Origin of the sequence: Bacillus sp. 205(2023) (genome assembly GCF_037027485.1) — a bacterium.
Lineage (GTDB): Bacteria > Bacillota > Bacilli > Bacillales > Bacillaceae > Bacillus > Bacillus halotolerans.
On the sequence record NZ_JAXCHF010000002.1, the window covers coordinates 1 to 57671 of the forward strand.

At 43.9% G+C, this 57671-nt stretch carries 56 protein-coding genes and 2 pseudogenes (1 of these 58 running past the window's edge); 23 read left to right on the forward strand and 35 right to left on the reverse strand.

Features of this window, described 5'->3' with window-relative positions:
* The first annotated feature begins 285 nt into the window (after positions 1 to 285).
* The 5 genes from WA325_RS07485 (at position 286) to WA325_RS07505 (ending at position 5073) form a co-directional block, all read left to right on the forward strand.
* Positions 286 to 2370, forward strand: a complete 2085-nt coding sequence (locus tag WA325_RS07485; RefSeq protein WP_326324532.1) for a BglG family transcription antiterminator — start codon at positions 286 to 288, stop codon at positions 2368 to 2370.
* 11 nt (positions 2371 to 2381) lie between these two features.
* Positions 2382 to 2648 carry a PTS sugar transporter subunit IIB gene (locus WA325_RS07490; RefSeq protein ID WP_024123087.1) on the forward strand — a complete coding sequence of 89 codons (267 nt, stop codon included), beginning with the start codon at positions 2382 to 2384 and terminating at the stop codon, positions 2646 to 2648.
* Between the two features lie 33 nt (positions 2649 to 2681).
* A complete protein-coding gene (locus WA325_RS07495) occupies positions 2682 to 3944 on the forward strand; it encodes a PTS ascorbate transporter subunit IIC (protein ID WP_336183405.1) in 1263 nt (420 codons plus the stop codon).
* A 15-nt stretch (positions 3945 to 3959) separates the two neighbouring features.
* Positions 3960 to 4658, forward strand: coding sequence for a D-allulose 6-phosphate 3-epimerase (gene alsE, locus WA325_RS07500; RefSeq protein ID WP_185848538.1), 699 nt, complete (start codon positions 3960 to 3962; stop codon positions 4656 to 4658).
* 73 nt (positions 4659 to 4731) lie between these two features.
* Positions 4732 to 5073 carry a DUF4181 domain-containing protein gene (locus WA325_RS07505; RefSeq protein ID WP_105954061.1) on the forward strand — a complete coding sequence of 114 codons (342 nt, stop codon included), beginning with the start codon at positions 4732 to 4734 and terminating at the stop codon, positions 5071 to 5073.
* Positions 5074 to 5077: 4 nt separating this feature from the next.
* On the opposite strand, the gene ggt is transcribed toward WA325_RS07505, so the two are convergent.
* A complete protein-coding gene (gene ggt / locus WA325_RS07510; protein ID WP_326324528.1) occupies positions 5078 to 6655 on the reverse strand; it encodes a gamma-glutamyltransferase in 1578 nt (525 codons plus the stop codon).
* A gap of 213 nt (positions 6656 to 6868) precedes the next feature.
* Here ggt and chrS point away from each other — a divergent pair, with 213 nt between their 5' ends.
* Genes chrS through WA325_RS07525 form a run of 3 tightly spaced genes read left to right on the forward strand, consistent with a single transcriptional unit; the run spans position 6869 to position 8485 of the window.
* A complete protein-coding gene (chrS, locus tag WA325_RS07515; protein WP_024123092.1) occupies positions 6869 to 7345 on the forward strand; it encodes a chromate efflux transcriptional regulator ChrS in 477 nt (158 codons plus the stop codon).
* A gap of 13 nt (positions 7346 to 7358) precedes the next feature.
* Complete coding sequence (gene chrB / locus WA325_RS07520) at positions 7359 to 7952, forward strand: chromate efflux transporter subunit ChrB (protein ID WP_024123093.1); 594 nt, start codon at positions 7359 to 7361, stop codon at positions 7950 to 7952.
* On the forward strand, positions 7949 to 8485 hold the full coding sequence (locus WA325_RS07525; RefSeq protein WP_095712855.1) for a chromate transporter: 537 nt from the start codon (positions 7949 to 7951) through the stop codon (positions 8483 to 8485). Before chrB ends, WA325_RS07525 begins: the two co-directional genes overlap by 4 nt.
* A gap of 26 nt (positions 8486 to 8511) precedes the next feature.
* Here WA325_RS07525 and WA325_RS07530 read toward each other — a convergent pair whose 3' ends face one another.
* Together WA325_RS07530 and WA325_RS07535 are read right to left on the reverse strand one after the other, a co-directional pair.
* Positions 8512 to 8736 (reverse strand): hypothetical protein, encoded by a 225-nt coding sequence (locus WA325_RS07530; protein WP_198098099.1) that lies wholly within the window; start codon positions 8734 to 8736, stop codon positions 8512 to 8514.
* On the reverse strand, positions 8733 to 9278 hold the full coding sequence (locus WA325_RS07535; protein WP_326324525.1) for a flavodoxin family protein: 546 nt from the start codon (positions 9276 to 9278) through the stop codon (positions 8733 to 8735). The genes WA325_RS07530 and WA325_RS07535 overlap by 4 nt, the downstream gene beginning before the upstream one ends.
* A gap of 122 nt (positions 9279 to 9400) precedes the next feature.
* Between WA325_RS07535 and WA325_RS07540 the strand changes: the two genes are divergently transcribed.
* Positions 9401 to 10282, forward strand: a complete 882-nt coding sequence (locus WA325_RS07540) for a LysR family transcriptional regulator (RefSeq protein ID WP_326324523.1) — start codon at positions 9401 to 9403, stop codon at positions 10280 to 10282.
* 88 nt (positions 10283 to 10370) lie between these two features.
* Here WA325_RS07540 and WA325_RS07545 read toward each other — a convergent pair whose 3' ends face one another.
* The 5 genes from WA325_RS07545 to WA325_RS07565 all read right to left on the reverse strand — a co-directional run bounded on the left by WA325_RS07545 (position 10371) and on the right by WA325_RS07565 (position 14445).
* Complete coding sequence (locus WA325_RS07545) at positions 10371 to 11087, reverse strand: endonuclease V (protein WP_326324521.1); 717 nt, start codon at positions 11085 to 11087, stop codon at positions 10371 to 10373.
* 384 nt (positions 11088 to 11471) lie between these two features.
* The gene (locus WA325_RS07550; RefSeq protein WP_105954067.1) at positions 11472 to 11948 is read right to left on the reverse strand and encodes a toxin-antitoxin system YwqK family antitoxin; all 477 of its coding nucleotides are present in this window, start codon (positions 11946 to 11948) and stop codon (positions 11472 to 11474) included.
* Positions 11938 to 13734 carry a T7SS effector LXG polymorphic toxin gene (locus tag WA325_RS07555; protein ID WP_336183406.1) on the reverse strand — a complete coding sequence of 599 codons (1797 nt, stop codon included), beginning with the start codon at positions 13732 to 13734 and terminating at the stop codon, positions 11938 to 11940. The genes WA325_RS07550 and WA325_RS07555 overlap by 11 nt, the downstream gene beginning before the upstream one ends.
* An 18-nt stretch (positions 13735 to 13752) precedes the next feature.
* On the reverse strand, positions 13753 to 14013 hold the full coding sequence (locus WA325_RS07560) for a YwqI/YxiC family protein (protein ID WP_105954069.1): 261 nt from the start codon (positions 14011 to 14013) through the stop codon (positions 13753 to 13755).
* Between the two features lie 9 nt (positions 14014 to 14022).
* Positions 14023 to 14445 carry a YwqH-like family protein gene (locus tag WA325_RS07565; protein WP_227598607.1) on the reverse strand — a complete coding sequence of 141 codons (423 nt, stop codon included), beginning with the start codon at positions 14443 to 14445 and terminating at the stop codon, positions 14023 to 14025.
* Positions 14446 to 14774: 329 nt separating this feature from the next.
* On the opposite strand from WA325_RS07565, the gene WA325_RS07570 reads away from it, so the two are divergent.
* Positions 14775 to 15032: a hypothetical protein gene (locus WA325_RS07570; RefSeq protein ID WP_336183407.1), complete on the forward strand. Its 258-nt coding sequence runs from the start codon at positions 14775 to 14777 to the stop codon at positions 15030 to 15032.
* Here WA325_RS07570 and WA325_RS07575 read toward each other — a convergent pair.
* The 6 genes and pseudogenes from WA325_RS07575 to WA325_RS07600 all read right to left on the reverse strand — a co-directional run.
* Positions 15029 to 15267 (reverse strand): annotated as a pseudogene (locus WA325_RS07575) (DUF1963 domain-containing protein); the annotation flags it as partial. The gene WA325_RS07570 and the pseudogene WA325_RS07575 sit on opposite strands and share 4 nt — an antisense overlap.
* 93 nt (positions 15268 to 15360) lie before the next feature.
* Positions 15361 to 16683 carry a UDP-glucose dehydrogenase family protein gene (locus WA325_RS07580; protein WP_336183408.1) on the reverse strand — a complete coding sequence of 441 codons (1323 nt, stop codon included), beginning with the start codon at positions 16681 to 16683 and terminating at the stop codon, positions 15361 to 15363.
* Positions 16684 to 16865: 182 nt separating this feature from the next.
* On the reverse strand, positions 16866 to 17630 hold the full coding sequence (locus tag WA325_RS07585) for a tyrosine-protein phosphatase (protein ID WP_336183409.1): 765 nt from the start codon (positions 17628 to 17630) through the stop codon (positions 16866 to 16868).
* Between the two features lie 52 nt (positions 17631 to 17682).
* Positions 17683 to 18396, reverse strand: coding sequence for a CpsD/CapB family tyrosine-protein kinase (locus WA325_RS07590; protein ID WP_044159636.1), 714 nt, complete (start codon positions 18394 to 18396; stop codon positions 17683 to 17685).
* The gene (locus WA325_RS07595; RefSeq protein WP_336183411.1) at positions 18386 to 19132 is read right to left on the reverse strand and encodes a YveK family protein; all 747 of its coding nucleotides are present in this window, start codon (positions 19130 to 19132) and stop codon (positions 18386 to 18388) included. Before WA325_RS07595 ends, WA325_RS07590 begins: the two co-directional genes overlap by 11 nt.
* 223 nt (positions 19133 to 19355) lie before the next feature.
* Positions 19356 to 19499, reverse strand: a complete 144-nt coding sequence (locus WA325_RS07600) for a hypothetical protein (RefSeq protein WP_010332161.1) — start codon at positions 19497 to 19499, stop codon at positions 19356 to 19358.
* Between the two features lie 203 nt (positions 19500 to 19702).
* On the opposite strand from WA325_RS07600, the gene WA325_RS07605 reads away from it, so the two are divergent.
* Both WA325_RS07605 and WA325_RS07610 read left to right on the forward strand, forming a co-directional pair.
* Entirely contained in the window at positions 19703 to 21313 is a 1611-nt protein-coding gene (locus WA325_RS07605; RefSeq protein WP_336183412.1) for an SWIM zinc finger family protein, read from the forward strand.
* Positions 21300 to 24074, forward strand: a complete 2775-nt coding sequence (locus tag WA325_RS07610) for a DEAD/DEAH box helicase (RefSeq protein WP_336183413.1) — start codon at positions 21300 to 21302, stop codon at positions 24072 to 24074. The genes WA325_RS07605 and WA325_RS07610 overlap by 14 nt, the downstream gene beginning before the upstream one ends.
* A gap of 122 nt (positions 24075 to 24196) precedes the next feature.
* Here WA325_RS07610 and WA325_RS07615 read toward each other — a convergent pair whose 3' ends face one another.
* From WA325_RS07615 to WA325_RS07630, 4 genes are all read right to left on the reverse strand, one after another.
* Positions 24197 to 25054, reverse strand: coding sequence for a Cof-type HAD-IIB family hydrolase (locus tag WA325_RS07615; RefSeq protein WP_202853779.1), 858 nt, complete (start codon positions 25052 to 25054; stop codon positions 24197 to 24199).
* A 5-nt stretch (positions 25055 to 25059) separates the two neighbouring features.
* Positions 25060 to 25836, reverse strand: a complete 777-nt coding sequence (locus WA325_RS07620) for a DeoR/GlpR family DNA-binding transcription regulator (RefSeq protein ID WP_024123110.1) — start codon at positions 25834 to 25836, stop codon at positions 25060 to 25062.
* 227 nt (positions 25837 to 26063) lie between these two features.
* Complete coding sequence (gene ssbB / locus WA325_RS07625) at positions 26064 to 26405, reverse strand: single-stranded DNA-binding protein SsbB (protein ID WP_024123111.1); 342 nt, start codon at positions 26403 to 26405, stop codon at positions 26064 to 26066.
* Positions 26406 to 26482: 77 nt separating this feature from the next.
* Positions 26483 to 26866 carry a hypothetical protein gene (locus tag WA325_RS07630; RefSeq protein ID WP_024123112.1) on the reverse strand — a complete coding sequence of 128 codons (384 nt, stop codon included), beginning with the start codon at positions 26864 to 26866 and terminating at the stop codon, positions 26483 to 26485.
* A gap of 175 nt (positions 26867 to 27041) precedes the next feature.
* Between WA325_RS07630 and WA325_RS07635 the strand changes: the two genes are divergently transcribed.
* Both WA325_RS07635 and blaOXA read left to right on the forward strand, forming a co-directional pair.
* The gene (locus WA325_RS07635) at positions 27042 to 27452 is read left to right on the forward strand and encodes a YwpF-like family protein (protein ID WP_059292379.1); all 411 of its coding nucleotides are present in this window, start codon (positions 27042 to 27044) and stop codon (positions 27450 to 27452) included.
* A 53-nt stretch (positions 27453 to 27505) separates the two neighbouring features.
* Positions 27506 to 28309 (forward strand): class D beta-lactamase, encoded by an 804-nt coding sequence (blaOXA, locus tag WA325_RS07640; protein WP_202853780.1) that lies wholly within the window; start codon positions 27506 to 27508, stop codon positions 28307 to 28309.
* A 100-nt stretch (positions 28310 to 28409) separates the two neighbouring features.
* On the opposite strand, the gene WA325_RS07645 is transcribed toward blaOXA, so the two are convergent.
* The 3 genes from WA325_RS07645 to WA325_RS07655 all read right to left on the reverse strand — a co-directional run bounded on the left by WA325_RS07645 (position 28410) and on the right by WA325_RS07655 (position 36557).
* The gene (locus WA325_RS07645; RefSeq protein WP_181185716.1) at positions 28410 to 29069 is read right to left on the reverse strand and encodes a class A sortase; all 660 of its coding nucleotides are present in this window, start codon (positions 29067 to 29069) and stop codon (positions 28410 to 28412) included.
* Positions 29070 to 29162: 93 nt separating this feature from the next.
* Positions 29163 to 35144 (reverse strand): SpaA isopeptide-forming pilin-related protein, encoded by a 5982-nt coding sequence (locus WA325_RS07650; protein WP_336183415.1) that lies wholly within the window; start codon positions 35142 to 35144, stop codon positions 29163 to 29165.
* Between the two features lie 336 nt (positions 35145 to 35480).
* Positions 35481 to 36557, reverse strand: coding sequence for a response regulator (locus WA325_RS07655; RefSeq protein WP_248338209.1), 1077 nt, complete (start codon positions 36555 to 36557; stop codon positions 35481 to 35483).
* An 802-nt stretch (positions 36558 to 37359) separates the two neighbouring features.
* Here WA325_RS07655 and WA325_RS07660 point away from each other — a divergent pair.
* Both WA325_RS07660 and WA325_RS07665 read left to right on the forward strand, forming a co-directional pair.
* A pseudogene (locus WA325_RS07660) lies at positions 37360 to 38622 on the forward strand (sensor histidine kinase); the annotation flags it as partial.
* A gap of 228 nt (positions 38623 to 38850) precedes the next feature.
* A complete protein-coding gene (locus WA325_RS07665; RefSeq protein WP_336183576.1) occupies positions 38851 to 39831 on the forward strand; it encodes a histidine kinase in 981 nt (326 codons plus the stop codon).
* A 56-nt stretch (positions 39832 to 39887) separates the two neighbouring features.
* Here WA325_RS07665 and mscL read toward each other — a convergent pair whose 3' ends face one another.
* Together mscL and fabZ are read right to left on the reverse strand one after the other, a co-directional pair.
* A complete protein-coding gene (gene mscL / locus WA325_RS07670; protein ID WP_105954080.1) occupies positions 39888 to 40280 on the reverse strand; it encodes a large conductance mechanosensitive channel protein MscL in 393 nt (130 codons plus the stop codon).
* Positions 40281 to 40350: 70 nt separating this feature from the next.
* On the reverse strand, positions 40351 to 40776 hold the full coding sequence (gene fabZ / locus WA325_RS07675; RefSeq protein WP_105954081.1) for a 3-hydroxyacyl-ACP dehydratase FabZ: 426 nt from the start codon (positions 40774 to 40776) through the stop codon (positions 40351 to 40353).
* Positions 40777 to 40969: 193 nt separating this feature from the next.
* On the opposite strand from fabZ, the gene WA325_RS07680 reads away from it, so the two are divergent.
* Entirely contained in the window at positions 40970 to 42034 is a 1065-nt protein-coding gene (locus WA325_RS07680) for a response regulator aspartate phosphatase (protein WP_336183416.1), read from the forward strand.
* A 21-nt stretch (positions 42035 to 42055) separates the two neighbouring features.
* Here the strand turns inward: WA325_RS07680 and WA325_RS07685 are convergent, their stop codons facing one another.
* From WA325_RS07685 to WA325_RS07705, 5 genes are all read right to left on the reverse strand, one after another.
* Positions 42056 to 42865, reverse strand: a complete 810-nt coding sequence (locus WA325_RS07685) for a flagellar hook-basal body protein (protein ID WP_059292376.1) — start codon at positions 42863 to 42865, stop codon at positions 42056 to 42058.
* A gap of 32 nt (positions 42866 to 42897) precedes the next feature.
* Positions 42898 to 43710: a flagellar hook-basal body protein gene (locus tag WA325_RS07690; protein ID WP_336183417.1), complete on the reverse strand. Its 813-nt coding sequence runs from the start codon at positions 43708 to 43710 to the stop codon at positions 42898 to 42900.
* A gap of 159 nt (positions 43711 to 43869) precedes the next feature.
* Positions 43870 to 44871: a cell shape-determining protein Mbl gene (gene mbl / locus WA325_RS07695; RefSeq protein ID WP_010332179.1), complete on the reverse strand. Its 1002-nt coding sequence runs from the start codon at positions 44869 to 44871 to the stop codon at positions 43870 to 43872.
* A gap of 178 nt (positions 44872 to 45049) precedes the next feature.
* Complete coding sequence (spoIIID, locus tag WA325_RS07700) at positions 45050 to 45331, reverse strand: sporulation transcriptional regulator SpoIIID (protein ID WP_010332180.1); 282 nt, start codon at positions 45329 to 45331, stop codon at positions 45050 to 45052.
* Between the two features lie 14 nt (positions 45332 to 45345).
* Positions 45346 to 45456, reverse strand: a complete 111-nt coding sequence (locus WA325_RS07705) for a protein usd (RefSeq protein WP_082687840.1) — start codon at positions 45454 to 45456, stop codon at positions 45346 to 45348.
* Positions 45457 to 45680: 224 nt separating this feature from the next.
* Between WA325_RS07705 and WA325_RS07710 the strand changes: the two genes are divergently transcribed.
* The gene (locus WA325_RS07710; protein WP_044159667.1) at positions 45681 to 46094 is read left to right on the forward strand and encodes a MarR family winged helix-turn-helix transcriptional regulator; all 414 of its coding nucleotides are present in this window, start codon (positions 45681 to 45683) and stop codon (positions 46092 to 46094) included.
* A 20-nt stretch (positions 46095 to 46114) separates the two neighbouring features.
* On the forward strand, positions 46115 to 47311 hold the full coding sequence (locus WA325_RS07715) for an MFS transporter (RefSeq protein ID WP_024123121.1): 1197 nt from the start codon (positions 46115 to 46117) through the stop codon (positions 47309 to 47311).
* Positions 47312 to 47400: 89 nt separating this feature from the next.
* On the opposite strand, the gene WA325_RS07720 is transcribed toward WA325_RS07715, so the two are convergent.
* From WA325_RS07720 to WA325_RS07740, 5 genes are all read right to left on the reverse strand, one after another.
* Positions 47401 to 48810: a right-handed parallel beta-helix repeat-containing protein gene (locus WA325_RS07720; protein ID WP_336183418.1), complete on the reverse strand. Its 1410-nt coding sequence runs from the start codon at positions 48808 to 48810 to the stop codon at positions 47401 to 47403.
* A 95-nt stretch (positions 48811 to 48905) separates the two neighbouring features.
* Complete coding sequence (gene pucI / locus WA325_RS07725; RefSeq protein WP_336183419.1) at positions 48906 to 50378, reverse strand: allantoin permease; 1473 nt, start codon at positions 50376 to 50378, stop codon at positions 48906 to 48908.
* 181 nt (positions 50379 to 50559) lie between these two features.
* Positions 50560 to 51921, reverse strand: a complete 1362-nt coding sequence (locus WA325_RS07730; RefSeq protein ID WP_336183420.1) for an MFS transporter — start codon at positions 51919 to 51921, stop codon at positions 50560 to 50562.
* Complete coding sequence (locus WA325_RS07735; RefSeq protein WP_044159675.1) at positions 51918 to 52484, reverse strand: hydrolase; 567 nt, start codon at positions 52482 to 52484, stop codon at positions 51918 to 51920. Before WA325_RS07735 ends, WA325_RS07730 begins: the two co-directional genes overlap by 4 nt.
* 186 nt (positions 52485 to 52670) lie before the next feature.
* Positions 52671 to 53138 carry a hypothetical protein gene (locus tag WA325_RS07740; RefSeq protein WP_105954087.1) on the reverse strand — a complete coding sequence of 156 codons (468 nt, stop codon included), beginning with the start codon at positions 53136 to 53138 and terminating at the stop codon, positions 52671 to 52673.
* Positions 53139 to 53420: 282 nt separating this feature from the next.
* On the opposite strand from WA325_RS07740, the gene amtB reads away from it, so the two are divergent.
* The 3 genes from amtB to bcrC all read left to right on the forward strand — a co-directional run bounded on the left by amtB (position 53421) and on the right by bcrC (position 55759).
* Positions 53421 to 54635 (forward strand): ammonium transporter AmtB, encoded by a 1215-nt coding sequence (amtB, locus tag WA325_RS07745; protein ID WP_059335124.1) that lies wholly within the window; start codon positions 53421 to 53423, stop codon positions 54633 to 54635.
* An 11-nt stretch (positions 54636 to 54646) separates the two neighbouring features.
* The gene (locus WA325_RS07750) at positions 54647 to 54997 is read left to right on the forward strand and encodes a P-II family nitrogen regulator (RefSeq protein WP_010332189.1); all 351 of its coding nucleotides are present in this window, start codon (positions 54647 to 54649) and stop codon (positions 54995 to 54997) included.
* A gap of 180 nt (positions 54998 to 55177) precedes the next feature.
* The gene (gene bcrC, locus WA325_RS07755; protein WP_105954088.1) at positions 55178 to 55759 is read left to right on the forward strand and encodes an undecaprenyl-diphosphate phosphatase BcrC; all 582 of its coding nucleotides are present in this window, start codon (positions 55178 to 55180) and stop codon (positions 55757 to 55759) included.
* Between the two features lie 35 nt (positions 55760 to 55794).
* Here bcrC and WA325_RS07760 read toward each other — a convergent pair whose 3' ends face one another.
* Together WA325_RS07760 and spoIIQ are read right to left on the reverse strand one after the other, a co-directional pair.
* A complete protein-coding gene (locus WA325_RS07760) occupies positions 55795 to 56217 on the reverse strand; it encodes a VanZ family protein (RefSeq protein ID WP_336183421.1) in 423 nt (140 codons plus the stop codon).
* 112 nt (positions 56218 to 56329) lie between these two features.
* Positions 56330 to 57202 (reverse strand): stage II sporulation protein spoIIQ, encoded by an 873-nt coding sequence (gene spoIIQ, locus WA325_RS07765; RefSeq protein ID WP_024123130.1) that lies wholly within the window; start codon positions 57200 to 57202, stop codon positions 56330 to 56332.
* Positions 57203 to 57336: 134 nt separating this feature from the next.
* On the opposite strand from spoIIQ, the gene WA325_RS07770 reads away from it, so the two are divergent.
* Positions 57337 to 57671: the 5' portion of a GNAT family N-acetyltransferase gene (locus WA325_RS07770; RefSeq protein ID WP_336183423.1), read on the forward strand. It continues 163 nt past the right edge of the window; the window shows 335 of its 498 coding nt (coding positions 1–335); the start codon lies at positions 57337 to 57339; the stop codon falls past the right edge of the window.

Genomic DNA, 57671 nt, shown 5'->3' on the forward strand with positions numbered 1-57671 from the left:
TCAACCGGATAACTCACTCTTGTCCCCATAGAAAAAACACCTCCAAGTCTAATTTCGGCTAACAATCATCCGTTTTCAAACTTGAAGGTGTTTTTTATTTGTCTCATCTTATGGGGTCAGTCCCCATGTGCCTGGCTTTTTTTGTTTGCAGGAATCATATTTGCACAAATCGTTTGCACTGATTTGGTCTTATAAATTCAGATGCCCCCCATTACAATTGAAATAAGCCCGCACGAAGAGAAGGACGGCAGACTGATATCACCTGCACATAAGGAGCTGATGGGCATGCCTTTAGACCAAAGAAGATCAGCCATTCTTCATCAGGTTCTCAACACAACCAGCTATGTTACTTGCGGCGAATTAACGGAGCAATTAAAAATTTCAAGGAGAACACTGTATTATGACATTGAAAAAATTAACGGCTGGCTGAAAGAGACCGGACTGACACCGATCAAAAGAAGGCGTTCAGCAGGATTTTATTTAGAAGACCAAACGAAAAAAATGCTGACATCAGAAATGAAAACGCTGACAAGTTCAAGTTATGAATATTCTCCCTCAGAAAGGCAGGCAAGAGTGATCCTGCGCATTTTAACGAGAAACAGACGGTTACTTTTGCAGAACTTCATTGACGAAAATCATGTCAGCCGCAACACCGCCATTCAGGATATGAAGCATATTCGCGAAAAGCTGAAGACATTCGGCATCGTTCTTTCCTTTACCAAAGAAAAAGGGTATTTCTTCTCAGGATTAGAACTGCAAAAGCGAAAACTGCTGGCAGAATACGCAAATCAGCTCATGCAAAAAAGCAGCAGCACTGCGGCCGTTACCGATCTATGTCCCGATCCGGCTGCTTGTGAACAGCAGATTCAAACTATGCGATCTATGCTGCTGACTTTCGAAAAGCTTCTTCACATGAAATTTGCTGATCATGTTCTCGCGAGCTTAAGTGTGCACTTTACGTTATTTCTGATCAGATTAAAGGCGGGAAAAGAAATCACTCTAGAACAAGAAGAGCAATACGCCATCAGGCAAACGAAGGAATATGAAGCGGCCGTTCGGGCGGCGGCGGAACTGCCGGAAAAAGCCTTTATTTCTGATCAAGAGATGTGCTACTTCACGATCCATCTGTTAGGGGCTAAAATCAGTCAGTTCCCCGCTTCAAGTCTCATTGCAGGTGAGCTGGATGCGATACATGATATCGCGGACCAAATGATTGTCGATTTCCAGCGTTACGCCTGCGTGCTTTTTCAGGACCCGGAAAATCTAAAAAAACATCTGGTGCTTCATTTGAAATCAGCTTATTACAGGATTAAATATGATATCACTCCTCATGAGAGTGATGTAGCTGCCTCCATCAAAACGAAATACAGTGATATTTTCTGCTTAACGAAAAAAGTCGTTCATCACCTTCAAAAAGAATTAAGAAAACCTGTCAGCAGTGAAGAAACAGCTTTTATCGCCATGCATTTCGGAGGCTGGATGAAACGCGAAGGGGTCGCGCCCTCACTTAGAAAAACAGCGGTTATTGTCTGTCCGGGCGGCATCGGCACTTCAAAAATTTTGCAGAGCCAAATTGAAGATCTTCTGCCGAATGTCGATATTCTAAAAACCGTATCAAGCCGTGTCTATGAAACCATGACGCTTGAAACGGATGTCCTGATCTCAACTGTTCCGCTGCCAGACAGAGGGGTGCCTGTGCTCATCGTTAATCCCATACTGAACAGCAAGGAAAAGATCAGCCTGCTGAAAAAAGTAGATGCGCTCTCAAACAGCGCTGCCCATTTCCACCCAAGTGTTCATGACATCATGAGCATCATCGAAAAACATGCAGAAGGCATTCATAAAACAGAGCTGATGCAAGAACTGACCGAGTATTTAGGACAGCCGCACAAACATGAAAAGGAGGCGAACCGCAAACCAATGCTTGCTGAATTAATGACACCTAACCATATAACGATGGCCGACTCTGCCCCCTGTTGGGAGGATGCCGTCCGCATGGCGGCAAAGCCGCTTGTGGATGACGGGTCTGTTACCCCGCAATACGTCGATGCCATGATTGCCACGATTCAGACACTGGGCCCATATATCGTCATTACGCCGAATGTAGCCATCCCGCACGCGAGGCCTGAAGACGGTGTGAATCAAATCGGCATGAGCTTTCTGAGACTGAACCAAGCCGTTTCCTTTTCAGACCGGCCCGAGCATTCAGTCCAGCTGATTATCGTGCTCGCGGCAATCGACAATGACACCCATTTGAAAGCCCTCTCCCAGCTCACGAATATGCTGGGTGATCCGGAAAACATTCAATTGCTGATTAACGCTCAATCGGCAGAAGATGTGCTGCCAATGATTCAAAAATACTCAAACTAGGAGTGATTCAAATGAAAAAAATCTTAATTGTTTGCGGAAACGGACTTGGATCAAGCTTTATTGTTGAAATGAATGTGAAAAAAATCATTGATGAACTGAACATCAGCGCTGATGTTACACATACAGACCTCACTTCAAGCAAAACGGAGCAAGCGGATCTGTATCTAGGATCAGCCGATATTGTGTCAGGTCTTGACGATGGAACACGTAACGTTGTCGGACTCAAAAACCTGCTGGACCAGAAAGAAATCAAAGAAGCCATCCTTACCAACTTGTAACACACAAAAACATAGACGACGGGGGTGCATCTGATGCTTGATTTTTTGATTAACGATTTCCTGGGAACTCCTGCTATTTTAATTGGACTTTTTGCCTTAGCCGGTCTGCTTCTGCAAAAGAAAAACGCTGCGGATACCGTATCGGGCACACTGAAAACGGCAATGGGATTCGTCATTCTCAGCGCCGGGGCGGCGATTGTCTCAGATTCACTAGCCGTGTTCGGCAGCATGTTCGAAAAAGCATTCCACATTAAAGGCGTCGTACCAAATACAGATGCAATCTCAGCCATTGCTCAAAAAACGTTTGGTACGGAAACGGCACTCATTATGATTTTCGGAATGATTGTTAACATATTGCTGGCGCGTCTCACGCCATTTAAATATATTTTCTTAACCGGCCATCATATTCTCTACATGGCTTCATTGATCTCCGCCGTGCTGATTACCGGCGGCATCAGCGGTGTTCCTCTCATTGCTGCGGGCGCCATTATTCTTGGGGGGCTAATGGTGCTGTCACCCGCCATCCTTCAGCCGTATACAAAAAAAATTACAGGAAGCGATGATCTCGCACTCGGCCATTTCGGTTCTGCCGGCTATTTTATTGCTGGATTCATCGGCAAACATGCGGGCAATCCATCTCATTCGACTGAGGATATCAAAGTTCCGAAATCATTAGGATTTCTGCGGGATACGTCAGTCTCCATTTCTTTAACGATGGCACTCCTTTTCTTTATTGTCGCTCCTTTCGCCGGAAAGGAGTATATTGAATCATCGTTGAGCGGCGGAAGCCATTTTCTCGTTTATTCCTTTATGCAGGCCATTACGTTCGCTGCTGGGGTATATGTCATCTTGGCGGGGGTTCGGATGGTAATCGCTGAAATTGTCCCTGCTTTTAAAGGCATCGCTGAGAAGCTAGTGAAAGGCGCTAAACCCGCTCTTGACTGTCCGACGGTTTTTCCTTTTGCGCCAAACGCGGTGATTATCGGATTTTTATCCAGCTTCCTGGCGGGTGTTGTGTCCATTTTTCTTCTTCCAGTCATCGGTCTCAGTGTTATTGTCCCGGGACTTGTACCGCATTTCTTTACAGGAGCGGCGGCGGGAGTTTACGGAAATGCAACCGGCGGAGTGCGGGGGGCTGTACTCGGTGCGTTTGCCAATGGCATTCTCATTTCTTTTCTGCCTGCGCTTCTTCTGCCGGTTCTTGGCTCGCTCGGATTTGAAGGCACGACTTACGGCGATTCAGACTTTGGCATTATCGGGATTCTTCTAGGCTGGATCATACAATTCTTCAATTAAAGTGAGGGATGCGTCATGAAACATTTATTTTCACCTTCTCTGATGTGTATGGATTTAACAAAATTCAACGAGCAGATCACCATTCTAAACAGCCGTGCCGATATGTATCATGTTGACATCATGGACGGCCATTTTGTCAAAAACATTACGCTGTCTCCATTTTTCATCAGCCAGCTCAGAACGATGACAGCTCTCCCGATTGATGCCCACCTGATGGTTGAGAGGCCAGAGGATTTTATCGATATGACAGCAGAGGCTGGTGCTGATTACATTAGCGTTCATGCCGAAACCATTAACCGTTCGGCGTTTCGGCTGATACACAACATCAAAGATCATGGCGCAAAGGTCGGGATTGTATTGAACCCGGCCACTCCGCTAGAGTGGATCAGCCCTTATGTGCATTTGATTGATAAACTGACGATTATGACCGTTGATCCGGGTTTTGCCGGGCAGCCGTTTATCGCAGAAATGACTGGAAAAATCCGTGCGGCTAAAGAGTGGAGAGAAACAAATCATTATACGTATGCCATTGAAGTTGACGGCTCCTGTAATAAAAAAACCTTCCGCATGCTCGCGGAAGCTGGGAATGACATTTTTATCATCGGCAATTCAGGCCTCTTTGATCTCGATGAAAACACAGAAATCGCATGGGATAAAATGAAAACCATTTTTCAGCAGCAGATACATCCTGTAAAAATGAAACACCCGGAGTAATCCCCGGGTGTTTTTCTATGAAACATTTTCTCTCCCACGAACGTATAAAGAGATGAGTTTAGGAGGGATTCGTATGAGTACTCATTTTTGGCTGTTATTTCTGGTCATAGTATCGTTCAGCACAGCACTGCAATTTCTTATCAAGAAAAAGTTCGGTATCCATAAATCCGGCTGGCTGTACAAGCCAGTCAACAGCACACAGAGATTAATAGAAATCTTTTTACTTATTTTGTTTGTTTTTTCTATGATCTTTTTCCCTGTGGGATATATGCTTCTTTTATTTTTTATTTCGATTGATTCTCTACGCTTTCTTATAGAATGGAGGTATAGACCTGAAGATAAACAGTATATGTACCACCTGATTGATGCTGGCCTGTTTCTTGCTCTCTTAATATACATATGTATATTTTTCTAGCTTGTCAAATCCCAACAGCCGCCCCATCCCCCCTTGGATCGGCTCCTCCCTGGAGAAAGCCCTCCTCATCCACTGCGATTGCTGCGGCGTGACCCATCAGCGGGTCATAATCACTGACTGTCTCCACGAGATGGCCGCTTTCTTTTAGCATGTCGACCGTCTCCTCTGCGATTCTGTTCTCAACTCTGAGACCTTCATAATCCTCGCCCCACGTTCTGCCCCATACCCAGCGCGGTTCGCTGATTGCCTGCTGAGGATGCATTCCATAGTCCAGCATTCGGGTGATAATCGCGGTCTGAGTCTGCGGCTGGCCTTCGCCCCCTTGCGTACCGTACAGAATCTTCGGTTTCCCGTTCTTACAGACCATAGCCGGCATCAGCGTATGGAAGCTGCGCTTTCTCGGCTCAAGTGTGTTGACATGATTTTCATCCAATGAGAAAAATGAGCCGCGATTCTGCATGAGAATGCCTGTATCCCCGGCAGTAACAGCCGAGCCAAATTCAAAGTAAAGGCTTTGAATGAACGACACCGCGTTGCCATCCGAATCCATCACCGCCGCATAGGCGGTATCACTGCCTATTGGTGTGCTTTCCGCCGGTTCAGCTATATAACCGATTTCTTCCGCCAGCTGCTTGGCGTAGCTTTTGTCCAAAAGCCTTTCCAGCGGAATATCAGCAAACGCCGGATCAGTCAGAACGGCATTCCGATCCAGAAAACTCTTTTTCAGTGCCTCCACGAGCACATGATAATAGGTAAATGAACCATGTTCAATTTGGCTGAAATCATAGTTTTCCAGAATATTCAGCGTCAGTAAACCCGTAAAACCTTGAGAATTTGGGGGCGCCTGATAGACGGTGCACCCCCGGTAATCACAGGATATAGGCTCCATCCACTCACCCCTGTGTGCTGTAAAGTCATCAAGCGTCATATAGCTGCCATTATGCTGTAAATACGAGACAATCCGCTGAGCGATATCCCCTTCATAAAATGCGCTTCTTCCTCTTTCAGCAATCATTTTCAGGCTGTTCGCAAGCTCTTTTTGCACAAACCGTTCGCCGGGGACCGGTGCTTTGCCGTTTTTGGTGAAAATATCAGCAGTGTAAGGTGTTGACGCCAGCAGTTCAAGATTCGCCGCTGTATGCCGGCACTGATCTGCAGATACAGGAAAACCATTTTCAGCATAATTGAGCGCAGGCTCCAATACGTCAGAAAGCGACATCCGTCCGTATGTCTTCAGCACGGCATCCCAGCTATCGACCATTCCCGGCACGGTAATTGCGCTGTCGATCCCCCGCAGCGGGATCTCATTTTTCTCCTTATACACGTCTCTCGTCACATTTTTTCCTGAACGGCCGCTGCCATTGTACACTCTTACCGCCTTTGTTTTTTGATGAAAGGTCAGCCAAAAGGAATCTCCTCCAAGCCCCGTCATATGCGGATAGACAACCGCCAGACAAGCGCTCACGGCGACAGCGGCGTCAAATGCGTTTCCTCCCTTCTCCAGAATGCGGTTTCCCGCTTGTGATGCGAGGTAATGCGGACTGACGACCATTTGCTTAGTGCCGATAATTGATCTGTTCATCACAAGTCTCCTTTGCAAGAGATTTTCTTCAGTATAGAGAGTCTGAGTTTTCGCATCTACTGACCCGGAAGAAAAGCTGACGAACTTTCTCCTTTTCGTAAACACAAAAATATTTTATTGTTCATTATGAAAATAAATTTAAATTATCTCTTACGAAATGAAACTTATATGATAAAATATTGACTAAAAGTCAAACGAAAGCAGGTGGAACAAATGGGCAATGAATATCAAATCCCCAACCTTGTTCTTGATGAGATAGACAAACAGATCCTTACCATTTTGCATGAGGAAGGAAGGATTTCTTATACGGATCTTGGCAAAAGAGTCGATTTATCACGTGTTGCAGTTCAATCACGTATTAATCAGCTGATTGAAGCAGGCGTTATTGAAAAATTCACAGCGGTGATCAATCCAGCTAAAATCGGCATTCATGTATCCGTGTTTTTTAATGTCGAGGTAGAGCCGCAATTCCTGGAAGAAGTCGCTCTAAAGCTTGAAGAAGAACCCGCAGTCACCAGCCTTTATCACATGACTGGCCCGAGCAAGCTACACATGCACGGAATCTTCGCGAATGATCAGGAAATGGAAGAATTTTTAACGAAACGGCTGTATCCGCTTCAGGGTGTCGTCAGCGTTGATTGCCAAATGCTGATCAAACGGTACAAAAGCCGTATGGGAATGAAGCTGTAAAGGAGAGAAACTAATGAAAAACCATCCTTATCGGGATATGACGGCCGCAATGGTGCGCACCGGAATCTTAGGCTTCGGGGGCGGGCCATCGGTGATTCCGCTGATCCGCCATGAAGCGGTGAATAAATATAAATGGATAGATGATGATGAATTTGGAGAAATATTAGCCATCGCCAATGCACTCCCCGGACCGATCGCCACCAAGATGGCGGCATACCTGGGATTCAAACTAAAAGGCACGCTAGGCGCAATTGTCGCTACTCTTGCCCACATTTTGCCTACATGCCTTGCGATGGTTGCCTTATTTGCGGCTGTAAACGTCTTAAGCCACTCGGCGGTCGTCGCCGGCATGATTGGCGCCGTGACGCCGGTTATCGCCGTTATGCTCGGTATTATGGCATATGAGTTTGGACAAAAAGCGCTCAAAGGATTTGGCTGGGTCACCGGAATCCTGTTTTTTATCATCGCTTTTATTGGACTGCAATTGTTACAGATCAACCCCGGCATTGTCATTATCATATTCTTAGCATACGGAGCATTTCATTTTAAACTGAAAGACAAAATCACAAATAAACATTCAAAAGATAAAGGAATGTCCGCCTCATGATCGTTATGTTTTTATTCACAGCATTTTTTATCGCAAACGTTCTGGGATATGGCGGCGGCCCAGCCTCTATCCCGCTGATGTTTGAAGAAGTCGTAAACAGATACGGCTGGCTGTCAAACGACCAATTCTCTAACATGCTCGCACTTGCGAATGCATTGCCGGGCCCGATCGCAACCAAAATCGCCGCTTATGTCGGCTACAGCGCAGGCGGCTGGCCCGGCTTTCTGATTGCCCTGATCGCAACTGTTGTACCATCCGCGTTCGCGCTGATCGTCCTGCTGCGCATCATTCAGCGCTTTCGCCAATCACCTGTGATCAAAGGCATGACGCTGTCTGTTCAGCCTGTTATCGCTGTCATGATGCTTATTCTCACTTGGCAAATCGGCGCAGACGGCATCAAAGCCATCGGCTGGATTCAATCCTTAGTGATTGCGGGCATTTCCCTCCTTTGCATGACAAAATTCAAACTGCATCCGGCTTTCCTGATTATCGCGGCATTTTTATATGGAGGGCTTGTAGTTCCTCATTTATAGAAAAAAGCACCCTCAAAGGGTGCTTTTTATTTTGGGCCAGAAATGCCATTTGTCATATAAATTGTTTCTTTGCCTGCATCATTTTTGATCACGTTTTTGATTTGCAGCGTGTTTCCTGACATTCTGGCAAATTGCTTATCTTGAGGCGAGTTTGTTTTGACGTGTATCCATTCCTCAGACCGCGGCATTTTCCAAGATAAAAAGAATCCTAGAATAAGCATTCCAACAATGACGGACAACAGCAGCTTCACACGGCATCACTTCTTTTCAATAGCCTGCCCGCAGTTTCTATTGCCTGCTGATCAAATATAATATCGCCGGGACGATTGCCTTCTCCCAGCACATAGCCTTCAAATGACATTCCCATAAAATCAAAAATGTGACCAAACTGTTCTATCAGCGGCAGCCCCTTTATCTTTGGATTATCTCCTCCGGTTGCTATCACATATGCCTGTTTTGCCGACATTTGCTCTTTAAAATCAGGAAATCGCGGATCTCTCATCGTCTGTGACCAGCGATCAATGAACAGCTTTAACGTTCCTGACATACCGAACCAATAAATGGGGGTGGCGAATACAAGAATATCGCACAGCAATACCCGCTCAATGATAGAATCGTAGTCATCTTGAACAGGACGAAAGCCGCCTTGAGCGTGACGCAGATCCTCAATCGGCTGGATCTGATATTTCCGCAAATGAATGTGCTCCGCACCGAATCCTTGAACAGCCTTCTCCGCAAGAATATCCGTATTTCCGCCAGCCCTCGTTCCGCCATTAATGACCGCAATTTTCATGATGCATCTGCTCCTTTGTTTACGAATGATTTTCTCCATCATATAATGGATTCATTAATCAATACAGATGATTATTTCGATTATTCCAATCGATAAAGCCGATTTAGAAAGGACGAGAACAAATGGAATTGAAGCAGCTGATCACCTTTATTACGGCGGCAGAACATGTAAACTTCACCCTTACCGCCAAGATGCTTAATTATGCACAATCAAGCGTAACCTCCCAAATCAAATCACTTGAAGAAGAAATCGGGACTCCTTTATTTGAACGGCTCGGCAAGCGGCTCATCCTGACAGAAGCCGGCAAAACGTTCAAATCCTATGCGGAGAAGATCATTACGTTAACAGAAGAGGCAAAAATGGCCGCAAATCAAGTAAGAGAAACAACAGGAACCTTAAAAATAGGGGCAACCGAAAGCCAGTGCACATACCGCCTTCCGCCTATCATAAAAGAATTTAAACAGGCTTTTCCCCAAGTAAAGCTCATATTCAAACCGTATATTTCAAACGAGCAAGCGAAAGAACAGCTCTTACAGGGCCAGCTAGATATCACATTCATCTTGGATGTAAACCGGCCGGACGACGCATTACACGTTGAATCTTTGATTCAGGATGAGATCAAAATGGTGGCTGCTAACGACCATCCTTTTCCTGCAGATTTACCAGTAACATTGAAGGATCTTCAAAACGAAACCCTTCTGCTGACAGAAGACGGCTGCTCGTACCGCACTCTCTTTGAGAACACTTTACATGATTCCGGTGTCTACCCTAACAAATTAGAATTTGTCAGCATAGAAGCCATCAAACAATGCGTGATGGCCGGACTTGGAATTGGAATCTTACCTGAAATGACTGTAAAAGATGATATTGCAGCAGGCCGGATGAAAGAACTCAATTGGCAGAACGAATGCCCCGTTTTTACTCAATTAGCATGGCATAAGGACAAGTGGATGTCTGCGCCATTGAAGGCTTTGATCGATTTGACGCGGAAAACATTTAAATAAAACCTCTCTGCAAGGACGACAAGGTTTTTGATAAAGCTGGAAAGCACACACCATACAAAAAAACACTTGATGGCAAGAGCCCCAAGTGTTACCCGTGATTTTTCTGATAAAACGTTCGTAAGACATGTGTTTCAAGGTCAGCCAGGCGGACAGGGATCGGCAGCCTGCTTTCTTTATTAAGCAGGCTCATCGTGATTTGATAGCTGCTTTCTAAATCAATATTATTTCCGCAAGACAAGAAAATAGGCTTCACGTCCCGCCGCGTCCGCAGCGTCCGGCCATATACCTCGCCGTCAATGATAATATCTGTGTATGAACCGACTTCATTTTCAGGCATTACGAAATCACAGCCTTTGATTTTGAGATAGGTTTTCGCAATCCCAATTGTCGGCTTACCCAGAAAAAAAGCCGCATGGGTGGCAACGCCCATATGGTTGTAATGCAGATACCCGTTGCCATCAAACAAAAACACATCCGGTTCTGTTTCCAGCTTTTTGGCCGCCTCGATGATCAGCGGCAGCTCGCGAAACGCAAGGAAACCAGACACATACGGCACGCTGATTTTCCCCATGCTGTGCACTTTTTCAATGACTTCTTTTGTATCAGCGTCAATGACGATGATACTGCACACTCCATACGGTTCTCCGTCCTGTTCCCAATAGGCAAGGTCGACGCCTGCGCAGGTTTTGATCGAGTCTGGGGTGATGGAGGGTGATAGGTTGATTTTGGGTTGAAGGGATTGCTGTGTTTTTATAAATTCTTCTTTTTTATTTAGGTTGAAATGGTGTATTTGTTCTATATGCATTAAATCTCTCTCCTTCATTATTAAATACTTTAAGTCAAAGTTAGTGTAATTAATATACAGAATAATCGCGAACTGATTTGTCATTCAAGTTGGGTTAGACTGACTGTCTGGTACATATGCCTTTTCAAAAGAATGATAACTTCCGCACCAAAAAATCAACACATCCATTTAGTATCTCTTGATTTTTATTAAATGAGTCACCAAAGTAAATTTATTAAATAAAAAACTTGCGAACTATGTCGCAAGTTTTACATGAAAAGTTTTGAAAGACATTACGTTATGATGATATCTATGTTCTTGAACTCAAAGTAATTACAAAAACATCTTCAGACAAAACACCCTATCATTCCTTACATATTCTAAACTTCAAACAGATCTCATTTATTATTCCCTACCTAAGTTACGATTTATCTCTCTTCTTTTTAATAAAGTGACATATTGCGCATTTTCTATATCATGTTCTAATTCTTTTTCAATTATAAGTTTTCCATTTTCGTCCCATTCTTTATAGTTCAATTTGACTGATAACTCAACTTCACTTGTTGATTTAACATTTCCATTTTCATGCCAATAAATACTTTTTCCATTAACTAATCCATATTTAAAGTACTCTTCACATTTTATTTTTCCACTTTTATAAAACTCGCGATTTAAGCCATGAGCTAATCCATCTTTATAGAAACAAAAATACATTAGATTCCCGTTTTCAAACAGTTCGAATGCCAATCCTGTAAATGGCTTTCCACCTTCATCTTCTGGGTTATCGAGAATCTCGTCACTATATGAAGTAAACCACAAATCATCAAAGTTTACACCATTTTTCAAAACATATTCCTTTGTATATTTACTATTACCTTCCATATTTAAGCACCTCTGGTATATAATGAGCTCCATCTGTGATGTATTCACAGTGTGGGCATCTTGGCATTGGGGATCCTTGTGGCATGAATTTATTAATCTTCCTTGCACTTATTACATATACCATAAATTCTTCTAGCTTCGCATCAGACCTCGACAATAATGCCTCATTTAAAGCATAAACTTCAGCATGAGATCCGGCACCCAAAGTTTTTTCATAACCTGTTTTTAAATCATGTGGCATATTGTTTATTCTATTTTTTATAATGTCATGTTGTACTTCAGGAGAGTAACCCTTAGATTGATTGATACCAAAGAAGTATTTACCAGTTTTCTTATCAAGAACACCAGCAAACGCAGGCCCTCTTTGCTTCTTACCTACTCCTTTGCTTATCAATTTATTTAGTTCTTGATGTACTTCTCCTCTCAAATTAATTCTTTGGTGAAGTTCCTCTTTTGATATTTCACCATATTTATTTCTCAAGTAATCAATTCTACTAGGTTTTTGAGAAATATCCACCTTATTAGACTTAGGTATTGATACATTATTATATGGAGCATTAGCTTTTTGCAATTTATCAACATATCTAGCTGAACTAATTCCAACCAAACTCAAAGCCGCTTCCAACGCCCCTTGCTTCCGCTTCTCCTCAGACACTTTGTTTCCAAACATATCTCTTCCTGTGACAGCTTCAGAGAATCCGTTTGAAGCAACGAGGCCGTATGCGCCCATTTCTGACATTTTGAGAATATCTAGGGATTTGCCTGTTTTGTAGGCATCCAATGCATGCTCTGCCGCGATCGCAGCTTTTCCGGTTTTGTAGATGGCTTTTCCGCCTTTGAAGGCGCGGCCTGCCCAGCCGACGACCGGTATAAATCCGGCTGCAGCCATTGCTCCTGCTGTCACACGTTCTGCGGCGGAGAGTTTTTCTCCGGTAACCGGGTCAACGCCTTCCGTTGCTCTTTTATAATCATAATAGCCGGAGACTTCACCGGTAAAGGTGCAAATCCCGTCCCATGTTTTTTCGTACCACGGTTTGTTCGCTTCTTCTTCCGCTTTTTCCTGAAGCCGTCTTGCTTCGGCTTGCTGGGCTTTTGCGTCAATATAGGTTGTTCCCTGTTTTTGAACATCAATCACGCTTTTGTAGACTTCATTGCTGTGGAAGGCTTTTTTGTCATAGTACATAGGGGATGCGCTTTTCCCATTGCTGGTAGCCTGCATAAGAACAGAATATTTGCTGAGCACTGCGTTGTCCAGAGATTCTAAGTTTTGATATTCAGTGGTCAGGGATTCATCAAGCTTATCGACTGCCGTGATCGTGTCGCGTCTGATTTTCTGGGCATCGTCCATCTTATCTGCATAGTCGTCAAGCGTGTACATGTCGAGATCAATAATATCGCTGATGCCTGACAAAATAGAATCGATTTCTGCTTTATGAGCGGAGACAATTTCTGAGGCTTTTAAGTCTCCATTAGGGAGCTCATGATCCAAAAATGACGTCTCCACATATGAATCACTGAGTTCTTGATCTTTAATATCACCGGAAATGCCGTTTAAAAACGCAATTTGAGCAGAGACAAGCGTCAGCCAGCTGTCGGCGATTTCCGCCTGTCCCTGAAAGAAGTCCTTAATATTGTCCGCGCCTTTTCCTTTAAAATCGTCACCTAAATCAGCAACTTCCTGAAACGCCTTTTTTAGCGTGTTCAGCTGCTCTTCCAGCGTCTCATATTGCTTTTTTCTATTTTTCGCTTCATCGATTAAAGATTGTGATTCAAATACTTTACTCATCGCACTGCCCTTTCTCTTCTATTTTACTGCGATCGCCTCATCCTGCTCTTTCAGTGAATCAACATTATCCTTCGTATCCTCGATATTTTTCTGTACCGCTTTTTTATAATCTCCGAGCATGGTTTTGATGTTCTCCTCACGCTCATGATATTTTTTCGTGTAATCGAGATTGTTTTTTCCATTGGATCCTGCTGCGCCGATTGATACGTCAGCCAACGCGTCTTTGACAGAATCCAATGTTTTGATGACTGTATCGTACTTCAGCTTAATTTCTGACATAAAAAAAGATCACCACCATTTCAGTTTACTTATTTGTCTTCCTGCTTCTTCCACGAAATCTTCTCCCTTAGCAAGAAGGTCGCCTGCGGTATTTGCTGCGCTTTTCGTCAAATTGAGCTCGAATTTCTCTGCTTCAAGATTGAGTATTTTGATTTGAATCGAACCCATATAATCGTTATATTTATCATTCACAATCTTGGATGCTTCCGATTTTGCCTTTTCTCTTCCTTTATCAAAATCATCCGCTTTTGTTCCTGTCCAGTGCTTGCCCAATTCCGGTTTTACGATTTCTTTGATTTCAGTAATTGCCTCTTCTTGCAGTGTGTCTATATCCTTTTTTGCTTTTTTCAGCTTTTCAATCTTGTCTTCAACGTCTGAAATTTTTCCGTTAAGTGAACTTTTGATATTTGCTAATACACTTTCATAACCCATCTGTATCACCTCTTAATACTCAAAAAGTCGTATGGAGGGGCTGATGAAGATAGACTTTTCCATACTTTATTTCCATATATTATATTTTAAAATAGCCGGAAGGCGGCTTAAATAGGGTAAACGGCTTAATTTAGGCTTATAATGCTCTGAATACGAAGGTCTAAAGTCTCTTTTTTGTTCGTTATAAGGTCAATGCAAGCGTTTTATATGGTGACAAATTCTAAAGTCGTAGTCAAAAAGACACTTGAAAGAGGCAGATTTGATGATCTGTTCATTTTCTTATGTGGTAAAATCTTGTAAAGATTAAGAGGTGAAACGGAGGGATGACAATGAGTTTTTTCAGTCCGATGATGTTATTTTTCGTGGTTTTTCCTTTTCTGTCCTTCTTTGTATTTGGAATGGCAGGCACTTTATTGTTTAGAAAACACGGCCTTTGGTCAATGCCTCTTACAGTGCTCTGCTTATTGGTCATATTTATGTTCTGCATTGACTCAGCCGCGCCTGATTTTGTTGTTTGGCTTATTTCATTTCCGCTTCTGACCCTATTGGCGGCAGGGGTGACCCTTTGGATCAAAAGCTTGTATTAGCTGCAGTCCCCATTGTACAGAACGTTTGAAAAGTCTTTTCCCCTTACATCATCAGGTGTGATGAAAAAATTTGCGATGCCGACGTCTCCCCACAACAAATCAATATCATCGTCTGAATCAATTTGTAAAAGCATGATGGGATGTTCTTTATACGCGTATTCCTACCGAATTAATCAAAGAATTCCACTGTCCCCATGCCCGCGTATTGCTCAAACTGAAAATCTGTAGGCAGCACCCTCTAGTTTCAAGCAATAGGTAAACCTTAGCGAATATATCCATCGTATAAATACAAAAAAAGACCGGCATCCCGCCAGTCTTTCCTTTACATCTATGACATTGCACCTGCCGGAACAACCGCTTTCCGGCCTACAGAATAGTATTCCACTCCGGCGGCAGTAGCCTCTTCTAATGAATAGCAATTTCGCCCGTCAAAAATCAGCGGCTGCTCCATCAAATCTTGATAATCTGCTAATGAAAATTGTTTAATCTCATCCCAGTCCGTTAAAATCATGACGGCGTCTGCCCCCTTAACGGCTTCCGCAATCGTTTTTTTGTATTCAACAGCCTGCGGCAAAATGTGCTTCGCATGGCTGACGGCAATGGGATCGAAGGCTTTGATATGGGCGTCTAGTGCGGCGAGGCGGTTAGCGATGACAATCGACGGCGCGTCTCTCATATCGTCCGTGTTCGGTTTAAATGACAGCCCCAAAAGGGTGATCGTTTTGCCCGTCACTCCGCCAAGCCTGTTCAGCGCTTTATCAACCAGCATCGCCTGCTGATTGTTGTTGACCCTGATGACCGATTTCAGCAGCTCAAAATCATGCTCGACATTGCCCGCAATTTGCACGAGGGCGTTCGTATCCTTTGGGAAACAAGAACCGCCGTAGCCAATGCCCGCTTTTAAAAACTGGCTCCCGATCCGCTTATCCTGTCCCATGCCGTATGCGACAGATTCAATATCAGCGCCGACCTTTTCACATATATTCGAAATCTCATTTATAAAACTGATCTTAGTGGCCAGAAAGGCATTTGAGGCATATTTGATCATCTCGGCGCTTCTGATATCCGTTTGGTAAACCGGGATATCGAGCGGAAGAAAGAGCTCTTCCAGTTTTCTGGCGGTGTCCTGATCGGCTGTTCCGATCACAATCCTGTCTCCATGAAACGTATCATGGATGGCTGACCCTTCACGTAAAAATTCCGGGTTGGATGCGATCGATATGCTGACAGGCTCCGCAAGATGTTTGGTAATCAGCTCGTAAATCCAATCATTTGTTCCGACAGGCACTGTGCTTTTCGTTACGACGATCGCATCTCGCGTCACGTGCCGGGCAATACGCTTGGCCACATCAGTAATATGCTCCAGATTCGCATGTCCGTCGTTTTTTTGCGGTGTGCCGACCGCTATAAAAATAATCTCTGCCTGGTCTAAGCCTTTCTCGTAGCTCGTTTCAAAGCTCAGCCGACCATCAGCTATATTTTTTCTCATCAGCTCTTCAAGACCCGGTTCAAATATAGGGGAAATCCCTTTTCTCATTTCTTCAATCTTGTGAGCGTTAATATCAATGCAAGTTACATGATGGCCAATCTCAGAAAGAGAAACACCTGTCACAAGACCGACATAGCCTGTTCCGATGACTGTTATATTCATTGTTTCCCTCCAACAGTTAAATTGCTGCTTTACAGCTTCCGTATTATCGTATGAGAATATCCTGACATGAATGCGGATGATCTCCCGGAAACAGCCTGTACAGATTTCTGAAATATGATTCAATCATACAATATACTATTATATCGTTCTCACAAAGAAAGTGGGGAAATGAGAATTGCAGATCAAAAGAGCCCGAATCGTTTTCTTCTTTTGACCGGCTTCGGTGCCTGCCTGTAGATCGCATGATTTTGCAGAAGAAGCTCAGCATTTTCTGTCAGCATATAAGAATATTCCGTACCGAATTCTTTCTCAAGAACACGGAGAGCCTCCTGATAGCGAAAGTCTCTTGTTTTCAGATTATGAGCATCTGAGGCTAAGAAGTGTATCAGATTGGCTTCAGCCAGCCGCAGCGAAAATGCTTTCATCTGTTTCCCGAAAACTCCTGCGAGACTTCCGGTTGTCAACTGAGATGCCGCTCCTTTTTCTATAAGATGATACAGCAAGGACGGATTTTCGCGAATTTCGCTATTGCGTTCGGGATGCGCGATAACCGGAACGTATCCTTTCAGCTGCAAATCATAAAAAAGCTGCTCGGCATATCGCGGAACATGATCAAACGGAAACTCAATCAGGATATATTTCGTGTCATTCAGTGACAGCAGTCGCCCTTCAGCCAAATCCCGTTTCAAGTCCCCGTAGATTCTGATTTCCTGTCCCGGCAGTACGGTGAGCGGGATTTTCTCTTTCATTAAACGTTTGTTTAACAGGTCTGCCGCTTCTCTGACAGCGATTTGCTCGTTTTCATATGAACCATTCTTATGATGCGGGGTTGCAATGATGGTTCTGATTCCCTCACGAACAGCCGCCCTGGCCATTTCGACGCTGTCGTCCAGGTGCCTTGCCCCATCATCCATTGACGGGAGGATGTGGCAGTGAATATCAATCATTTCTAAGCCTCCTTTTTTCACAAAAATAAATAACGGGCAGTATGCACGTTATTTATTTTTGTATGAAATTGTCTTCATGTCCGTAGTATCCGTAGTCAGAGTGCTTCGAGCGTTTCTTGCCGTTCATAATGGCTCCGAGGAGCTTGCTGTTGCACGAATCGAGCGCCTCTTTTGCTTTTGCGGCTTTTTCTTTCTCCGTCTTCCCGCTTGAAATAACCAAAACGGAACCGTCTGCGACGTTCCCTAAAATTTGCGCGTCTGCTACAGGGAGAATAGGCGGCGTATCGAAAATCACCATGTCATAGGCCGCACACGCTTCATCCGCAAGCTCCTCCATCCACTTGGAGGAAAGCAGCTCAGCCGGATTCGGCGGGATCGGGCCGCTCGTCAGCACATCAAGATTTTGTTCCTGAGACGTTTGCACAGCCTGTTTCAGTGAGGATTTTTTCAGTAAAACGGATGTTAAGCCTGTCATATTTTCTAGTTGAAAAGTGGTATGTACTGTAGGTTTTCGCAAATCTGCATCGATGAGCAAAACCTTTTTTCCCTGCTGTGCAAATACGACAGCAAGGTTAGCAGCTGTGGTAGACTTCCCTTCTCCAGGGCACGCCGAAGTGATCATCACAGATTTCATTTGGCGGTCCACTGAAGAAAACTCTATATTTGTTCGAATCGTTCGATATTGTTCTGAATTTAAGGATTTCGGCTCTGTCAGCGCAATGACATTTTTGCGACTCCATGAGCCCTTGCTTTTTCTAAGCGCCAAAATGTCCACTCCCCGCTTTATCAGATTGAATGCCTTTTAAGCTCTTCGCTGTTTTCTGTTCATTCGCAATGGTGCAAACCGTCCCTAATACCGGTATGTCCAGCAACGTTTCGAGCTGCTCTTCCGATTTGATCGTATTATCCAAATGCTCAAGCAGGAAGGCCAGTCCGATGCTTCCTGCCAATCCTGCCGCAAACGCGATGGCGATGTTCAGCAGCGGTTTTGGCGATACAGGCGACGGATGTCCAGAAACCTCAGCTTTTGACAGAATGCTTACGTTATCAACATTCATAATCGAAGTGATTTTGTCTTTAAAGACAGATGCGACAGTGTTGGCAATGTGAGCCGCTGTTTCCGCGCTCCCGTCTCTGACAGAAATATTGACCACTTGGGAATCCTGCTCGCTGGAAACAGTAATTTTTTCATTCAGCTCTTGGGATGTCATCGACAAGCCCATCTCTTTAATCACTTCGTCTAAGATAGCAGGGCTCTTAATGATGACATTGTACGTATTGATTAATTGAAGATTGGTTTGGACATCGTTAAATTGGACTTCTTTTTGGTCGTTTTTCGATTGATTGACCAAGATCTGAGTTGAATTTTCATAGATGGGTGTAAGTGCGAAGAAACTGATGAATCCGCCGGCAGCAGTCGCAGCTGCGGTTACAATCATAATCAAAAGTATGCGTTTTCTTAACGTTGATAGTATGTCTTTTAAACTAGTAGATTCTCCCATGATACCTCCAAATCAGCTTATAACATCCTTTTCCATACGATTATACAACGTTAAAACAGCATTTCTCCATCTTTTCACGTGACAATATTCGACAAAAATTTACAAAAACAGTTTTTCAGCCTCTACCATGTAAGCGCTCTATTTATTGTCTTGCCAGAGCTGAATCTTTTTCTCCTTCCGGTCATTATTCAGAAAAAAATCCCGCTAAAAACCTGCGGGATTTTTATGTTGCGTATCCATTTTTAATATGAGAAATCAAATTTTCAAGCATTTCCTTTGTGGTCATCTCAGATGACTGCTCACCAATATCATGTGCATGCATCAAAATTTTCAGAAATTCTTCTTGATTCAATTTCTTTTCACTCATCATTTTATTCCTTTCAGCTTCCATTAAGTTGAAAACACGATTATTATATGATGCCGGCTCTCGTTTTGCAATCTCTAATACATCATTCGACACATCCCATTTTTTATGTCCTATTTTAGGAAAAACTTTTTCATGCCGTTGTGTTGCGATATAATAGAGAAATTGGATCTTTTTATTACGTGACTCGGTTAGGAGCGATAATCATGCTTCAGAATATGATTTCTAAAGACGATGTGCTGGCATCGGCTGAACAATTAAAAGAGCTTCTTCCTTACAGCGAGGAAAATGTTCAGCTGATCAAAAAAGCCCTTATTTTATATCGGCAGGATTCAGTCTATCGTTTACAAGCAGTGAGTCCGACGGAAGTTACGGCTTACGTGCAGGATGTTGTGCCTGTGCGTGTCACATTGAACTTATTTGTCATAGCCAAAAGCGGCTGTTCATGTCCGTCTGGGAGAATCTGCCGCCATAAGCTGGCTGTTTTTTTATATGTATATGCAATGTTTGAACGAGTGGGAACTTTTACAGAGCACTGGCTGGAGAGGGAAAAGCTTGAAGAAAGCAAAGAGCTCGTCCGGCGTCAATTCCAAGAGAAGGTGCTGCCTAATGAAGAGTCGCTTTCAAGCTGGCTTGCTTTTTTCGATTCAGAGTTTTCTCTTTGGCAGGCACGCACGGCTGAAGGCAGCCAAAACATGCAGGCCCTCTATTACGGCTATCTGTCCGCTTTGAAAAAGCATGCCCCGAACAAGCCGGAGCTGAAAAGCCTGTATCAGATTCATTCAGCGATCGCGGTGTGGCTTCGCATGTTTACATTGATTGAAGAAGAAAAACTGGACCCCGAGCGTGATTTTTACTCCCTCAATCCTTATGTCGAACAGCTGATGGACACGATCTACAGCTCAATTGATAAATTAAAAACGTACGCGCTGTCGTTTGCACTCGATCCCTTCCTGGAGAAAACGCCGGATGTCATTCGGGATCTCTTATTGAAGGAAGATATTTTTCAATATGAACGCATCCGCATTTTCGGTGAAATTTGGAGTGCGCTGCTGCCGCGGCCGAAATGGGTGGCGCGTGAGCAAGAGATCCTGCAAAAAGAAGCCGGGCGGCGATTTTCTCCTGAATTGCAATTCGGGCGTCTGCATTTAGAATTTTTGCAGAAACATGATGACGCTATTTTTGCGGAAACCGGCCAATTTCCGCCGGAAGCGCTGCCGTATACGTTCCAATGGCTGAGTGAAATCACCGCAAAAAAGGATTGGAAACGGCTCAAAGCATGGTACCTCCGGATTGAATCGATTGCGATTGGTTATACAAAGCTGGATAAGCCTTTTAAAGAAATTCGTGATGTGATTGGCGAGCTGTTTCTTCTGCTGAACGCGTATGTGAAGCAAACCAATGACCAGGCGCTGTTTGAACGCTATGCGGCAGGCTGTCTGCCATATACTTTCACAGAATACAGCCATCATTTGTATGAGAAAAAGCGTTATGCCGAGTGGATCGAAATCCACAGCCTTGTTGGCTTTTCAATTTATGAAATGGATAAAACGATGCTCAAAGAAATCGCGGCGAGCGATCCCGAAGCCCTTATACCCGCATACCACAGAGAAGTGGCCTTTTTTATCGACCAGAAAAACCGCAGCTCTTACAAGGAAGCGGCCCGGTATTTGAAAAAACTGCGGACGCTCTACAAAAAAGCGAAAAAACTGAAGGTATGGGAACGCTATATTCAGCAGCTGAGCTCACATTACAAGCGCCTGCGCGCCCTTCAAGAAGAACTGCAGAAAGGAAAGTTGATTGATGGCGAGTCTTAAAGAAATACTTATTCACGTCGAACAAATGGAAGACGGGTCATTCACGCTCTCAGCCTTTGATGAGAATGAGCAGCCCCTTCCCTACAGCCACATGAAAAAGCATTTGTTTCAATGGCACGAATCCTCATTTTACGGAACCTTCCTTGAGGATGTCAGCTTCATCGGGACAACCGCGGTTTTGCTTTCTCCATGGATGACTGTAGAGCTTCTCGGCAAAAACTCGTTCAACTCATTCAGCTCCGTGCAGCTCACAGAAGAAACGGAACCGCTGATTGAGGCAGCGTCCACCATTTACGAATTTATCGCGGACGGCGATTTCCTGCCTGACTACGAAGCATGGACAAACGGTGTTTTCCGCTGGAAGGATCGGGACAGCATACTGGATGGCTTTACTGCGGAATGGTTTTCAGCCGCGGTGCAGGATTATATTCAATATGACGACGAACTGCGTGAAAAATGGGAAAATATCAAAGAAAAATCACCTGCGGTCACAACATTTCGCGGACATTTTCTGGATGAAGAGGATTTTCTCGAAGGCATCGGCTGGGTTGACGATCAAACCCCGTTTACGGTCGGCCTCCGCTTGAATGAACCAGACTTTGACGGCGATGACTGGAAAATCGAAATGTTTTTACGCGATAAAAAGAGCGGTGCGGTTGTATTTTTTGACGGGCTGAAGAGCCTCAAAAAATCGTGGCAGGCCTACAGCGATAAAATCGCACGCGAGCAGGACCGCTTTCATCGAACGGTTCCGTGGCTGTCATTTGATTCCGGCACCACGCTGATTTCAGAGGAAGAAGCCTGGATTTTCCTGTCAGAGGCAAGTGAGACGCTTGTCGATATGGGCGTTGAAATCCTCCTGCCATCCTGGTGGCAGATTGTCAGAGACAGCAGCATGATGCTTAAAGCAAAGGTGTCTTCCGCCCCGCGCGGCGAGTCATTTGTCGGCATGAATGCGCTGCTTGATTTTAACTGGCGGTTTGCGACAAACGGCATTGAGCTGACAGAGGATGAATTTAACGAGCTTGTCGCGAGCAACAGGCGCCTCGTCAATATTCGCGGGCAATGGGTGAAAATAGATCCGCAGTTTATCAAACAGATGAAACGGCTGATGGAGAAAGCGGAATCAGAAGGGCTCCATATGTCTGATATTCTGGCACGCGAGCTGATGGATCAGCAGGAAGGCGGGCTTGAGGACTCAGACATCATGGATACATCCGCTTTTGCCGGGATTCAATTCGACCTGTCAAAACAGCTCAGATCACTGATTCGAAAGCTGACAACAGCGGAAAATCTGCCGGAGCATGAGGTGAGCCCCTCCTTTCAAGGCACGCTCCGCCCGTATCAGAAATACGGCATGAACTGGCTGCTGTTTCTGCGGCAAAGCGGTTTTGGCGCCTGTCTGGCTGATGACATGGGGCTTGGGAAGACCATTCAGATGATCGCATATTTTCTTCATGTGAAGGAAAGCGGACGGCAAAACACGCCGAATCTGATCATCGCGCCGACATCCGTACTCGGCAACTGGCAGCGGGAGCTTCAAACCTTCGCGCCCAATCTGTCGGTCGCTCTCCATTACGGCCCGCGCCGTCCAAAGGGGGAAGACTTCGCCGGCTATTACGAAAACGCGGACGTTGTCTTAACCTCCTACGGGCTGTCGCATGCCGATTCTGAAGAGCTTTCTTCGGTGACATGGAACACAATTTGTCTTGACGAAGCACAAAATATTAAAAACGCGCACACGAAACAATCACGCGCAATCAGAAAGCTGAAGGGCATTCACCATATCGCGCTGAGCGGAACTCCGATGGAAAACCGCTTGACTGAGCTATGGTCGATTTTCGACTTCATGAATAAAGGCTACCTTGGCAGTCTGACCGGTTTCCATAAACGCTATGTATTGCCGATCGAAAAGGACCGGGACGAAAAAAGAATCGGACAGCTTCAGCAATTAATCCGGCCGTTTCTGCTGCGGCGGACAAAACGGGATGAGGACGTCGCATTAAACCTTCCCGACAAGCTGGAGCAAAAAGAATTTATTCCGCTGTCAGCCGAACAGGCGTCTCTCTATGAACAGCTGGTGAAAGACACTTTTGAACATATGACGTCACTGACAGGCATGCAGCGAAAAGCACTGATCCTCAGCATGCTCGGACGGCTTAAACAAATATGCGATCACCCCGCGCTTTATTTGAAGGAAGATCAAACCGAGCTGCTGGCCGGACGTTCGGTCAAGCTTGAAAAATTGCTTGAGCTGATGACAGCGATCCGCGCCCAAAACGAAAGCTGTCTCATTTTCACGCAATATATTCAAATGGGGAACATGATGAAGCGATTGCTTGAAAAAACTTTCGGCGAACCTGTGCAGTTTTTGAACGGGAGTCTTTCTAAGCAAGACCGTGATGCACTCGTTGAGAAATTTCAAAAGAAAGAATACCCGACACTGATTCTGTCGCTCAAAGCGGGCGGCACCGGGCTCAATCTGACAGCCGCCAATCACGTCATTCATTATGACAGATGGTGGAATCCGGCTGTTGAAAACCAAGCCACTGACCGGGCATACCGCATCGGGCAGGAGCGGTTTGTCCACGTTCATAAAATGATTACAACGGGAACAATTGAAGAAAAAATTGATATGATGCTTGAAACGAAGCAAACGCTGAACGACCAAATTATCCAAAGTGAAAACTGGATTACCGAGCTGTCTACAGATGAGCTCGAAGAATTATTTACATTAAGCGCCTCAGCGCAGGCACAATAACCACAAAAAAGCTGGCTCCTTAAAAGAGCCAGCTTTTTTCCGTTCATCGCCGTCACGCCGAATTTCACAGAATCCGTTACGCCGGTTATGTACAGGATGCACTTTTTTTCAAAAGATAAACCTTACAGCAAGTGCCGAATCATATGGGCAACGCCATGTTCATCATTGGTCAGGGTTACAGCGTCGGCTATCGCTTTGATGTCCTCCCGCGCATTGCCCATCGCTACGCCTTTTCCGGCAGCCTCCAGCATAGATCTGTCATTTAAGCTGTCACCCACGGCCACTGTTTCATTCATTGGGATGTTAAGCCGCTTTGCCAGCCTTTCCAGCGCCTGCCCCTTGGATGCCTTTTTGGAGGAAAGCTCAAAGTTATGATCAGCAGAGCTGACAAGTGTCAGATCTTTATCCTCCTGGTATCTTTGCCACCCGGCCTCCAGCTTTTCTTTGAAGAAAGAAAAGCCAAGAATGTTGTAAAAATCAATCTGTTTATCCTCCTCAAAGAGCTCTTGAAACGTGTCGATATAAGCGAAGCCCGATTGACTGTATTGCACCTCGGCTGCCTGCATCAGAACAGAAAGGTCAGCCTCTGGATTCGCACTTTTGACCCGGTCAAGCTCAACATCAAGGAGCTGCCTGCCGTTTTGCGGCGTATAAATAGCTGAGTCTGTAAAAACCTCATAATAATAGTTTTCTGACTCAAGCCACGAGAGAATGTCATACGCCCGTTTTTTATCGATTGTTTCCGAATGATAAAGCCTGCCGTCAGGGTCGTGAATGACAGCGCCGTTCGCACTGATGACCCACGTTTTGATCCCGAGCGGTTCAAAAATTGACACGACATCAAAATAAGCGCGTCCCGTTGATACAACAACCTCAATCCCGTCACGCTGCGCCTGCCGCAGAGCATTTTCATTTTCTGAGCTTACTTGATGCTTGCTGTTCAGCAAGGTTCCGTCTAAGTCGATCGCAATCAATTTCACGTTTATCAGCCCTTTCTTTCATCCTGCTCTGTCACGAGAAGTTCGACGCCATTAAGGTCAAGCAAGTCGCAAAACGCCTGATCCGGCAGCCGGTCTGTGATCAAGAGATCAATTTCACTCAGCTCAGCGTACTGATAAAAACCGGTGCTTCCCAGCTTCGAATAATCCGCAAGGGCGATCACCTGCTTCGCCTGCTGAATCATTTTTCGCTTCACCAGCCCATCTTCTTCATGCGCGATCGTAATGCCGTGTTCCGAAATGCCGACGACACCGATCAGCGCTTTATCGACGTGATAGCTTGAAAGCTTTTCAATCACAGAGGCGCCGTACAAGAAACGGTGCTCCTTTTCAAGCTTGCCTCCGAGAAGATAGATCTCAATACCATCTTTGTCTGAGAGCACTTCCGCGAGATTAATGGAGTTGGTGATAACCGTACAGTCGTCTGCATTCAAGTGCTTGGCGCACGCCTGAACGGTTGTAGACGCGTCTAAAATAACCCGGTCGCCATTTTGGATCAGTGATGCTGCGAGTTTGCCAATTTTGTTTTTTTCCTCGGACACTGTTTTCAGCCGGCCGGAATACCCTTGGATTTTCTGGTGCACAGACGGCAGAATGGCGCCGCCTCTTGTGCGAATAATGGCATTCTGTTCCTCCAGCTTCACAAGATCCCGCCGTGCTGTATCTCTGGACACCTGAAGGAGCGTACAGATCTGCTCGGTTGTAATGCGGTTATGCTCCTTTAGATAATCCACAATTGCTACTAATCTTTCTTCTTGGTACACGCCCTCATTCCTTTTCATATGACGTTATCTTTAAGTAATTATAAGTTTTTATATATTAACAATCAATATTATTAAGTGAAATTAAGTAAAAATGCATCATAAGAACCAATTTTTCCTATCTCAAACAGAAAGAAAAAACCAGTCTGGTTGACTGGTCAATACAGAGGGGGATGATGCGAAGAAAAGTAATCGTGAATGGGATTTAAAGCGGGAGGAACAGGGGGATGTCAATCGGCAGCTTTTTCCCGAGGTTTAGGGTCCATAAAACGAACAGTATCAGCCATCACTTCAGTTACGTACACTTTGACACCTTCCGCATTTTCATAGCTCCTTGTCTGAATCCGTCCGCTTAGGCCGACGAGAGAGCCTTTTTGGCAATATAACGCCGTGTTTTCGGCCGTTTTTCTCCAAAGCGTGCAATTGACGTAATCCGCCTCAATTTCTCCTGAAGCATTTTTGAAGCTGCGGTTAACTGCAATCGTAATGTGTGTGACTGCCGCGCCTGCAGAAGTGTACCGAAGCTCAGGGTCTTTTGTTAAACGTCCGACAAGCATGACCTGATTGAACATTGCGATTCCTCCTCTCCTTGCGGTTACACGTATTGTAGATGATGCAACGAGAAAAGAAAAACGCTCAAAATCGCATTTCAGCCTCTGTTTTTATCTTTCGTTTTCATTTTTCCCTCAGCTAAAAACAGCTTTTGTTTTTTCCCTCTAAAGAAATATGTATTTTTTAAAAACCGGAAAAACAATTTAGATGTCAGCCAATGCTGCGTATTCATACAGACATAAGAAGAGCCGTCCCATGCAAACCACTGAAAGCTGAGTTTCTTTTCCGGGAGCGACAGCTGGATTTTGTACTGTTCCATCCCATCATAAGTTTCGTATAAAAAAATCATCCTCTCTTTCCTATATAGATGAACCTCAAAAATATCTTTACGGCTTAACATATAAGCTTCATTCGTTTGAATCAAACGCTGATCCGCCGGAGTGCCGTCAATATAAATTTCCTTTAAATGAAATCGATTCATACACACCTCTCCGTAATCCATAGTCAGTTACAGTATAATGAAAAAATAGAAATTATTAAATGTTGTGCCAGTACAAAATAAATTGTCCGCGGCATTACAGCGTTTTCACGGAAAAATGAATATGTGTTATAATTCATTTTAAGAATTCTTTGTAAGTAAATGGGGTGAGATAAAAATGAAAACCTTTAAACTGGTTGACCTGAACGTGGAACGAGTGGACAAGGAAGAAAAGTCAATTGAACAGTTTCCCCTTATTGACGGACTGATTATCAATAAAGAAGACGGCGAAAATCACTGGCTGATTGAAGCGCTTGTTCCGAAGGAGCACTTGTCTTTTTTTGACCAGCTTCAAAAAAAACAAGCTGAAGTCAAAGTGTTTGTGACGATTACGAAAAAAAGCAACCGCCCCGCCCAGCTGACTGCAGCTGTGAAGAATATTGCTGAACTGGAAGAAAGCATCTCGGTTTTAATTTACGGACAAATGGTGACAAGAAAACAGCAAGGCACTGAAACCATTCTGGAATCTCTTGTAAAAGAGGGCTATACAGGAGCGAAACTGATCGAGGCGTTTAAGCAGAAGATATAAAAGAGAGTGGAAATCATCCCCTCTCTTATTTTACATTTGCTGAGGTGACACGTATGAATAAGCGAAAAATTCAAGCGGTTGTTTTATCACTTATCGGCGCAGCTGTCCTTTTGACATCAAGTTTGCAAACACCTAGAGAAGCTGTTGCTGCTGAGAAGAGTCCCAATCTAAAGAAAATGAATGTCGATGAGTTTTTCACTGATCACGACGGAACTTTTATCTTACGTGATCTGAAAAACGAAAAAACATTCGTCTACGGCGATCAACGCGCGACACAAAGATTTGCGCCGCAATCGACTTTTAAAGTCCCAAACGCGCTCATTGGATTACAAACAGGCGCCGTTAAAGATGAATATGACATCAAATACTGGGACGGTGTAAAACGTGAACTCGATGTATGGAATCAGGATCACACGCTAGGATCTGCCATGAGATACTCTGTTGTTTGGTATTATCAAGCGATGGCACGAGACATCGGAGAAGAGCGAATGAAGGAATGGATTGATAAAATAGCGTACGGCAATCAAGATATCAGCGGCGGCATTGACCAATTTTGGCTGAGCAGCACGCTTAAGATTTCTCCTCTGGAACAAACGGACTTTATGGAAGCCTTATACAAAGAAAAACTGCCATTTGATAAAAGCGTAATGAAGACAGTGAAGCGGATGATGATTCAGGAAGATGAGGATCATTATACGCTTTATGGAAAAACCGGTTCAGGCTCAGGCATCGGCTGGTATGCAGGCTTTGTCAAAACCGAAAACGGAGTGTACAGTTTCGTGACGAACATTGACGGTACCGGCACAGAAGCGAAAAGCATGACAATGGACATTTTGAAGAATTATGTTCTGCATTAGAAAAAAGACTGCCTTTTCATAAGGCAGTCTTTTTTTATTCTCCTGTAATCAAAAGAATAATTTGAAGCGGTTTTGGAAAATTGCTCATACACACACATCATCACATTCCGCTAATCGATTTGTCATTTGTATGACCGACAGTCTCAATCAAATTTCCTTTCACTGCGAGACGCCCTTCGGTTTCCACAGCTTTGTCGCATGTGATTAATGTAATTTCCTTTTCTTTTGTATCCTGAATCACATCTGCATCTATTTCAGAAATCATTTTTATTGATGTCACAGAGTAAATATAATCTTTTTTGAAATCTGTGATCACAATTTTGGCGCCTTTTTTTATGTTGGCCAGAGGTCCGAATAAAAGGTTCTTCTGCTTCAGGTGATGGCCTGCCAATGGATAGTTTCCCTCGCCCATGTTCTGATCCGGGCGCATTGTTGCCGCTCCGATCAACAGGTTTTCATTGGTGGTGCCTTTTAATATGGGGAGCTCCAGATCCACACTTTCAATGGTGATCCTGCCGATTATTGTCTTCGGATCCCGATCGAAGCCCGCCTTTATAGCTTCCGATAGCGTGGGCGGCTGTATGGAATCGAAATCAAATTCTGCTTCTTCTTCATTATTTTCTTGCAGCTGCTTCACAGTCAATTCCGACTCATACTGGTTTTTGCAAAGGTAGGCGATGAGACTTCCTTTTATGAAAGGAGAAAAGATAAGCAGCAGGCCGGAAAGAATAAACACCGCAATGATTATCTTTTTATACATGCAGTCCATTCCTTTCTTATGCGTCATGCTATGAGGGATGATCTGTTTAAAAAAGCACCTGATCGAATCTTCAATGATCAGGTGCCATCACATTTATGCCTTTCTTTGTTTCTTTCTTGAGACATGTGCCAAAGTTCCGCCTGCTAAGAGCAGAAGAATGCCGATCATAACCGGCACCGTACTGTCTGTATCACCGGTTTTTGGAAGAGAATTGTCTGTTTTTGTGTGGCCAGCTGTATCATCGGCTTTTGGATGTGAATTGTCTGTTTTCACATGACCATCTGTACCATCGGTTTTTGGATGCTGTCCATCTCCCTTCACGTTTTTATCCGGTGTATCATTGCTCGGCGTTGGCGTTTTTAATTTTTGATTAGAGGCGATAACCTCAACAGGTTTTGACTGTCCTTTTTCAATGGTGAATCCAATTGGTGTGTCATCCAGTTTATAGCCATCGGGCGCCTTCGTTTCGATAAGCTGGTAGCGCCCCGGCGCAAGGCCTTTAATAGTGAATTGTCCATTTTGATTTGTTTTCCATAATTTGGAGATTCCTTTGCCGTTACCATCAGTTGTTACAGGCTTGCCGTTGGCGTCCAATAACTTGAATTCAGCACCCTCTAAAACGGCTTTTTTATCGTCTTGATCCACTTTTGTCAGTTTCACGTCGCCTGGTGTCAGTATATTCTCCGCGGTGATTTCGACTGGCTTTGTTTCAGTATTGGTGATCTTGAACGGTATTGGCGTTTTATCCAAACTGTAATTCACTGGCGCTTTTGTTTCGACAAACTGATACTTGCCTGCTTTAAGACCGTGTACGGTAATCTGTCCCTTGTCATCAGTTGTCAGGCCGGATTTCAGAACTTTGCCGTTGGCATCAGTCAGATTAAACTCCGCTCCTTGAAGAACTTTCTCTTTATCATGTTGATCCACTTTTGTGAGAACGACACGGTTCTCGGTGTTGACAGCTGTTACTTCAACTTGTTCTGGTTGGCCGCCATGTTCAGCCTGAATGGTGAACGGCACCGGGCTTTCGGATAGGAGATAGCCGTCTGGCGCCTGTTTTTCAACAAATTGATAACTTCCCGGAGCCAAACCTGCAACCTCAATTTTACCGCCTTCTTTTGAGACAAGGTCAGCTTTTACTGTGTTTCCGTTGTGATCAACAATTTTGAAAACTGCACCCGCTAATCCTTTTTCGTCTTGATCTACTTTCGTCAGTTGAACGGAGCCTTTATAGTTAACGGCTATCCCGGCATCTGCTGATTCCGGCTTTCCTTCTGCTGATTCGGAGATGGTGAACTCTTTTCTCTCCGTGTTCAGTACATAACCCTCAGGCGCTTTCGTTTCAACAAAAGCGTAACGTCCTGGTGCGAGGCCTGAAGCTATGATCTTTCCGTCTTTATCCGAGGTCAGCTCTTCTTGAACCGTATGGCCCTCGTCATCGACAATCTTGAAAACGGCCCCTTCAAGTTTCTGCCCTTTGGCATCTTCCTTCACCAGCTGAACGGAGCCTTTATCGTTAACGGCTATCCCGGCATCTGCTGATTCCGGCTTTCCTTCTGTTGATTCAGAGATGGTGAACTCTTTTCTCTCCGTGTTCAGTACATAACCCTCAGGCGCTTTCGTTTCAACAAAAGCGTATCGTCCCGGTGCGAGGCCTGAAGCTATGATCTTTCCGTCTTTATCCGAGGTCAGCTCTTCTTGAACCGTATGGCCCTCGTCATCGACAATCTTGAAAACGGCTCCTTCAAGTTTCTGCCCTTCGGCATTCTCCTTCACCAGCTGAGCGGAGCCTTTATAGTTAACGGCTATCCCGGCATCAGTTGATTCCGGCTTTCCTACTGCTGATTCAGAAATGATAAATTCTCGTTTCTCGGTGTTTAATACATATCCGTTCGGGGCTTTCGTTTCGACAAAGGCGTATCGTCCCGGCGCAAGGCCTGATGCCTCTACTTTTCCGTCTTTATTCGAAGTCAGCTCTTCTTGAACTGTACGGCCTTCGTCATCGATAATCTTGAAGACGGCTCCTTCAAGTTTCTGTCCTGCGGCATCTTTCTTCGCTAAATAGGCCCTTCCTTGATAATTGACCATTTCTCCCAATTCTACGTCAGACACTTGATTCTTATCATTCTTTGCGATTGAGAAATGAATCGCCTTCGTATTCACGATAAAGCCAGCAGGGGCTTTCGTTTCTGTCAGGCGGTAATAGCCCGCCGGCAAACCATTCATTTCGATTTTTCCGTTTTTATCGCTTTTGATATCCGTTTCTACCAAAGTATAGGTGCCGTTGCCCGCCTTTTTCTCCAGCTTGAAAACAGCACCAGCTAAAGGATTTTTTTGTTCGTCTTTTTTGATAAGCGTCACCTTGTTCTGTTGATTTACGACTTTGTACAGCGCTCCTGTCTTGGATGAGTTGCTGTCTATCTTAACAGAGACTCCTTTTGCATAAGCATCGCCGATGGTATATCCGTCAGGCGCTTTTACTTCTTTTAATACGTAAGAGCCGTAGCGAATATTTCCGAATGTAAGCTTACCATCGGCACCTGTTGTGCCATTGCGCAGGAGCTGCTTGGCGTCTTCAGACCATAACTGAAACTCTGCTCCTCCAAGAGCTTTATCGTCCTCTCCTGTCTTTAAAATCGTCAGGCTTCCTTTTTCTCCAGATCCGGAACCGTCGCCGCTTGAAATGGCAACAAAGATCGAGCTGCTGGTTTCTTGGGTCTGCTCTTTCACATTTGTCCCAGAAATGGACACCTTATTTTTAACGTGCCCGTTCGTGCCGGCTATGTTAATCAGAGACCGGTATTTGATCACATAGGCACGGTCAATTTGCTTATAGCTGCCTATGAATTGCAGGACAAACGATTGTTCACCTGTTGTATTGTCGGTTTTGATGTCTACCGTGTAGTCTTTGTCTTTTTGGAGCTCGACATCGCCCGCGGTCAGATTTCCGCTGCTGTCTTTGACCACACCGTTTTCATCATATTTTGCTTGGTATACTTTAAAAGAATCTGCATCTAGTATTTGATTATCATCTGGCGTGTCAGTAACTTTCACGTCATCCAGCGTTGATTGGCTGGAGTTGACGTTGATATTCCAATCAATGTAGCTGCCATTTTGTTTGCCGCCTTTGAAAACCAGGTTTCCTCCGTTCGCAACCGAAACAGAACCCGTCAACGTGCGGTCTGCATAACCGTCATTATAGTATGTTGCCTTGTTTGTGTACTGGTTCTGATCAATGACCTGCCCCTTGAGTGATGTCTTAAACTCAATCAGATATGGTACAGAATCGCCTGTTTTAAGGTGTACCGTCAGAGTGCGTTCATTTTTCTCTGAAGGCTCTTCGACATCATACTTGGAAGGGTCAAGCGCGTCTCCTTCTGTGATGGAGCCGTTTTTATTGATCGTATAGCTCTTTACCACAACGGAACCCGGCACAAATTGCTGAGGATCTGTTATGGCATCTTTTATATAAGGGTTTTTCATCGGCTCGCCATTATAATTGACGCCGATTTTCCACGTGATTTCCTTTGAAACTGCGTTGTATGAACCGTTTTTGAAACCATTATTTGAAGTCTGATGATTCGGCGTAAAACCGCTTGATACCTTATTCGTGCGCTCATTGCCGTTTTGATCAGTCCATGTCGACTGAGCTGTATTCTTAACACTTTCGTTAGAATAATCGGCATTGAAAGTTGTCGTATAAATGATCTTAAACTGACTGTCTGTTTTTTTGTAATCCCCGATCAATGCCAAAGTAAAGCCTTTATGATCCGGTTTCTTTGTGAAATTGTAGTCTTTGCCTTCCTGCAATGTTTTGTTATTGGTTGTGTCTTGAATCTTGAATGACCCGTCAATTAATGCCAGACCGCCGCTGTCGAATTGATCATCTAAAGTCCAATTGTTCATTGTATAGCGGTTTTTATTAACTGTGATCGTCCAATCAACCGTCTTCTTCTCATAATCAACGTTTGAATATCCTTTGATGAGATTCTGCTGAATGGCTATGCCAGAAGCTTCTTTTGAATCCCCTGTTCCGGTCACCACGCTATTGGTGTACGTTGTCGATTTATCAATGATGACTCCGCTGTTGACCTTTGTTTGATATGTGATTTTGTAAGCGCTGGTAACGGTTTTATTAAATTTGATTTCAAATCCGCTTCCATTATCGGTCAGCGTGTAGTCCTCGCCTTCCTTTAAAGGCGTTCCCGCTTGCTCGCTCCCGTTCTGTCCAAAGGCAATAGGAATAACCTTCAAAGAATCTTTTACGAGGTGCAAATCGCCAGTTCCAAAAGAATCCTTAATGCTGGCCTTGGATTGATCGATCTGTTTCTCACCGTAGTTGTATGAAAGAGCCCAGCTGAATGTTTGAGATTCTCCATCATATCCTGTTGATGATTTCGCGATCATTTTTCCATATTTGGCTGCAACAGTGGCTTCGGCAGAGATGGGTTCCAGGTCATCTCCGCTGAATGCTGCCTTGTTCGTCAGCGTTAGATTTCCACCTTCACTCGGCTTCGCACTATTATCAATGTCAGTTTCATATACAAGGCGGTAGGCTGAATCGATTGTCCCGTCAAATGTGACATTTCCTTTTGAATCAACGCTGTAACCGGAAGAAACTTCATTTCCTTTGCTGACAGACCCATCAATGTTCACATTGAGTTCATACACTTTAACTGAACGGTAGATTAAGCCCTCTGGAAGGCTTTCCGTGAGTTTGGCATTTTTGACTTGATCCAACTTTTTATTGACATCGACCGTCCATGTTACTTTACCGGGGTTGATGCCTTTATCCAGTGCACCTGATTTGTCAATGGTTTTACTCACATTTGGTTTAAAATAAACTGTTGTTTCAGGAGTATCGGAACTCACAGGGAATGGAATCTTTTGTGTTGTCGAACCCGTTATTTTTTTCTCGTTGAACTGTGTATTGATAACCAATGTGCCTTTGACATTAGAACTTTCTTTTACCTCGCCGTTAAATGTCATCACCACATGTCCGTTCGTATCAATAGAAAATGTCCCGTAGGTGGTGTCTCCGGCGCTTAACGGCAGGTTCAAAATGTCATTATGCATAATAAATTCTTTAGGCAAATCAAATTCATATTTATCGCCGGCATTGATTGTTTTTCCCAAATCATCAGGAATGGCCCAATCAATTGAAATTTTCACCGGAGAATTCGTATCGGCGCGATTGCCCTTGTCATATGGCTTTCCGTTTTCATCCGTCAATGTCACGCCGGTTAAAATATGTTGCGTGATTTGTTTTTCTTCAGTTTGCAAGCTTTTGAAAGCTGATTGACTTGAGGATGACACGTTTTTTGAATCATCGCTCTTAGGAGAATCACTGCTCTTAGAGTCTGCCGATGGTTTTGGTTCCTCTTCTTTTTGATCCTTGCTGACTGAAGGCGCAGATTTGTCATCTGTCCCTTTCTGATCTCCCGCAGTATCAGAAGAGTCGTTTTTTGGCTCTTCCGCCTCGGCGTCTGGTATCTCATCTTTCTTGATAGGGATAATCACCTGCTGGGTTTTGCCTCCCCCTAGTTGAAAAAGGGCTGCTGCTGTATGTTCATCGTCTTTTACATCTGCCGTAAACGCGGCTGGCAGTGTAATGGTCCCCTTGGCATTCGGAGAATCCGCGTATGCAGTTATTAATTTCACCGTCATGGTGCTGCTGCCCGCCGGCACTTGATAGCTGCCGATGACCTGATCAGCAGATTTGATCTCACCTTCTGCACCTTTATCAAATGTAAAGCTTTCAGGTATCTCCACATGGATATCCTGTTCGCTGTCTGCTTCTTTATCCTTTTTCAATGACCATTCATATGTCAGTGTCACTTCATCCCCCGGCTTTAATGCCGGTTCGTTTCCTTTTGACCCGTCAACTACCTGATGATTGACGTCTTTGACCGTCACCGAATCGAAGAATTGGCTGTCGTTTGACGATACGCCCACAGCCTCCGCTGTAAGAGTATAGCTGGCAATCTGGCTGAAAAAGAATAAGATGGCCAGACCGATGATCATAACGATCCGCCCGCTTTTTTTCAGCCCTGAGGGAAAGCTCCTACTTCTCAACTTTTCATTCCTCCCTTTTCATATCTATTTTTCACTTGCCGATTGATCCGCGAGACCATAACTCATGTCTCATCCCCAAAAATAACTGTTCATGCCGAATGAGTGTAACAACTAAGATTTGCCATCCGAACCAAACTACATTGTATGAAATGAAACTATACAAATTCTGTACAACTAAAACATCATGTATGATTCAAGTGAATGTGAGATTTGAAGTTTCAAGCGGAGACATATGGAGAGGGACTGCCCTGAGGATGACATGTACAAAAAGCGTATCCAGCCAGTGTGCATTGATAGGGCACACTGGCTGGATACGCTTTTTGTTATGAACATTTTTTAATTAATCTGATCCTTTATTTGTTTGTAGCGCTGATATTCTTTTATCGCCTCTTCTATTTTCCCGTTTTTGTTAAATAGCTTCAGCTTAAATTGCATAATGTTATGATCGAAAGGCTCAATTTTCTCTGCCTGCAGGCAGATGTCCATCGCTTGATGATCGTTCCTTTCACGAATGAGATAATCGATCAGTTCATAAGCCTTTCCAAGCCAAAGCTGGGCAAGACGCGCCTTTTCCGGTTCTGCCCACAGATATCCGTGCTCCGTCAGGTAATGATTTTGATAGGACATGAACATATCCATGTGCAGATGTAATGTAGCTGTATTTAGCGAGGGCGCCTCTTTTAGTGACTGTTCCCATTCCACAACATCGATTTTTGCGCCTGAGAGCCGTAGAATATACCCTGTTTCGGTCTTCTCGATTGTTTGGCTGAAAGGGATTTGGCTGATTACTTTCCGTATCTGATATATGGTAGAGTAGAGTTGGGTGCTTGCTTTTGTGACATCATAATGAGGCCAAAACAGATCGATTAATGAGTCTTTACTGACTACACGCCCTTGGTTATGAAGTAAAAAGGTGTATATTTCGCGTGCTTTAGATGTTCTCCACTTGACGGAAATGTTTGTTTTGACACCTTTTAAAATCTGATGAAACTGCAGGTTTCCAAAACATTGGATCAAATAATGCGCCTCGTTATTTTCTACAGATGCTTTAAGCATGTTATTCGTTTTGATTCGCTCAACCGTTGTTTCGAGCCGCTTGTAAATAACAGGCTTTAGCAAATAATCGATGGCATTAATCTCAAACGCCTTAATAGCAAACTCATTATAGGCCGTGATAAAAACGACTTGGATGTTCTCATTCAATGATTGAATCGCTTCAGCAAGTTCAATGCCATTTACCCCCGGCATTTCAATATCAAGAAACACCGCATCTACAGCAGCAACCTCAGGTGACTCCAGAGCTTCAATCGGATCTTGATACGCCATAATCGATTGAAAGGCGTTTGTCCGTTCAAGCAAATTTTTAAAGTGAAGCAATGCCAGGTGCTCATCATCAACAATTAACGCTTTCACAAAACATCCCCCCCTATATGTAGAATCAAGATATTAGTAAATAACTTCTATTATATCATGCCAAATAGCCCCTTTAATTGGATTCTTTTTCTTTCTATTGTAGCTTTTGAAAGTTTACATTTACAATATTTATAAAAAATAGGAATGTAGAATGATCCTATTATAAAGGAGCATTGATATGAAAGAAAAATTCATTTTCATTTCGATTATTTTCGGTTATGCCGCTTTTTTTATGGCTTTTATAGCGATTGATCATTTTACTGGATCAACACTTCCTGAAGCAAAGCATGGGGTCATGAACTTGGAGAACTGGGATTTTCAGAAGGATGGGAATATACAGCTGAACGGAAAGTGGACATTATATCCAAATCAGATTTTATCGCCAAAAGAGATTGCTTCAGCAAAAGGAAAAGATCCCCTCTTCGTTGATGTCCCCAGTAATGTGAAGCTGGCCAAGCAAGGTATCAACGTGGATTACGGAACGTACAAGCTGACGATCAGATCAAAGCTAGACAATCAGGTTTTCGGGATCAGCACGTCGTTTATTTACAGTGCAAATCGCATCTATTTTAATGGACAAACCATAGGGCAAAGCGGCAGCCCCTCAAATCAGCCTGATTTTACAGCACAAAACAGACCGTATACGAGCTTTTTTTCGCTTCACAAGGGCGATAATGAACTTGTCGTACAGTTTTCGAACTTCGGAAAAACGCCGGGGTGGGGAATCGCAAAGCCGATTACCTTTGGAATCCAGGACCAAATAGTGCGTGAAAATAAAATTTCCTTTCTTAATGATACGGTCATGATTACGGCATTTTTCATTACCGGATTATATTTTCTGGGCTTTTACCTGCAAAGAAAAAAGGATAAACATTTGCTGTTTTTTTCTGTTATGTGCCTTCTGTTTTCATTCATTATTCTGATGATCGGAAAAGAGCGGATTATATTCCTCCTCTTTCCGTCCATTTCATTTTCATTGTTAAATTCAATGAGGGCAATCTCAACTGTGTTTGTCAGTATAGCAGTCTTTCTCTATCTCTATTTTGCTTACAGAGAGATTGTGTCAAAACGTTTTATTCTCATAGCCACTGTTTCTTGCGGGCTGGTCTTGATCATAGATTTTTTAACCGTTGGGTTTATCGGCCACTCCTCATACATATTACATTCTGTGCTAGCCGTTTCGACCCTGGTTTATATCACATATATTTTTACGATCGCAGCGATCCGCAAAATGGAAGGAAGCCTGTATCTGACAATCGCTTCTATATCAATGAGTGCTTTTGTCATTTTAACGACCATCTCCGCTTACACAGGAAAAACGGCTTTTTCTTTTAATTCGATCTACTCTTTGCCGACAGTCATTGCGTTGCTGGCGATTGTTCTTCTAATGGCACAGCAGTTTGCCGGTGCATTCCGCGAAAATGAAGTGCTGTCGTGGAAATTACTCAGGGTTGACCGGCTGAAGGATGAGTTTATAGCGAAGACATCGCATGAATTTAAAACACCGCTGAACAGCATTATTAATATATGCCAAACGTTGCTGGCCGGGAAAGGGAAAAGAACGATAGAAGAAGAGAAAGAAAACATGCAGCTTGTTATCCGCATGGGTTATAGGCTGTCCAATCTGGTAAATGACATCCTGGATTTAGAAAAAATAAAGCAAGGCATGCTTCAGATTCACCCGGTTCCTGTTGATATTTATACTTTAGTTTGTTCGGAAATGAATTTCTACAATCTCTTATCAAGACATAAAAACTTAAATATTAAGAATGTTATTCCAGATGATCTTCCTTTAGTGCTCACAGATGAAAACCGTTTTCGTCAAATATTGACCAATTTAGTAGACAATGCAATCAAGTATACAGCGGAGGGTCAAATCACACTTTCTGCTTCAAAGCTGAACGATAACATGATCAAGGTGACAGTTACCGATACCGGAAGCGGCATTTCCAAAGCCGATCGCCAAACCATTTTTGAGTCTTTTCAGCAAGCAGAAACGAATAAAGACGACGGAGCCGGTCTTGGCCTTAGTATTGTCAAACAGCTGGTCCAGCTCCAAAACGGAGACATTTGGGTTGAATCAGAAGAGGGAAAAGGTTCGGCGTTCCATTTCACATTGCCCGTTGTCCATCATGAATCTGTGCCCGAAACCAAAACAAGTCTTCCAGAATTACAGTCCGGGCTAGAGATGTCAGGTATCTCTTTAAGCACGCCCTATTACTCTGAGAAAATTGACGCTCCAACCATTCTGATTGTGGATGATAACATTGACAGTTTAAAAATTTTAAGCGATATGCTTGAAGGTGTCCCCTACAATGTAATTGCTGCAAAAAACGGAACGGAAGCATTAGAAGTGGTTTCTTGCACGAAGCTTGATTTAGTGATTCTGGACTTGATGATGCCGGATATGACTGGTTTCGAAGTCTGTACGAGAATTCGTGCACGATTCAGTATGGTCGATCTTCCGGTTCTCATCATTACAGCAGCCATTATCGGCCATGACAAATACAAGGCTTTTCATTCCGGAGCGAATGACATTTTGCAAAAACCTTATCATTACTCTGAATTTATGGCGCGTATCAAAAACCTGATTATGATGAAGCATACAGCAAATCAAGCCACAAGAATGGAGATGGCTTTTCTCCAGTCGCAAATTAAGCCTCATTTTCTTTACAATGTATTAAACACAATTATTTCGCTCAGTCATTTGGATATTGAAAAAGCGCGAGAGATAACAGCTGAATTCACCAACTATTTAAGAATGAGTTTTGATTTCCAAAATACATCAGCCATCAGTTCATTCAGAAACGAGCTTTCTATTATCAATTCCTATCTCTCCATAGAAAAGACGCGCTTCGGCAATCGGCTGGACATTCTTTTCGATATAGACAAAGACATTGACTTCATCCTTCCGCCTTTAATGATTCAGCCATTGGTGGAGAATGCAGTTCATCATGGCGTCAGCAAGAAAAGAGGCGGTGGATGGGTCAAGCTGACAGTTAAAAAACAAAGCGGGAATGAGTATTACATTAGAGTAGAGGACAACGGCGTCGGTATGCCTCCGGAACAACGAGAAGATCTCCTATCCTCCGATTTCGATCGCAGCGTCGGATTAAAAAATATCAACCAGCGGCTGAAACATTTTTGCGGAAGTGAATTGAAGATCAAAAGCACCCCGGATATCGGCACCTCTGTTTCGATGCTTATTCATCTTGCTGAAACAATAGAAAGCCACGAAACATTAAACGAAGTGAAGGGTCCAGAACTGACCTGAAAGAGAACTTTCCCTTTCCAAACAAAAAGACCGCCGTTTTAAACGGCAGTCTTTTTTTATTCCGGCGATTTTATTTGCTGCTTCAGCAGGTCTCTGATTTCTTTCAGCAGCTCTTCTTGCGCATCCGCCGCTTCCGCCTCAGCCTCTTCTTCCGCTTCTTTCTTGCGCTTCAATTGATTCAAAGTCCGAATCACAATAAAAATAGAGAACGATATGATTAAGAAATTTACAATGGTTTGAATGAAGCTGCCGTATTTGACGACCGCATCACCGAATGTAAAGGACAGCCCCGAAAAATCAAGCCCGCCCAGAAGCAAGCCAACTAAAGGCATAATGATATCATTAACGAGCGATGTGACGATCTTACCGAACGCGCCCCCTATTACAACACCAATCGCAAGGTCAACAATGTTCCCGCGCATGGCAAAAGTCTTAAACTCTTTCCACATACAATCACCTGCTTTTTTTGTTTTGAAAGAAAAAAGACAAATGTGCCGCTGCCCACCTGTCTCTTTTCACTTACTCGCCGAGGGCAAAAGTCAGTTCAACTTCGCAAACCACTTCGCCGTCAACTTGAGCCACGCCTTTTCCGCGCCCGATTGTACCGCGCGCACGTGTGATTTCAACCTCAAGGTGAAGCTGGTCACCAGGTTTCACTTGTTTTTTAAACCGGCAATTGTCAATGCCTGCAAAAAACGCCAATCTGCCGCGGTTTTCTTCTTTAATCAGCATCGCAACAGCCCCGACTTGAGCAAGCGCTTCTACAATTAATACGCCGGGCATTACCGGATACTGCGGAAAATGTCCGTTAAAGAACTCTTCATTAGCAGTTACATTTTTATAGCCTTTCGCCCGTTTGCCCTCTTCAACTTCCGTAATCCGGTCTACGAGCAAAAACGGATAGCGGTGAGGAATAATTTCTTTAATTTGCTGAGTATCAAGCATTCTCTTGACATCTCCTTCATCTGCGTTAGTATGTATAGCAATCATGTATGATCTAATCTGTACATTTGAAAAGTATATTATGAATTAACCTCTTTTTCAACCGGCGCCTAAAGTGTAACCAACTGTCAATGAGAGCCGTCAAAAGTTGTGATATGATAATTATAGATTTTACCATTAGCAAAGAGGTAGGAAAATGATTTCGAAGTTTATTGAAAAAAGAATTCAAAAAATGTTAGACGAGTGGTACACCGCTATTGGCAAACGTAAAATGGATGACGCAGCAGCACTTAAAGAGAAAATCGATCAGCACCTTCCGAAACTGAAAAAGAATACAAAACTTTGGATGCGTTATCAATTGTTCTTCGCGCGCCACAAGCTCCTTTTTGAAAACCAGGACGGGATGGATTCATTATTCGATGAGTTATATGAACAGGAAGACAAAATGGATGATGAATTGAAATATTATCTGCATTTTTTCTCAGGGTTATATGAAATGGTCAAAACCGCTCCGAAGCATGCGGTGAATGGTTTTAAAAAAGCTGAGCAGTATCTGCACGCGATTCAAAACGCATTTGAAGCTGCTGACTTTTATTATCAAACCGCCGGCGCCTATTACTTGATGAAATCACCGCCGCTTTCCATCCAATATGTTGAAAAAGCATTAAATATCTACTTGCATCAATTCGGCTATGTCAAAAAGGTGATCAGCTGCAAACTGCTCCTCGCTGTAAACTATATTGATCAAGAGCGCTATGATGAGGCTGAACAGCTTTTCAAAGAAATCATCAGGAAAACCCAGCAAGTAAATGACGATAATCTGCTGTGCCACGCTTATTATAATTTGGGCTTTTTAAAAGCAACCGAAAAGAAGGACCATGAAGCGCTTCTCTACTTTAAAAAGGTATTGAAGAATCATGAATTTGAAACCAATTCTCCAGTATCCTATCTGCACTGCGTGTATGAATCCGTCAGAGCCCTTTTTAAAACAGAAAAGATCTCAGAAGGAAAAGCGGTTTTGCAAAAAGGGAAAGAATTATCTGAAAAGGTAAACAATCAAACAATTCAATTGAAACTAAAAACACTTGAAGCGCTCTATACGTCTGCTGACGATCCTTATGATACCTTGCTTGAATATGTGCTTGAATTAGAAAAAATCGAAGCTTGGGTGGATTTAGAGGTGCTTTTGGAGGACATCACGGAATACTACAAAAAAAAGGACGATTTCGAAAAAGCCGCCTTTTTTATTATGCGCGGCTGATTGAAAACGCCCATCTTTCTATTATCTGACAGAATTAATCAAACCAAGCATCTGATCACCCATTGTGATCGTTCTGCTGTTCAGCTGATAAGAACGCTGAGACGCAATCAAATCTGTCATTTGCTTAGAAATATCCACATTTGACATCTCAAGTGCACCCTGCTCCATGCCGATGTTTTGTCTGTTTGCGCCATTCAGCTCTTCAAAGGCTGCCGCATTATCAATGGAGAAAAGATTATTTCCTTCGGATTTCAGCTCTTGAGGATTGTTCACTTGGACAACCCCGAGATTAAACCGCTGCACCGTATTCCCGTTAGATGCGGTTAAGGTCCCGTTTTCATTGATCGTGATTTTTTTCATTGAGCTGTCTATGTTTACTGCATTGCCGTTTTCATCAAGCACGGGATGACCGTTGCCTGTCACGAGCTGAAGCTGGTTGGCATTATCAGCGGAAGGCGATAAATAAAGCGCTCCGTCCCTCGTATATTGGCGATTGCCATTCACGTTAACCTGGAGGTATTGGTAAGGAGACGTAAAAGCGATATCCAGATCGCGCTCCGTCTTCTTAATGCTTCCTTGATCGGATACAAGCCGTGAATTCATCATCGCTCCGACGCCAAGGCGCAAGCCGGGCGGCGTTTTTCGGGATTGTGCCACTTCTTCATTTTTTTCATCAACCTGATCGAATTGCTGTCTGACGAGTTCAGAGAAATTCGTATCCTTCGCCTTATAGCCGGTTGTGTTGCTGTTGGAAAGGTTGCTGCTGATTGTATCAATCTGCTGCTGCAGCTGGTTTAAGGTTGTTGATGCCGTTAGCATTGACCTGAGCATAGTTGATGTCCCCCGTTTTTTCTTCCGTTATCTTATATTTTTCCGATTTCATTGGCTGCTTTGTCCATACTTTTGTCATACGCTTGAATGACCTTCTGGTTTGCTTCAAACGATCTGTACGCTTCAGTCATTTCTGTATAGGCGCTCGTTACATCAACATTCGAAAGCTCGGAAACGCCTTGTTTTAATGAATAGGATACTTGGTTATTGCCAGCCGCACTCGGCAGGTCATTTCCGTCAGCCGTGCTGTACAAATCATTGCCATCTTTTTTTAGATTTCTGACGTCCTCTGCCATTCTGACATCAATCTGTCCGGCTGTTCGTCCATTCGCAGTAACAGTACCGTTTTCAGACACAGTGAAATTTTCATTATCGACCGTAATTGCCTGTCCTGTCGTGGATAAAATGGTATTTCCGTTGATTGTCAGCTGATTGTTCTCATTTAAAGAAAACGTGCTGCTTTTGGAATAACGGACTCCATTCGCCGTTTGAACCGGATAAAAAAGGGCCGCATTTTCATTTGTTTCTGCATTTGCCGGAACTTGATTTTCAATCAATGTGATATCTGTAGGCTGATCCGTCGACTTAAGGCTTCCCTGTGTGAAAAGAGGCTTAAGCTCCTGCATATATACACCGGTATTAACGGAACCGATTTCTGTTTTCGATGTGCCGGCCGGAGATTTTGCTTCAATTCTGCTGAGAAGCATCTCAGGGAACGCACGCATCGATCCCTGTTCTGCTTTATATCCGGATGTATTTGCGTTTGCGATATTATTTGAAAGCATTTCCGTTCTGCGCTGCTGGGCAATCATTGCGGATGTTGCGGTATATAATCCTTTTAACAAGTTTTCCACCTCTAAAATGGCATTTTTTCCAGTTGTCATGTAGGAACATTCGTTCTATAATACAAATAAGTATTTTATCCTATTATCGGCATTTCTCATCAATTCGTGAAGAGTTTTCATAAAAAAACCCCATTCTTTTTCAGAATGAGGTTTGAGTGATCAGCTTAGTTTGCGTTTAGGAAGCTTGTCCATATTATCAAGCATAACACCTGTGCCGACCGCCACACAATCCATTGGATTTTCAGCGACAAGCACCGGAACCTTCAGCTCTTCAGCGAGCAGCTGGTCGAGGCCGTTTAAGAGCGCGCCTCCGCCGGTAATGATAACGCCGCGGTCAATGATATCAGCGGATAGTTCAGGCGGTGTTCTTTCAAGCACTTGTTTCGCTGCCTGCACAATAACAGCTACAGATTCACGAAGGGCTTCTTCTACTTCTTTGCTGTTTACTGTAATTGTTCTTGGAAGACCGGAAACCATGTCCCGTCCGCGAATGGAAATTTCTTCGTGACGTGCGTCTGGGAAAACTGTTGCGACTTTAATCTTAATATCTTCCGCAGTACGTTCGCCGATCAGCAGCTTGTACTCGCGTTTGATGTAATTTAAGATTTCCATGTCAAACTTGTCCCCAGCCATTTTAATAGAAGAGGAGGTGACAATATCGCCCATTGAGATGACTGCGATATCCGTCGTCCCGCCTCCGATGTCTACAACCATGTTACCGCTCGGCTGGAATATTTCCATACCCGCGCCAATAGCGGCAACTTTCGGTTCTTCTTCAAGGTACACATGTTTACCGCCGCTTTTTTCAGCAGCTTCTTTGATTGCTTTTTGCTCAACTGATGTAATATTCGTCGGGCAGCAAATAAGCATGCGCGGTTTTGAGAACAGGCCTTTTACGTTCAGCTTGTTAATAAAGTGTTTCAGCATTGCTTCTGTTACTTCAAAGTCAGCAATAACTCCGTCTTTCAGCGGGCGAATCGCAACAATATTCCCAGGTGTACGTCCAACCATTCGTCTTGCCTCTTCGCCAACCGCCAGCACTTTGCCGCTGTTTTTATCAAGTGCAACTACGGAAGGTTCATTCAGAACAATTCCTTTACCTTTAACATGGATCAGTACATTTGCAGTACCGAGGTCAATACCAATATCCCTTGCAAACATCTATTTATATCCTCCTTGAAAATCTGTTTCACAGTAAATATCCACATTGTGCCCTAATTATATATATTATCATAAAATATAGAAAAAAAGTTGGAAGCACATTAAGTTCTTTACAAATTTTTGCGGATGATCTACAAACGATTTCCGGAAGACAATGCAGTTGATTTGTCCTAAGTGATTATGGCTGGCGAACGGGCTCTCCTTCAAGAATTTCATCCTTTTTATACTTGAGTTTTGTTGCTTCTCCTCCTCTTAAATGCCTGATGGATTTATGATAATCGAGTATTTCTTTCACTTCGTTTGCCAAGTCAGGATTGATTTCAGGCAGACGCTCTGTTAAATCCTTGTGTACTGTACTTTTGGAAACACCAAATTCCTTCGCAATGACACGAACGGTTTTCTTTGTCTCCACGATGTACTTTCCTATCTTGATTGTTCGCTCTTTGATGTAATCGTGCACACCACTCGACCTCCCTAAAATGGATGTGAGAAGTGTGAAATGAGATCCGTATTCTGTAAAGAGTCATTCATTATGCAGCTTCTTTGTTGTATGGTTTTAAAAGTAAGTTTGTGAAATATGCCCACGATCCCTCACCTCAAACACTCTCTTTGTTAGGTTTGTAACAGTGTATTAGCATTCTTGTGGGAATATGCTAAAAACTCAATAAGGACAAGGGGTGAAACGAACTTTTCGACTTCGGCTAATTATTTCGCGTCACTAAATTTATATCTTTACATCCTTTCATCGCTCCTGTAAAATGAAAAAAGCAATTAGTTACTTAGGTAAGTTTTTTTAGAAGGAGACCGAAATGACCTACGTCAACAGACACCTCATTCATCAAATCAACCAAAGCGCCCGCCTGATTGCCAAAAAAGCCAATGAACAGCTGGAGCCATTCGGCCTTTACTCATCTCAATGGTCAATTTTATATTGTTTGCGTACGATCGGACCAATGACTCAAAAGGAGATTTGGTCCTATTTAAATGTGGAAGCGCCAACGGTGACCCGGACGATCAAACGCCTTGAAGAAAACGGCTGGGTACAGAGACGGCAAGGTGAAGACAAACGGGAAAAACTCGTTGTCCTCACAAAAGAAGCAGAGAAAAAATATGAAGAAATCAATGTGAAAATGCTTAAATTTGAGGAAGAACTGCTTGCAGATTTCCGTGATGAAGATAAAGAAGCGTTTTCTCATTTATTTCGTTTGTTTTTACAACAATGAAATAAGGAAGTGACATACATTTGAAAAAGTCTGAACCGATTTGGACCAAAGATTTTATTATGGTCGTTCTCGTGAACTTGTTTGTTTTTGTGTTCTTTTATACATTTTTGACTGTTCTGCCTATCTATATGATGCAGGAGCTGGGAGGTACTGAATCTCAGGGAGGGCTGTTGATCAGTCTGTTCCTGTTATCCGCCATTTTCACACGTCCTTTTTCAGGAGCTATTATAGAACGGTTTGGGAAAAAGAGAATGGCGATTGTATCGATGGCGATTTTTGCCCTTTCGTCTTTTCTTTACCTGCCAATCCATAACTTCTATCTGCTGCTTGGATTGCGGTTCTTCCAAGGAATCTGGTTCAGTATTTTAACCACTGTAACCGGCGCGATCGCAGCTGATATCATTCCAGTTAAACGCCGCGGCGAAGGGCTTGGATACTTTGCCATGTCTATGAACCTCGCAATGGCTATCGGTCCGTTTCTCGGATTGAGCCTGGTGAAAATTGTGCCTTTCTCTGTCTTCTTTACAATTTTTGCAGTGTTTATGATTGTCGGGCTGTTTGTTACATTACTCATTAAAGTGCCAAACAGCATCAGCAGCGGAACGACTGTATTCCGCTTCTCTCTGTCGGATATGTTTGAAAAAGGCGCGCTTAAGATTGCGATTGTAGGGTTGTTTATATCATTCTGTTATTCAACAGTTACGGCATTTTTGTCCGTTTTTGCTAAGTCTATTGATCTATTAAATGTCAGCGGCTACTTCTTTGTATGCTTTGCCGTTACGATGATGGTCGCGCGTCCGTTTACAGGCAAACTGTTCGACAAAGTCGGACCGGGGATTGTGATTTACCCTTCAATCCTGATTTTCTCTGTCGGACTTTGCATGCTTGCCTTTACGCACAGCAGCTGGATGCTGCTATTTTCCGGAGCGGTGATCGGACTCGGATACGGCTCAATCGTGCCGTGCATGCAAACGCTGGCGATACAAAATTCACCGGCACACCGTTCAGGATTTGCGACAGCGACGTTCTTTACGTTCTTTGACAGCGGAATTGCCGCTGGATCGTATGTGTTCGGATTATTCGTTGCTTCCGCTGGCTTCTCATCTATTTACTTAACAGCGGGTCTATTCGTTCTGATTTCTCTTCTCCTCTATGCATGGAGCCAGAAAAAAACGGCTGTAGCCGAACCTGAAGGAAAAGTGTCGATTGCAGAATAGCTTGTCAGACTGCCGGAGTTTGCGGCAGTCTTTTTTTGCAGAAAAAAACGGCATTCTGCTCCGTTGAACGGAATAGAATGCCGCTTCTTTCATGATTCAATAATCGGACGCGCAGGTGAATCCGGATCTAATGTAAAATCAAAAGACTCTTCGTCACGATACATCGGATCTGCATAAATAGAACCGACATCATTTTTCGTTGCTTTTTGATAAGATGAAAATGAGTCGTATTCAGTCTTTTTCCACATCCATAAGCCGTCCTTACCTGCTTCCTTATGGTAAACGTTATGATTGACTGTATTTCCTTCATTGGCTTTAAATTCGTTGGCAATAAACAGCCTTGAATCACTTGCCGTCATGATGTTCTTTTCTATTACGTTGTTTTTTGTATCGTGCTGCAGCAATAGCTGTCCGCCATACAGCTCTTTTGTATCGTTGCGGAAAATAATGTTGTGAGCAATCACAGAACCGGTGGTGCCGCCACGCTCTTTGTCATATCCGCCGATTGAAATACCCGTGTACGCATTCTGGTACACTTTGTTGTCGGTAATGTTTATATCCTCAGCATATTTTCCTTTGTGCTCAGAGGTTGCTTCAATACCGATATCGTTTCTGTAAACCGTGTTTTTCCTTATGTCAATATTGCGTCCTCCGTCGACATATATTCCGCCCGCTGAGTACTCATCTCCATAAGCGGGATTTCCGAAAGTTGAATGATGATAGACAGTATTGTTTTCTACGACGCCGTTTCGAACATAATCGTTTTGATCTGCCGTTCCTTCATATCCGATAAGATCGATGCCAATATTGTTATTATCACGGACCAGATTGCCTGCAATCGTAAAGCCGTCAATGTTTCCGTTCAGCACAACCGCTTCACTCGCTCCGAGTGTCAGCTTTTCAACGGTATTATCCGTAATCTTAATGTCTTTCATGCTTCCCGTCCCATAAACTGCAATTCCGTGGGCATTGCCCTCATCCGCCGTTGTTTTGATATTCCGAACATGATTATCCTTAATCGTGATATGGCTGCTGGACCCAGTCACATAAATTCCCATGGCGGTTGCTTCTTCAGATGAAACAGAGAGATTCTCAATCGTTAAACCGCTGATTGTGATGTAATGTTTATTGTCTATGCGGATTAACGGCGTTTCATATTCTGCACTCGTCATCGTTTTCCCGGTAATGACTGCTTTCTCGTCCTGATAGTTTCGAAACGTGATAGGCTTCCCGTCCGCGCCGCTATGCTTCACATCAAGCGGTTCATCATACGTGCCTCCCCGGATGATTACGGTTGTTCCGGCAACAGCTTCCTTAGCGGCATGCGACAGTGTACGAAATGGCTTTGTTTTCGTCCCTTCATTTTGATCATTGCCGTCAGGAGAAACATATAAGCAGTTCACTGAGTCTTGTTCATTTGCTGCCGTCTTATCATAGGTTAAAGCGATAATAACAGCAGTTAAAACGACTGCCGCAGAAATAAAAAATGATATTTTCATATTGGATTCTCATTTCTATTTAGAATGGATTTTCTTATATCATTATAAGTTATCCATTTATGGAAAACCATCTCAAATTTCACATGCATAAGTTCTTATTCAGCTCGACGCACCTGCCCAGAATCATACTTTCCAATAGCCGATGATACCGGCGGGTGAATCCGCATCAGAGCAATATAGACAAGAAATGATGTCAGCACACCTACAAACCATGAGATGTCATATAAGCCTTTTAATGCGGGGACATACATTCCGATTAATGAGATCAGTGCGCCTAAAAGCGTGGCTGCGAATGCCCGGTAGTTATACCCTTTACAATACACATACCGTCCGGTTTCGGAATAAAGGTCATCAACCGAAAGCTCCCGCTTGCGAATAATAAAATAATCAGCCATCATGACGCCCGCCACCGGACCGAGCATGCCGCCGATTAAAGCGAGAAACGCATAAACGCTGGTTGCGCTCTCCATGAGCTTCCACGGAACCGTAAATAAAGCGAGCAGGGCTGTAATAAAGCTGCCTCGTTTAAAATTAATATATTTCGGCAAAGCATTCGCAATATCATAAGCCGGAGAGACGATGTTTGCTGCGACATTAACTGATATGGTGGCAATACAGAGTGTAATCACAGATAATACGATGACATAAGGATTATCAAATCTCGCCAAAATATCAACCACGTCCCAAATTGGCTCGCCGAAAGCAACCTGCGAACCGGAGGTCACCGTAATACTGGCAAACGCAAATAATGCGAAGGTTCCCGGCAAGCCGTAAAACTGGCCTTTAATCTGCTCTTTTTGCGTTTCAGCAAACCGTGTAAAATCAGGTATATTTAAAATTAACGTCGCCCAGATGCCGATAATGCCGGTGACCCCTGCAGCGAACGGCCAAAATGTTTCTGAAAACGTATGAAATTTTCCAGGTTGCGAATAGATCGGCCCGAGTCCTCCGGCTATATCGACCGCCCACCATACCATGCCGCCAAACACCACATATACTAAAGGACCTGCCCATACCTCGAAACGCTTAATCGATTCCATGCCGTGATGCAATACGAGTAAATGCACAGCCCAAAAGAATACGAAAGAGAGGAAACCAGACAAGTGAATGCCCAGAATATTCCACTCCCCGCCAATCTCTCCCCAGCCGGGCCACATATTTAACAGCAAAATGTTCAGCGCCGTGCTTCCGGCAAAGGTTTGAATGCCAAGCCACATAATGGCCGTAAAAGCCCTCAGAAGCGCCGGAATGTTTGCGCCGTAAATTCCATATGAAGCCCGGATAATCACAGGAAACGGCAGCCCGTATTTTGTCCCTGCATGCCCGTTTAAGGCGAGTGCGCCAAACAAAATAAGCGAGGCCGTAATAATGATCGCCATCACCTGCCACGGTGAAAGCCCGATCGCAATTAATCCGCCCACTGTCGCGTAGGTCGGTATATTATGTATGCACCCCATCCAAATCGAGGCAAAGTTCATTGCTTTCCAAGTGCGTTTTTCCTGCCCTAAAGGCAGCAGATCCTCATTGCTCAGCCTGTTTGATTGCTGCTGACTCTCTTTTAACTCCATAGCCGGCTCCCCTTTCAATATTGTCTATCTTCCGTTATATGTATTGTTTTCTAACATGATATGTTACGTAATATAACTGAAAAGTCAGACAAATACATTGGCTATGATACACAATCCTTTTATTCATTTTTGAGCATCCTAAACAAGAAAAAGAGACAGACTCGCATATCTGTCTCTTTTCTCATGATTTTGTTTTCATTAAGGCGGTGAATCTCAAAGCCATGAATAGACTCACTGCGCCTACAGCAATAAGGATCATTCCCATGATATCAAAATGAGCCGCTGTAATCTCTTTACCGAACAGAAGGCCCAGAATCACAGAGGATAAAATTGAGCCGAGGTAACGGCACGTTTGGAACAGGCCCGAGGTCGTTCCCACCATGTCTGAAGGGCTCGTTTTCAGCATCGCCGCCTGAAGCGCCACGTTTCCAAGTCCGTAACCGATGCCGAGCAGCGACAGGATCAAGCCTTTCCCGATGACCGGAACGCTGATAAAAAAGACCGTTAAGAGTACAGCGCCGGCCGTCATCAGAAGCGCCCCCGCCAAAATCGGCTTGATGACTCCCGATCGGTCAATCCACTTGCCTGTAATGGGTGATACAGCGATGCTCATTCCTGACATGAACAGCATAAACAGACCGCTCGTTTGGACAGAAAGATGCATTTCATCCTGAAAATAACTCGGCAGGCCGAAAAATAAACAGTAGAAGAATACATTGAGTAAAATAAACTGAACGTATACCGCTGACAGGCTTCGCTGCGTTTTAAACAAACGGACATCAATAAACGGCTTCTCCGTTTTCAGCTCACGCCAGATAAATGCGACAAGCAGAATGACACCAATCACACCTTCTGACGCATGCGGGGATGTGCTGAATGAAAGCAAAAAGGACAAAAGCAAAATAATCCCTCCGGCAAACAAAAGGATTCCCGGAACATCAAGCTGCCGGATAACCGCTCTGATCCCCACCCCTTTTTTCTGATCCTTCGGGAACATGTACATCCCCAATAGGAAGCTGAGGATAATAAACGGCAGATTGACGATAAAAATCGCCGGCCAGCCGCCCCACACAATCAAAAAGCCGCCAACTGTCGGCCCCAGCGCCGTCATTGCAGACGCAAATATAGACAGCACCGCCAAGGCTGAAGCCTGACGCTCATGTATGTGACTTCGTATCAGCCCGACTCCCGACGGATAAATCGCACTGCTCCCCACCGATTGAAACAGCCGCATGACCAATAATGTCATAAAGGTTGGCGCAAACGGCGCCCCGATGGCAGAAACCGCCACAAGAATAAGCCCGAATAAAAACAAACTTTTGCGCCCAATCAAATCGCCAAGCTTTCCCGTCACGGGCTGGGCCACAGCACTCGCCAAATAGAACGAGGAGATCAGCCAGGAAACCGTTGTAAATGACAGGTGAAACTCATGCTGGATGCTGTGGAGCGCCAGAGAAATCATAGACGAGTTCAACGGATTCAGCATCGTTCCTGAAGCTACCGCCGTTAAAAAGACAGCACGGCTCTTTTTTGATATTTTCATTTCACTTGTGATAAAAATTCTTCTGTTGTCCGCGATTTACCGATTCTCGGAAAAATAAAACGCAGTGTGGCTTCATGCTCTTCCTCACTGAACGTGGACATCGCGTCAGTAATAAAAATCTGCTGATAGCCAAGCTGAAAGGCCTCGCGAGCCGTACTTTCCACTCCGATATTTGTGGCAATGCCGCACAGTACAATGGTATCAATGCCGCGGCGTCTCAGCTGCAAATCTAAGTCCGTGCCAAAAAATGCGCCCCACTGGCGTTTGGTCACTGTGTAATCTCCGTCCTGCACACCGATTTCCGGAACAAATTCCGCCCAATCCGCCGGCATTTCACCTGAACCTCCCTGCGCCTGTTCATCCGTTTCCGGCTTTAGCGCATCCGCTCCGTCATGGAAGGCTACATTCACAAAGCTGATAAAGCCGTTATGTTTCCGGAATTCATCAACAAGCTTTTTCGCATTCGGGACAACCTGTCCGCTTTTATCTATTGGCACGATTCCTTTTTGCAGATCAATGATAACCAATGCTGTGTTTTGAAAATCAATGTTAAGTGTGTTCATTTGCGTTTCCTCCTGATGCTGTTAGTGTTTCTCGCATTCCATATTTTACTCTTCACTTCACATGAATTCTTGCAAGACGCTTGTGAAATTCTCAGGAGAATCGCTTAACTCACGATTTTTCTTTTATATAAAAATAAAAGGTGGTGCATACAAACATACCGGCAAGCACTGTAATCATAAAAGTTGTCATAGCTTCGTCACCTGCCTGCCGTTAATCGGCTGCTGATTAAACATGCCCATAAATTTGCGGCGGTCAATCCAAAGCAGAATCAAACACATGATCATTAATATCGTACTGAGATCCTGCACGCCAATATCAAAACAATAGTTAATCATGACGATGTTCACAATAATCGGCATAAATACAACGGCGCCTAACGCAGATGTTCTTGGAATCAACAGCAAAACTGCAGCAATGATTTCTCCAAAGCCTATAAATACTTCATAGACATGAGAATAACCAAAAAATGTCCACGCAATTGTAAATCCCTTTCCCTTTCCCACCGCAGCTGCAATTTCAGGTGTTACTCCCCCAAACTGCCCTATGACCACTTTCGCCAGGCCGTACACAACAAAATTAAAGGCCAAAAACAACCGGAATGTCGCCGGAATGGACTTTCTTAACGCTCTCAGCAGCCTGCTGCCTTTATTCATATCGCATCCTCCTTAGTGTATTATATTAACTAGTACACTTAATACACTATACATAATTCTATTTATTGTCAATTCCCTTTTTTCTCATAAAAACAGAATTATTTTATAGACATAAAGTCTTGTATGGCAAATAGCGTTTTTTCTTTCTTCGCCCGCATCGATAACACACACTAAAAAAACATGTCAGGAAATCTCACATGAAAATGTTTTATCATTCTTTTTTCTCTATAATGAAGAAATATAATAATTGCTTTTATTCTGAAAGATACGGAGGAATGAGACATGCAAATGGGCGATACAGTATTTATGTTCTTTTGCGCTTTACTCGTGTGGCTGATGACCCCGGGGTTAGCGTTATTTTATGGAGGAATGGTAAAAAGCAAAAATGTGCTGAGTACAGCAATGCACAGTTTCTCTTCCATTGCCATCGTTTCCATCGTTTGGGTGCTGTTCGGATATACACTTGCCTTCGCACCAGGCAATTCAATCATTGGCGGACTGGAGTGGGCCGGTCTGAAAGGGGTCGGATTTGATCCGGGTGATTACAGCGACACGATTCCCCATTCATTATTTATGATGTTTCAAATGACGTTCGCGGTTCTGACAACCGCCATCATTTCCGGGGCTTTCGCAGAACGGATGCGATTCGGCGCTTTTCTTTTATTCTCGGTTTTATGGGCTTCATTGGTTTACACACCGGTTGCTCACTGGGTATGGGGCGGCGGCTGGATCGGCCAGCTTGGCGCACTTGATTTCGCGGGCGGAAACGTTGTTCATATTTCCTCCGGGGTGGCTGGCCTTGTTCTGGCTATTGTGCTCGGCAAACGGAAAGACGGCACAGCGTCTTCTCCGCATAACCTCATTTACACCTTCTTGGGAGGCGCCCTGATTTGGTTCGGCTGGTTCGGTTTTAACGTCGGCAGCGCCCTGACATTAAACGATGTGGCCATGTACGCCTTTATTAATACAAACACGGCAGCTGCAGCGGGGATTGCCGGCTGGATATTGGTTGAATGGATCATCAACAAAAAACCGACGATGCTCGGCGCGGTATCAGGAGCAATCGCAGGGCTTGTGGCCATCACGCCGGCGGCCGGGTTTGTCACACCGTTTTCTTCTATTATCATTGGCATCATCGGCGGAGCGGTTTGTTTCTGGGGGGTCTTCTCGCTTAAACAGAAATTCGGGTATGATGACGCGCTTGACGCCTTTGGCCTGCACGGCATCGGCGGCACATGGGGCGGCATCGCGACGGGATTGTTCGCAACAACTTCAGTCAACTCCGCTGGTGCAGACGGTTTATTCTACGGGGATGCAAGTTTAATATGGAAACAAATCGTAGCGATCGCTGCCACTTATGTTTTTGTATTTATTGTCACTTTCGTTATTATTAAAATAGTAGGCCTCTTCCTTCCCCTTCGCGCAACCGAAGAAGAAGAATCCCTTGGGCTTGACTTAACAATGCACGGGGAAAAAGCATATCAAGATTCTATGTGAGGAGTGACGTTATGAGCGGTCAAATGTTCAAGGTAGAAATTGTAACGCGTCCGGCAAATTTTGAAAAGCTGAAGCAGGAACTCGGAAAAATCGGAGTCACCTCTCTGACCTTCTCCAATGTTCACGGCTGCGGGCTTCAAAAAGCACATACGGAGCTTTATCGAGGGGTAAAAATCGAAAGCAATGTATATGAACGTTTAAAAATCGAAATTGTGGTCAGCAAGGTTCCTGTTGATCAAGTAACTGAGACCGCCAAGAGGGTTCTGAAAACGGGATCACCGGGTGACGGTAAAATCTTTGTCTATGAAATCGGCAATACAATTAATATCCGCACCGGCGAAGAAGGGCCTGAAGCGCTGTAATATCGTTAAGAGATTCGGACACTCCGGATCTCTTTTTTCGCGCGGAGAAAAAACCCCCAGAAACCGTGATCACCATTCGAATCCTCTTCAAGCGCCATGATTTCAGACAATCTATTTTTATTTGAAACTTTTTCTGAGTAAGATGAGTCTACTTAATATAAAAATGTAAAAGGTGATTATTTGAATTACGAAATATTTAAAGCTATCCATGGATTATCTCATCACAATTCTGTTCTCGATTCCATTATGGTTTTCATAACGGAATACGCGATCGTTGCCTATGCGCTTATCTTATTGGTGATGTGGCTGTTCGGGAACACACAAAGCAGAAAGAACGTGCTTTACGCAGGAATTACGGGAATTGCGGGTCTTGTGATCAATTACTTGATTACACAAGTTTATGTTGAACCGCGCCCTTTCGTCGCTCACACGGTTCATACACTGATCCCGCACGATGCGGATGCTTCTTTTCCGAGTGACCACACAACGGGAGCGCTAGCCATTTCGATCGCAATGCTTTTCAGAAACCGCAAAATCGGCTGGCCGCTCGTCATCTTCGGGCTTTTGACCGGTTTTTCACGAATTTGGGTAGGACATCACTATCCGGTAGATGTGTTGGGCAGCCTTGTTGTCGCGATCATTATCGGGTTCCTGTTCTTTAGATTTTCAGATCTTCTTCGCCCGTTCGTTGATTTCATCGTTCGAATCTATGAAGCGATTATCAACAAGATTACGAAAAAACCAACCGATCAAAATTTCTAAGCAAAAAGCCGGCCTCTGAATGCAGAGCGCCGGCTTTAATATTTTTCATACACCTCATGTTTTTTCCGCTTTGCGATAACAAATAATCCAAGAAACAGGGCAATCCCAACACTGTCAATGAGCACATCCCGGATACAGCCGTTTCTGCTGAAGAAAAGCTGAATGATTTCCGTAAAAACGGCAAACACGAATGCTCCGGCCGAGGCCCATTTTATACGGCTCCATTGCTTCCAGAGCAAATATGTCAGCACGAAAAAAGAAAACGCGTGCCCGATTTTTTGAATCACAGCTTCAGGCGTAGTCAGCTGAGTAAAATCCATGTCTAAAAACCGGTTTAGATCAGGATGCAGATGAAAGTGAAATGCCACTGTCTGCGACACCACCATATCACTGAAGCTTTCTGTACAGACAGAGAGTAAAATGAAGAAGATCCAGCCTGCGAGTAATAGACGATGCATAAAAACAGCCTCCTTTCCAGCGGCATCTTGTGCATGTAAATACATAGACGGCACAATAAACAAAAAGTAACAAAAAAAAAAACGCCTATCACACCGATAGACGTTTTCTTCATTAGGACTGTTCAGTGCCTTCTGTTGTGCTGCTTTCTTTGGAACCTGATTTGTCAGTTGAATCATCCGTTTTGTCCTCGGATTTTTCGTCAGTTCCTTTTTCAGTCGAACCATCCTTTTTTTCTGATGATTGCTGAATGGATTCTTCTGTTTCCTCAGTTGCAGCTTTTTCTTCTGCAGCTGCCGCTTTTTCAATAGAAGAAACCGGCTTGTCCATAAAGTTCAGCGGGTTCATAGCAACTCCGTCTTTACGGATTTCAAAGTGTACGTGGTTGCCGCTTTCTTCGCTGTAAAGGTTCTTGCCAGACTTTCCGATGACCTGGTTTTGCTTCACCTTATCGCCTTGCTCAACACCTACTTCAGAAAGTGATTGATACACAGTAGATAACCCATCAGCATGTTCGATTTCCACAACATATCCCAGCACTGGATCTTTTTCAGCTTTCACAACCGTACCGCTTAGAGAAGCAGAAACATCGAAATCTTTTCCGTCTTTCTCAGCTAAGTCAATTCCTTTGCTTAGGCTGTACGTGTTATTATAGGTAACGAGTGCTGCTTCTTTTTCTTCTTTTGCGGCATCAGTTTCATAGAACTTTTTCACAACAGAAACGTTTTCAGAATCAACAACCGGCATTGCGACATTTTCCATAGACTTTCCTACTTCAACTGCATCGTCGTTGTTGTCATACGCGGAGCTTCCGCCGTTATCAGCTAACTGATCCTTTACCTCATCATTTGATACAGATTGATACCAAAGGACAGCTGTTAAAATGACGGCCGCACTGACTAAGTAAATTGCAGGGAACACCCAGCGTTTACGAAAAAACTGCTGAAGTTTTTTGACTTGAGAAGTTTTCTTTTCTTCCTCTCTCATTGTTTCATCACCTCAGCAACATTCTGAACACTTTTCTGAAAATATATACATCGATATAAAAAACTTTTTAGATATAGTTTGTGCAGGCTGATAAGAAAGTATGTAATTTTTTTTGAGAGGAGAACCAAATACGTATGAACTTAACTTTACGTCTTGCTGAAAAAAAGGATATAGAAGCGGTTGTAGCGATTTATAACTCTACGATTGCCTCACGGATGGTAACAGCCGATACTGAACCGGTAACTCCGGAAGACCGGATGGCATGGTTTTTGGGACATACAGACGAACGGCCGCTGTATGTTGCTGAAGATGAAAACGGGGACGTGGCTGCCTGGATCAGCTTCGAAAAATTTTACGGCAGGCCTGCTTATAATAAAACAGCCGAGATCAGCATATACATTCATGAATCATGCCGCGGCAAAGGCGCCGGAACGCATTTGCTTCAGGAAGCGCTCCGCATCGCGCCGGA

Coding starts and splice junctions, on each gene's coding strand:
- fabZ (WP_105954081.1), bottom strand. CDS start 40,776: ATGCTTGATACTCAGCAAATTAAAGAAATTATTCCTCACCGCTATCCG.
- WA325_RS07730 (WP_336183420.1), bottom strand. CDS start 51,921: ATGAAAATATCAAAAAAGAGCCGTGCTGTCTTTTTAACGGCGGTAGCT.
- WA325_RS07540 (WP_326324523.1), top strand. CDS start 9,401: ATGGAATTGAAGCAGCTGATCACCTTTATTACGGCGGCAGAACATGTA.
- WA325_RS07760 (WP_336183421.1), bottom strand. CDS start 56,217: ATGCATCGTCTATTACTCGCAGGCTGGATCTTCTTCATTTTACTCTCT.
- WA325_RS07680 (WP_336183416.1), top strand. CDS start 40,970: ATGATTTCGAAGTTTATTGAAAAAAGAATTCAAAAAATGTTAGACGAG.
- WA325_RS07710 (WP_044159667.1), top strand. CDS start 45,681: ATGACCTACGTCAACAGACACCTCATTCATCAAATCAACCAAAGCGCC.
- ggt (WP_326324528.1), bottom strand. CDS start 6,655: ATGAACAGATCAATTATCGGCACTAAGCAAATGGTCGTCAGTCCGCAT.
- WA325_RS07555 (WP_336183406.1), bottom strand. CDS start 13,734: ATGAGTAAAGTATTTGAATCACAATCTTTAATCGATGAAGCGAAAAAT.
- WA325_RS07645 (WP_181185716.1), bottom strand. CDS start 29,069: ATGTATAAAAAGATAATCATTGCGGTGTTTATTCTTTCCGGCCTGCTG.
- WA325_RS07485 (WP_326324532.1), top strand. CDS start 286: ATGCCTTTAGACCAAAGAAGATCAGCCATTCTTCATCAGGTTCTCAAC.
- WA325_RS07665 (WP_336183576.1), top strand. CDS start 38,851: ATGCTTGAAGGTGTCCCCTACAATGTAATTGCTGCAAAAAACGGAACG.
- WA325_RS07635 (WP_059292379.1), top strand. CDS start 27,042: ATGAAAACCTTTAAACTGGTTGACCTGAACGTGGAACGAGTGGACAAG.
- WA325_RS07550 (WP_105954067.1), bottom strand. CDS start 11,948: ATGGAAGGTAATAGTAAATATACAAAGGAATATGTTTTGAAAAATGGT.
- mbl (WP_010332179.1), bottom strand. CDS start 44,871: ATGTTTGCAAGGGATATTGGTATTGACCTCGGTACTGCAAATGTACTG.
- WA325_RS07740 (WP_105954087.1), bottom strand. CDS start 53,138: ATGAATAAAGGCAGCAGGCTGCTGAGAGCGTTAAGAAAGTCCATTCCG.
- WA325_RS07630 (WP_024123112.1), bottom strand. CDS start 26,866: ATGAATCGATTTCATTTAAAGGAAATTTATATTGACGGCACTCCGGCG.
- blaOXA (WP_202853780.1), top strand. CDS start 27,506: ATGAATAAGCGAAAAATTCAAGCGGTTGTTTTATCACTTATCGGCGCA.
- WA325_RS07595 (WP_336183411.1), bottom strand. CDS start 19,132: ATGGGAGAATCTACTAGTTTAAAAGACATACTATCAACGTTAAGAAAA.
- WA325_RS07585 (WP_336183409.1), bottom strand. CDS start 17,630: ATGATTGATATTCACTGCCACATCCTCCCGTCAATGGATGATGGGGCA.
- chrS (WP_024123092.1), top strand. CDS start 6,869: ATGGGCAATGAATATCAAATCCCCAACCTTGTTCTTGATGAGATAGAC.
- WA325_RS07610 (WP_336183413.1), top strand. CDS start 21,300: ATGGCGAGTCTTAAAGAAATACTTATTCACGTCGAACAAATGGAAGAC.
- spoIIQ (WP_024123130.1), bottom strand. CDS start 57,202: ATGAGAGAGGAAGAAAAGAAAACTTCTCAAGTCAAAAAACTTCAGCAG.
- WA325_RS07685 (WP_059292376.1), bottom strand. CDS start 42,865: ATGCTCAGGTCAATGCTAACGGCATCAACAACCTTAAACCAGCTGCAG.
- WA325_RS07535 (WP_326324525.1), bottom strand. CDS start 9,278: ATGAAAATTGCGGTCATTAATGGCGGAACGAGGGCTGGCGGAAATACG.
- WA325_RS07570 (WP_336183407.1), top strand. CDS start 14,775: ATGAGTTTTTTCAGTCCGATGATGTTATTTTTCGTGGTTTTTCCTTTT.
- mscL (WP_105954080.1), bottom strand. CDS start 40,280: ATGTGGAAAGAGTTTAAGACTTTTGCCATGCGCGGGAACATTGTTGAC.
- amtB (WP_059335124.1), top strand. CDS start 53,421: ATGCAAATGGGCGATACAGTATTTATGTTCTTTTGCGCTTTACTCGTG.
- WA325_RS07605 (WP_336183412.1), top strand. CDS start 19,703: ATGCTTCAGAATATGATTTCTAAAGACGATGTGCTGGCATCGGCTGAA.
- pucI (WP_336183419.1), bottom strand. CDS start 50,378: ATGGAGTTAAAAGAGAGTCAGCAGCAATCAAACAGGCTGAGCAATGAG.
- WA325_RS07560 (WP_105954069.1), bottom strand. CDS start 14,013: ATGTCAGAAATTAAGCTGAAGTACGATACAGTCATCAAAACATTGGAT.
- ssbB (WP_024123111.1), bottom strand. CDS start 26,405: ATGTTCAATCAGGTCATGCTTGTCGGACGTTTAACAAAAGACCCTGAG.
- WA325_RS07525 (WP_095712855.1), top strand. CDS start 7,949: ATGATCGTTATGTTTTTATTCACAGCATTTTTTATCGCAAACGTTCTG.
- WA325_RS07750 (WP_010332189.1), top strand. CDS start 54,647: ATGAGCGGTCAAATGTTCAAGGTAGAAATTGTAACGCGTCCGGCAAAT.
- WA325_RS07720 (WP_336183418.1), bottom strand. CDS start 48,810: ATGAAAATATCATTTTTTATTTCTGCGGCAGTCGTTTTAACTGCTGTT.
- chrB (WP_024123093.1), top strand. CDS start 7,359: ATGAAAAACCATCCTTATCGGGATATGACGGCCGCAATGGTGCGCACC.
- WA325_RS07495 (WP_336183405.1), top strand. CDS start 2,682: ATGCTTGATTTTTTGATTAACGATTTCCTGGGAACTCCTGCTATTTTA.
- WA325_RS07580 (WP_336183408.1), bottom strand. CDS start 16,683: ATGAATATAACAGTCATCGGAACAGGCTATGTCGGTCTTGTGACAGGT.
- WA325_RS07545 (WP_326324521.1), bottom strand. CDS start 11,087: ATGCATATAGAACAAATACACCATTTCAACCTAAATAAAAAAGAAGAA.
- alsE (WP_185848538.1), top strand. CDS start 3,960: ATGAAACATTTATTTTCACCTTCTCTGATGTGTATGGATTTAACAAAA.
- WA325_RS07490 (WP_024123087.1), top strand. CDS start 2,382: ATGAAAAAAATCTTAATTGTTTGCGGAAACGGACTTGGATCAAGCTTT.
- WA325_RS07600 (WP_010332161.1), bottom strand. CDS start 19,499: ATGAGTGAAAAGAAATTGAATCAAGAAGAATTTCTGAAAATTTTGATG.
- WA325_RS07735 (WP_044159675.1), bottom strand. CDS start 52,484: ATGAACACACTTAACATTGATTTTCAAAACACAGCATTGGTTATCATT.
- WA325_RS07505 (WP_105954061.1), top strand. CDS start 4,732: ATGAGTACTCATTTTTGGCTGTTATTTCTGGTCATAGTATCGTTCAGC.
- WA325_RS07565 (WP_227598607.1), bottom strand. CDS start 14,445: ATGGGTTATGAAAGTGTATTAGCAAATATCAAAAGTTCACTTAACGGA.